Source organism: Paraburkholderia aspalathi, from assembly GCF_905220735.1.
GTDB lineage: Bacteria > Pseudomonadota > Gammaproteobacteria > Burkholderiales > Burkholderiaceae > Paraburkholderia > Paraburkholderia aspalathi.
In genome coordinates, this window is sequence record NZ_CAJNBA010000002.1 from 1,614,281 (window position 1) to 1,671,951 (window position 57,671).

General features: G+C 63.2%; 44 protein-coding genes and 1 pseudogene (1 of these 45 cut by a window edge). 17 read left to right on the forward strand and 28 right to left on the reverse strand.

The window, feature by feature from the left end; genetic code table 11:
• Window positions 1–222 carry the final stretch of a DUF2147 domain-containing protein gene (locus tag KHO30_RS18000; RefSeq protein ID WP_093632472.1) on the forward strand. The gene continues 264 nt to the left of window position 1, outside the view, so 222 of the gene's 486 nt are visible here — the last part of the coding sequence; its start codon lies beyond the left edge, outside the window; it ends in the stop codon at window positions 220–222.
• A gap of 149 nt (window positions 223–371) precedes the next feature.
• Here the strand turns inward: KHO30_RS18000 and KHO30_RS18005 are convergent, their stop codons facing one another.
• From KHO30_RS18005 to typA, 6 genes are all read right to left on the reverse strand, one after another.
• Window positions 372–821, reverse strand: coding sequence for a transposase (locus KHO30_RS18005; RefSeq protein ID WP_167378274.1), 450 nt, complete (start codon window positions 819–821; stop codon window positions 372–374).
• Window positions 822–983: 162 nt separating this feature from the next.
• Entirely contained in the window at window positions 984–2,081 is a 1,098-nt protein-coding gene (zapE, locus tag KHO30_RS18010; protein WP_200618546.1) for a cell division protein ZapE, read from the reverse strand.
• A gap of 90 nt (window positions 2,082–2,171) precedes the next feature.
• Complete coding sequence (gene lpdA / locus KHO30_RS18015; RefSeq protein ID WP_093632469.1) at window positions 2,172–3,602, reverse strand: dihydrolipoyl dehydrogenase; 1,431 nt, start codon at window positions 3,600–3,602, stop codon at window positions 2,172–2,174.
• A 139-nt stretch (window positions 3,603–3,741) separates the two neighbouring features.
• Window positions 3,742–5,016, reverse strand: coding sequence for a 2-oxoglutarate dehydrogenase complex dihydrolipoyllysine-residue succinyltransferase (gene odhB, locus KHO30_RS18020; RefSeq protein WP_211701721.1), 1,275 nt, complete (start codon window positions 5,014–5,016; stop codon window positions 3,742–3,744).
• 152 nt (window positions 5,017–5,168) lie between these two features.
• On the reverse strand, window positions 5,169–8,030 hold the full coding sequence (locus KHO30_RS18025) for a 2-oxoglutarate dehydrogenase E1 component (RefSeq protein ID WP_054034650.1): 2,862 nt from the start codon (window positions 8,028–8,030) through the stop codon (window positions 5,169–5,171).
• A gap of 373 nt (window positions 8,031–8,403) precedes the next feature.
• On the reverse strand, window positions 8,404–10,230 hold the full coding sequence (typA, locus tag KHO30_RS18030; protein WP_093632467.1) for a translational GTPase TypA: 1,827 nt from the start codon (window positions 10,228–10,230) through the stop codon (window positions 8,404–8,406).
• 318 nt (window positions 10,231–10,548) lie between these two features.
• On the opposite strand from typA, the gene KHO30_RS18035 reads away from it, so the two are divergent.
• The 4 genes from KHO30_RS18035 (at window position 10,549) to KHO30_RS18050 (ending at window position 15,570) form a co-directional block, all read left to right on the forward strand.
• The gene (locus KHO30_RS18035) at window positions 10,549–11,064 is read left to right on the forward strand and encodes a MarR family winged helix-turn-helix transcriptional regulator (protein WP_093632466.1); all 516 of its coding nucleotides are present in this window, start codon (window positions 10,549–10,551) and stop codon (window positions 11,062–11,064) included.
• A 49-nt stretch (window positions 11,065–11,113) separates the two neighbouring features.
• On the forward strand, window positions 11,114–12,625 hold the full coding sequence (locus KHO30_RS18040; protein ID WP_211701722.1) for an efflux transporter outer membrane subunit: 1,512 nt from the start codon (window positions 11,114–11,116) through the stop codon (window positions 12,623–12,625).
• A 76-nt stretch (window positions 12,626–12,701) separates the two neighbouring features.
• Window positions 12,702–13,976 (forward strand): EmrA/EmrK family multidrug efflux transporter periplasmic adaptor subunit, encoded by a 1,275-nt coding sequence (locus tag KHO30_RS18045; RefSeq protein WP_211701723.1) that lies wholly within the window; start codon window positions 12,702–12,704, stop codon window positions 13,974–13,976.
• A gap of 31 nt (window positions 13,977–14,007) precedes the next feature.
• A complete protein-coding gene (locus tag KHO30_RS18050) occupies window positions 14,008–15,570 on the forward strand; it encodes a DHA2 family efflux MFS transporter permease subunit (RefSeq protein WP_093632463.1) in 1,563 nt (520 codons plus the stop codon).
• Window positions 15,571–15,687: 117 nt separating this feature from the next.
• Here KHO30_RS18050 and truB read toward each other — a convergent pair whose 3' ends face one another.
• From truB to rimP, 5 genes are all read right to left on the reverse strand, one after another.
• Window positions 15,688–16,623, reverse strand: coding sequence for a tRNA pseudouridine(55) synthase TruB (truB, locus tag KHO30_RS18055; protein ID WP_211701724.1), 936 nt, complete (start codon window positions 16,621–16,623; stop codon window positions 15,688–15,690).
• Between the two features lie 103 nt (window positions 16,624–16,726).
• On the reverse strand, window positions 16,727–17,092 hold the full coding sequence (gene rbfA / locus KHO30_RS18060; RefSeq protein ID WP_054034654.1) for a 30S ribosome-binding factor RbfA: 366 nt from the start codon (window positions 17,090–17,092) through the stop codon (window positions 16,727–16,729).
• A 203-nt stretch (window positions 17,093–17,295) separates the two neighbouring features.
• Entirely contained in the window at window positions 17,296–20,256 is a 2,961-nt protein-coding gene (infB, locus tag KHO30_RS18065; protein ID WP_093632457.1) for a translation initiation factor IF-2, read from the reverse strand.
• Between the two features lie 94 nt (window positions 20,257–20,350).
• Window positions 20,351–21,826 carry a transcription termination factor NusA gene (nusA, locus tag KHO30_RS18070; protein WP_054034655.1) on the reverse strand — a complete coding sequence of 492 codons (1,476 nt, stop codon included), beginning with the start codon at window positions 21,824–21,826 and terminating at the stop codon, window positions 20,351–20,353.
• Window positions 21,823–22,281: a ribosome maturation factor RimP gene (rimP, locus tag KHO30_RS18075; protein ID WP_028199738.1), complete on the reverse strand. Its 459-nt coding sequence runs from the start codon at window positions 22,279–22,281 to the stop codon at window positions 21,823–21,825. The genes nusA and rimP overlap by 4 nt, the downstream gene beginning before the upstream one ends.
• 186 nt (window positions 22,282–22,467) lie before the next feature.
• On the opposite strand from rimP, the gene KHO30_RS18080 reads away from it, so the two are divergent.
• Window positions 22,468–22,818 (forward strand): hypothetical protein, encoded by a 351-nt coding sequence (locus KHO30_RS18080; RefSeq protein ID WP_211701725.1) that lies wholly within the window; start codon window positions 22,468–22,470, stop codon window positions 22,816–22,818.
• On the opposite strand, the gene rluB is transcribed toward KHO30_RS18080, so the two are convergent.
• The 4 genes from rluB to KHO30_RS18100 all read right to left on the reverse strand — a co-directional run bounded on the left by rluB (window position 22,815) and on the right by KHO30_RS18100 (window position 28,568).
• The gene (gene rluB, locus KHO30_RS18085; RefSeq protein WP_211701726.1) at window positions 22,815–24,713 is read right to left on the reverse strand and encodes a 23S rRNA pseudouridine(2605) synthase RluB; all 1,899 of its coding nucleotides are present in this window, start codon (window positions 24,711–24,713) and stop codon (window positions 22,815–22,817) included. The two genes, KHO30_RS18080 and rluB, sit on opposite strands and share 4 nt — an antisense overlap.
• A gap of 64 nt (window positions 24,714–24,777) precedes the next feature.
• Entirely contained in the window at window positions 24,778–25,932 is a 1,155-nt protein-coding gene (scpB, locus tag KHO30_RS18090) for an SMC-Scp complex subunit ScpB (RefSeq protein WP_211701727.1), read from the reverse strand.
• Between the two features lie 372 nt (window positions 25,933–26,304).
• Window positions 26,305–27,528 carry a pyridoxal phosphate-dependent aminotransferase gene (locus tag KHO30_RS18095; RefSeq protein WP_211701728.1) on the reverse strand — a complete coding sequence of 408 codons (1,224 nt, stop codon included), beginning with the start codon at window positions 27,526–27,528 and terminating at the stop codon, window positions 26,305–26,307.
• 137 nt (window positions 27,529–27,665) lie between these two features.
• Window positions 27,666–28,568: a LysR family transcriptional regulator gene (locus tag KHO30_RS18100; protein WP_211701729.1), complete on the reverse strand. Its 903-nt coding sequence runs from the start codon at window positions 28,566–28,568 to the stop codon at window positions 27,666–27,668.
• Window positions 28,569–28,976: 408 nt separating this feature from the next.
• Here KHO30_RS18100 and KHO30_RS18105 point away from each other — a divergent pair.
• Together KHO30_RS18105 and KHO30_RS18110 are read left to right on the forward strand one after the other, a co-directional pair.
• Window positions 28,977–29,372: pseudogene (locus KHO30_RS18105) on the forward strand (transposase); the annotation flags it as partial.
• Between the two features lie 299 nt (window positions 29,373–29,671).
• The gene (locus KHO30_RS18110) at window positions 29,672–29,926 is read left to right on the forward strand and encodes a hypothetical protein (RefSeq protein WP_093632446.1); all 255 of its coding nucleotides are present in this window, start codon (window positions 29,672–29,674) and stop codon (window positions 29,924–29,926) included.
• Between the two features lie 377 nt (window positions 29,927–30,303).
• Here KHO30_RS18110 and KHO30_RS18115 read toward each other — a convergent pair whose 3' ends face one another.
• A complete protein-coding gene (locus KHO30_RS18115) occupies window positions 30,304–30,627 on the reverse strand; it encodes a hypothetical protein (RefSeq protein ID WP_054034659.1) in 324 nt (107 codons plus the stop codon).
• 266 nt (window positions 30,628–30,893) lie between these two features.
• Here KHO30_RS18115 and KHO30_RS18120 point away from each other — a divergent pair, with 266 nt between their 5' ends.
• From KHO30_RS18120 to KHO30_RS18130, 3 genes are all read left to right on the forward strand, one after another.
• Entirely contained in the window at window positions 30,894–31,613 is a 720-nt protein-coding gene (locus KHO30_RS18120) for a YdcF family protein (protein WP_425312909.1), read from the forward strand.
• 245 nt (window positions 31,614–31,858) lie between these two features.
• Complete coding sequence (locus KHO30_RS18125) at window positions 31,859–32,101, forward strand: hypothetical protein (protein ID WP_093632441.1); 243 nt, start codon at window positions 31,859–31,861, stop codon at window positions 32,099–32,101.
• A 199-nt stretch (window positions 32,102–32,300) separates the two neighbouring features.
• Entirely contained in the window at window positions 32,301–32,558 is a 258-nt protein-coding gene (locus tag KHO30_RS18130; RefSeq protein ID WP_007182306.1) for a hypothetical protein, read from the forward strand.
• Between the two features lie 125 nt (window positions 32,559–32,683).
• Here KHO30_RS18130 and KHO30_RS18135 read toward each other — a convergent pair whose 3' ends face one another.
• A complete protein-coding gene (locus KHO30_RS18135; RefSeq protein ID WP_211701731.1) occupies window positions 32,684–32,974 on the reverse strand; it encodes a putative quinol monooxygenase in 291 nt (96 codons plus the stop codon).
• 563 nt (window positions 32,975–33,537) lie between these two features.
• Here KHO30_RS18135 and KHO30_RS18140 point away from each other — a divergent pair.
• Window positions 33,538–34,833 (forward strand): EAL domain-containing protein, encoded by a 1,296-nt coding sequence (locus tag KHO30_RS18140; RefSeq protein ID WP_093632439.1) that lies wholly within the window; start codon window positions 33,538–33,540, stop codon window positions 34,831–34,833.
• Between the two features lie 123 nt (window positions 34,834–34,956).
• Here the strand turns inward: KHO30_RS18140 and arfB are convergent, their stop codons facing one another.
• The gene (gene arfB, locus KHO30_RS18145; protein ID WP_054034662.1) at window positions 34,957–35,361 is read right to left on the reverse strand and encodes an alternative ribosome rescue aminoacyl-tRNA hydrolase ArfB; all 405 of its coding nucleotides are present in this window, start codon (window positions 35,359–35,361) and stop codon (window positions 34,957–34,959) included.
• A 150-nt stretch (window positions 35,362–35,511) separates the two neighbouring features.
• On the opposite strand from arfB, the gene KHO30_RS18150 reads away from it, so the two are divergent.
• The gene (locus KHO30_RS18150; protein ID WP_093632437.1) at window positions 35,512–36,153 is read left to right on the forward strand and encodes a VC0807 family protein; all 642 of its coding nucleotides are present in this window, start codon (window positions 35,512–35,514) and stop codon (window positions 36,151–36,153) included.
• 127 nt (window positions 36,154–36,280) lie between these two features.
• Here KHO30_RS18150 and KHO30_RS18155 read toward each other — a convergent pair whose 3' ends face one another.
• Genes KHO30_RS18155 through recC form a run of 3 tightly spaced genes read right to left on the reverse strand, consistent with a single transcriptional unit; the run spans window position 36,281 to window position 45,389 of the window.
• The gene (locus KHO30_RS18155; RefSeq protein WP_211701732.1) at window positions 36,281–38,314 is read right to left on the reverse strand and encodes an AAA family ATPase; all 2,034 of its coding nucleotides are present in this window, start codon (window positions 38,312–38,314) and stop codon (window positions 36,281–36,283) included.
• Window positions 38,311–42,003: an exodeoxyribonuclease V subunit beta gene (recB, locus tag KHO30_RS18160; RefSeq protein ID WP_211701733.1), complete on the reverse strand. Its 3,693-nt coding sequence runs from the start codon at window positions 42,001–42,003 to the stop codon at window positions 38,311–38,313. Before recB ends, KHO30_RS18155 begins: the two co-directional genes overlap by 4 nt.
• The gene (gene recC, locus KHO30_RS18165) at window positions 42,000–45,389 is read right to left on the reverse strand and encodes an exodeoxyribonuclease V subunit gamma (RefSeq protein ID WP_211701734.1); all 3,390 of its coding nucleotides are present in this window, start codon (window positions 45,387–45,389) and stop codon (window positions 42,000–42,002) included. The genes recB and recC overlap by 4 nt, the downstream gene beginning before the upstream one ends.
• 212 nt (window positions 45,390–45,601) lie before the next feature.
• Between recC and KHO30_RS18170 the strand changes: the two genes are divergently transcribed.
• Window positions 45,602–48,091, forward strand: coding sequence for an FUSC family protein (locus tag KHO30_RS18170; RefSeq protein ID WP_211701858.1), 2,490 nt, complete (start codon window positions 45,602–45,604; stop codon window positions 48,089–48,091).
• A 14-nt stretch (window positions 48,092–48,105) separates the two neighbouring features.
• On the opposite strand, the gene KHO30_RS18175 is transcribed toward KHO30_RS18170, so the two are convergent.
• Together KHO30_RS18175 and KHO30_RS18180 are read right to left on the reverse strand one after the other, a co-directional pair.
• Window positions 48,106–48,324, reverse strand: coding sequence for a hypothetical protein (locus KHO30_RS18175; protein WP_093632432.1), 219 nt, complete (start codon window positions 48,322–48,324; stop codon window positions 48,106–48,108).
• A gap of 86 nt (window positions 48,325–48,410) precedes the next feature.
• The gene (locus KHO30_RS18180; protein ID WP_093632431.1) at window positions 48,411–48,893 is read right to left on the reverse strand and encodes an Lrp/AsnC family transcriptional regulator; all 483 of its coding nucleotides are present in this window, start codon (window positions 48,891–48,893) and stop codon (window positions 48,411–48,413) included.
• 273 nt (window positions 48,894–49,166) lie between these two features.
• Here KHO30_RS18180 and KHO30_RS18185 point away from each other — a divergent pair, with 273 nt between their 5' ends.
• Window positions 49,167–49,676: a cysteine dioxygenase family protein gene (locus KHO30_RS18185; RefSeq protein WP_234487808.1), complete on the forward strand. Its 510-nt coding sequence runs from the start codon at window positions 49,167–49,169 to the stop codon at window positions 49,674–49,676.
• Window positions 49,677–49,773: 97 nt separating this feature from the next.
• On the opposite strand, the gene KHO30_RS18190 is transcribed toward KHO30_RS18185, so the two are convergent.
• The 4 genes from KHO30_RS18190 to KHO30_RS18205 all read right to left on the reverse strand — a co-directional run bounded on the left by KHO30_RS18190 (window position 49,774) and on the right by KHO30_RS18205 (window position 54,438).
• Complete coding sequence (locus tag KHO30_RS18190; RefSeq protein ID WP_211701735.1) at window positions 49,774–52,386, reverse strand: mechanosensitive ion channel family protein; 2,613 nt, start codon at window positions 52,384–52,386, stop codon at window positions 49,774–49,776.
• Between the two features lie 200 nt (window positions 52,387–52,586).
• A complete protein-coding gene (locus tag KHO30_RS18195; RefSeq protein WP_211701736.1) occupies window positions 52,587–53,234 on the reverse strand; it encodes an NAD(P)-dependent oxidoreductase in 648 nt (215 codons plus the stop codon).
• Window positions 53,235–53,403: 169 nt separating this feature from the next.
• Window positions 53,404–53,859: an Rrf2 family transcriptional regulator gene (locus KHO30_RS18200; RefSeq protein WP_175053410.1), complete on the reverse strand. Its 456-nt coding sequence runs from the start codon at window positions 53,857–53,859 to the stop codon at window positions 53,404–53,406.
• Between the two features lie 105 nt (window positions 53,860–53,964).
• Window positions 53,965–54,438 carry a BCAL1086 family glycoprotein gene (locus KHO30_RS18205; RefSeq protein WP_167378273.1) on the reverse strand — a complete coding sequence of 158 codons (474 nt, stop codon included), beginning with the start codon at window positions 54,436–54,438 and terminating at the stop codon, window positions 53,965–53,967.
• 279 nt (window positions 54,439–54,717) lie between these two features.
• On the opposite strand from KHO30_RS18205, the gene KHO30_RS18210 reads away from it, so the two are divergent.
• A complete protein-coding gene (locus KHO30_RS18210) occupies window positions 54,718–55,299 on the forward strand; it encodes a DJ-1/PfpI family protein (RefSeq protein WP_054034667.1) in 582 nt (193 codons plus the stop codon).
• Between the two features lie 129 nt (window positions 55,300–55,428).
• Entirely contained in the window at window positions 55,429–55,755 is a 327-nt protein-coding gene (locus tag KHO30_RS18215) for a hypothetical protein (protein ID WP_054034668.1), read from the forward strand.
• Here the strand turns inward: KHO30_RS18215 and KHO30_RS18220 are convergent.
• A complete protein-coding gene (locus KHO30_RS18220) occupies window positions 55,742–57,496 on the reverse strand; it encodes a sensor histidine kinase (RefSeq protein ID WP_093632752.1) in 1,755 nt (584 codons plus the stop codon). The genes KHO30_RS18215 and KHO30_RS18220 overlap by 14 nt on opposite strands.
• Window positions 57,497–57,671 lie beyond the last annotated feature (175 nt).

A 57,671-nucleotide genomic window follows, 5' to 3' on the forward strand; every position in this document is an offset into this window, starting at 1 on the left:
ACGGACGCGCGCAAGGACCAGTTGATCCTCGGCATGACGATCATCAACGATATGAAAAAGGACGGTGACGGCTGGGATCACGGGCAAATTCTCGACCCGGAAAACGGCAAGGTCTACAAGTGCAAGATGCACCTGGAAGACGGTGGGAACAAGCTGGTGGTGCGTGGCTACATCGGCGTTTCGCTGCTGGGCCGCTCGCAGACCTGGATTCGCCAGCAGTAAGGAGCTTGCCGTTCAGGCGCCGATGCCTGACGCGCGAAGATAGTGTTCCATCAGGGCCGCATCTGCTGCCAGGATGGAACCAGAAGAAATGGCCGACGATCGCCATCGTGCGGCCGTTTTTTTTGTTTGAGTCTGGCTGGTTGAAGTTGTCATGCAGCGTGCTTGAAAGGCGACGTATACGCGAACGGCGAAGACGGTAACGGCTTGACCGCTGCCGGGCTGTACGCCGGAGGCGCTGCTGCGGGCACCTTTTCTGCGTCAACGCTTTTCTGTTCCGCGCTCACATGTGTGCGCATGCGCGCTTCCATCAGCTTGCAGAGTTCCTCGCTCGCTGCGCCGAACAACTGGTCCATGACGCGCTTGAGTACGCCGGACTCATACCATGCCTTGAAGCGGCGATGGCAGGTTTGATACGACGGATATTTGCGCGGCATGGCGGACCAGGTCGCGCCGCTATACATCACCCACAACACGCCGTTGAGCACGGAGCGCGTGTTGGCGAGCGGCCGGCCACGCAGTTCGGAACGCGGACGCAGTTCAGGAAGCAACGGTGCAACACGTTGCCATTCTTCATCATTGATATCACGGTACGGATTCATGGCTTCTCCTTTGTCAGAACCATGACAAAGAAGATATCCAGTCGTCCGCGGGCGGAACATAAGACCAATCCGAATCTTGAAAATACGACTTCGGACTCCGCCACTTCGGCGAGCGGACCGTGATCTATCGCAAAAGCATTCGCGCCCGCATCACGCGGCGGCTTAAGTCAGCGACGTATCGACGATCCGGCGCGGCGCGTCGAGATATTCTTTCGATTGCATTTCGACGATGCGCGAGACCGTGCGCGCGAATTCGTTGGCCATCGGACCGTCGAGATACAGCTGATCGGGCGGCACCGCAGCCGACATCAGCAGTTTGACCTTGTGGTCATAGAACACGTCGATCAGCCAGGTGAAGCGACGCGCCTCCGAAGCCATACGCACCGACATCTGCGGCACGCCGGACAGGATCACAGCATGAAAACGGCTCGCCAGTTCAAGGTAATCGTTCTGCGAGCGTGGACCGCCGCAGAGCGTCGCAAAATCGAACCACACGACGCCGTCAGCGCGCCGAAGCGCCTTCAGCTCGCGCTTTTCAATGCGCAGAATTGGACTCTCATCAGGAACCGCGGCAAGGCGTGAAAACGCGTCACGCAACGCTTTATCCGAGGCTGCGCCGAGCGGCGTGTGATACACCTCGACCTGAGCTAGCGTGCGCTTGCGGTAGTCGATCCCCGCGTCGACATTGATCACGTCGAGCTTCGACTTGATCAGTTCGATTGCCGGCAGCATGCGGTCACGGTGCAGACCGTCCGGATAGAGCGTGTCCGGATCGTAGTTGGACGTCATCACGAATTGCACGCCGTTCTCGAACAGCTTGTCGAGCAGACGGTAAAGGATCATCGCGTCGGCGATATCCGAGACGTGGAATTCGTCGAAACAGATCAACCGGTAGCGCTTGGCGATACGGCGCGCGAGTTCGTCGAGCGGATCGGCTGTGCCTTTCAGTTCTTCCAGTTCGCGATGCACCTCGCGCATGAACTCGTGGAAATGCAGGCGCGTTTTGCGCTGCACCGGCACGATCATGTAGAAGCTGTCCATCAGGAAGCTCTTGCCCCGCCCTACGCCGCCCCACATGTACACGCCACGTGGCAGATCCGGGTGGATGATCAGTTTTTTGAACGCGTTCGAGCGGCGCGATTTGTACTCGACCCACTCGTCATAACACCGCTGCAGACGGTCAACCGCCGCGCGTTGCGCCGGGTCCGATTGATAACCCCGCGTCTGCAGTTCTTTTTCGTAGTATTCGGTGACGTTCATTGTGTTGCTGCAAAAAGAAAGGCGGGAGGGAGTGAACCCGCCCGCCTTCGTGGTGATGCCAGAGTTGCGTTCAGTCAGGCGCGCGCGTGATTACATGTTCAACGCGCGCTTGTCCACGGCCAAGGCCGCTTCGCGCATGACTTCCGACAGCGACGGGTGCGGATGGCAAATGCGGCCGATGTCTTCCGACGCCGCCTTGAATTCCATCGCCACCACGGCTTCCGCGATCAGGTCCGATGCGTTTGCCGAGATGATATGCACGCCCAGCAGTTCGTCGGTCTTCGCGTCCGCGATCATCTTGACGAAACCATCCGCCTTGTTGATGCCCAGCGCGCGGCCGTTCGCCATGAACGGGAACTGGCCCGTCTTGACTTCGCGGCCTTCGGCCTTCAGTTGCTGCTCGGTCTTGCCGACCCACGCGATTTCCGGTTCGGTGTAGATCACCCACGGAATGCAGTTGTAGTCGATATGCGGCTTCTGACCATCGATGATTTCGGCCACCAGCACGCCTTCGTCTTCAGCCTTGTGCGCGAGCATCGGGCCACGCACCACGTCGCCAATCGCGTACACGTTCGGCACAGCCGTTGCGCAGTGGTCGTCGACGTCGATGAAGCCGCGCTCGTTCGCCTTCAAACCAATGGCTTCGAGACCGAGGTTGTCGGTGTTCGGCACGCGGCCGATCGACACGATCAGCCGGTCAGCTTCGAGCGTTTGCGCGTTGCCGTCCTTGTCCGTGTAATTGATCGTGACGCTCTTGTCGGTAGTCTTGATTTCACCGACCTTCACGCCGACGTGAATGTCCAGACCTTGCTTCTTGAACTGCTTGGCGGCTTCCTTGGCGAGCGCCTGGTCAGCCGCGCCGAGGAATTCCGGCAGCGCTTCGAGCACGGTCACGTCCGCGCCCAGACGGCGCCACACCGAACCGAGCTCCAGACCGATCACGCCAGCGCCGATCACGGCGAGCTTCTTCGGCACGGAGTCGAACGTCAGTGCGCCTTCGTTGTCGGCGACGATCTTGTTGTCGACCGGAACGTTCGGCAGGTGACGTGCCTTCGAACCCGTCGCGATGATGACGTTCTTCGCCGTCACGACTTCGGTTTCGCCTTCGCCGCTGACTTCGATCTGCACGCCGGCGTCCGTCTTGCCGGTGAACTTGCCATGACCCTTGAGCCACGTGATCTTGTTCTTGCGGAACAGGAATTCGATGCCCTTGGTCATCTTCTCGACGATGCCTTCCTTGCGGGCCAGCATCTTCGCGATATCCACCTGCACGTTTTCTACGCTAATGCCGTGGTCGGCGAGGTGATGCGATGCGTTTTCAAATTCTTCCGACGACGCGAGCAGCGCCTTCGACGGAATGCAACCCACGTTCAGGCACGTGCCGCCGAGCTTCAGCGCGCCGGCCGGGTTTTTCCATTTTTCGATACATGCGACCGTCTTGCCGAGCTGCGCTGCGCGGATAGCGGCGATATAACCGCCGGGGCCGGCGCCGATCACGACGACGTCAAATTCTTTGGACATGACAATCCTTTTGATGACGGATCGACGCGCGGCCACGCTTCGTGGCGCGCGTCGATCCAGTACTGCGGAATGCTAAAGACGTGCTGCTTATATGGCGTCGACTTGCGCGATGACAAGCCGACGCCCGCCAAACCGGCGATTACAGGTCGAGCAACAGGCGCGCCGGGTCTTCCAGCGCATCCTTCATTGCGACCAGCGACAGCACTGCTTCGCGACCGTCGATGATCCGGTGATCGTACGACAGCGCCAGATAGTTCATCGGACGAATCACGATCTGGCCGTTCTCGACCACAGCGCGTTCCTTCGTGGCGTGCACGCCCAGAATGGCGGATTGCGGCGGGTTGATAATCGGCGTCGACAGCATCGAACCGAACACACCACCGTTCGAGATCGAGAACGTACCGCCCGTCATTTCTTCGATCGACAGCTTGCCGTCCTTGGCCTTCTGGCCGAATTCAGCAATCTTCTTTTCGATTTCAGCGAGGCTCAGCTGATCTGCGTTGCGCAGGATCGGCACCACCAGGCCACGCGGCGAACCGACCGCGATACCGATGTCGAAATAGCCGTGATAGACGATGTCGTTACCGTCGATCGACGCGTTCACCAGCGGGAATTTCTTCAGCGCGTGAACAGCCGCCTTCACGAAGAACGACATGAAGCCCAGCTTCACGCCATGTTCCTTTTCGAACTTGTCTTTGTACTTGTTGCGCAGGTCCATCACCGGCGCCATGTTCACTTCGTTGAACGTGGTGAGGATGGCGTTGGTTTGCTGCGACTCGAGCAGACGCTCGGCGATACGCGCACGCAGACGCGACATCGGCACGCGTTGTTCCGGGCGGTCTTTCAGCCACTGGTCGGCCGATGCCGGCGCCTTGACGTCCGGCAGCGACGGCTTGGCAGCCTTCGGTGCGGCAGCCGGTGCCGGTGCAGCCTTGGCCGCCGGTGCGCCAGCCGTCAGCACGTCACCCTTGGTGATGCGGCCGTCGCGGCCCGTGCCGGCGACGTCGCCCGCGGCCAGACCCTTCTCGGCCATCAGCTTGCCGGCAGCCGGCGAAGCAGCGGTGTTCGCACCCGTTGCGGATGCAGCCTGAGCGACCGGTGCAGCAGCCGGTGCCGGTGCAGCGACCGGAGCCGGCTTCACTTCGGCTTCGACAGCAGCGGCGCCTGCCGTGCCTTCGGTGTCGATCTTGGCGATCACCTGATCCGCAACGACGATGTCGCCGTCGTTCGAGATCACTTGTGCGAGCACGCCGGCGGAGGGCGCCGGCACTTCGAGGACGACCTTGTCGGTCTCGATTTCGATGAGAATTTCGTCTTGAGCAACAGCCTCGCCGGGCTTCTTCTTCCACTGCAGCATCGTGGCTTCCGAGACCGACTCGGAGAGCTGGGGAACCTTGACTTCAACAATAGCCATTATGAATATCCTGAATACGTATCGGGTGACGGCGCGCGATCTATGTACTCGACGACCGCCTGCGAACCATACTTGCCGGGAACGAACCACCATGTGGTGACTGAACGCGGCACGGGAAAGCGCAGCGCGCTTTCCCGGTTCGTCTGTTTTCCTTATTTAGCGATCGACGCGCTCTTGAGGCGGCCGAAAGCGCCTTCGATCAGCGCCTTCTGCTGCTCGTAGTGCTTCGCGTAGTAGCCGACTGCCGGCGAAGCCGAAGCCGGACGTCCGCTGTATGCCAGCTTCTGCCCTTCCTTCATGCCTTCCTTCAGGTGATGCTCGATGTAGAACCACGGGCCTTGATTCTGCGGCTCGTCCTGCACCCAGACCACTTCGGTCGCGTTGTCGTACTTCTTCATTTCCGCTTCGAACTGCTTATGCGCGAACGGATAGAGCTGTTCGATACGGATGATCGCGACGTCGTTCGACTTCGATTCACGGCGATGTGCCAGCAGGTCGTAGTACACGCGGCCCGAGCAGGCCACCACGCGCTTGACCTTCTTCGGCTCGATCGCATCGTCGATTTCACCGAGGATCGGCTGGAACGCGCCCTTCGCCAGTTCGGACAGATCCGACACGGCTTCCTTGTGGCGCAGCAGGGACTTCGGCGTAGCGACGATCAGCGGCTTGCGGAACAGGCGGATCATCTGACGACGCAACAGGTGGAAAATCTGCGCCGGCGTGGTCGGCTGAACGACCTGCATGTTGTGGTCTGCGCACAGTTGCAGGAAACGCTCGATACGTGCCGACGAGTGCTCCGGACCTTGACCTTCGTAGCCGTGCGGCAGCAGCATCGTGAGACCCGACACGCGGCCCCACTTCACTTCGCCCGACGAGATGAACTGGTCGATCACGACTTGCGCGCCGTTCACGAAGTCGCCGAACTGCGCTTCCCACGCGACGAACGTATTCGGTTCAGCGGTCGAGTAACCGTATTCGAAGCCCAGCACCGCTTCTTCCGACAGCACCGAGTCGATCACCGTGAACTTCGCCTGACCTTCAGCGATGTTCTGCAGCGGCACGTAGGTGCCGTCGTTCCAGCGTTCGCGGTTCTGATCGTGCAGCACCGCGTGACGGTGCGTGAACGTGCCACGGCCCGAGTCCTGACCGGTCAGGCGCACTGCGTAGCCCGATGCGACCAGCGACGCGAATGCCAGGTGTTCGCCCATACCCCAGTCAAGCTTCGCTTCACCACGGCCCATCGCGCGACGGTCGTTGATGACGCGCTCGACCAGCGGGTGAACCTTGAAGTTTTCCGGGATCGTGGTGACGCGCTCAGCAAGGCGCTTCAACTCGGCCAGCGGCACTGCCGTGTCGGCTGCGTCGGTCCACTTGCGGTTCAGGAACGGAACCCAATCCACCGCGTACTTGCTCTTATAGTTCGAGAGCACCGGGTCGACCGTATGATGGCCTTCGTCCATCGCCTTGCGGTACGCCTTGACGAATTCGTCGCCTTCTGCCGCCGTAATCACGCCTTGTTGCACCAGCTTTTCAGCGTACAGCGCGCGCGTGCCCGGGTGCTTCGCAATCGTCTTGTACATCAGCGGCTGCGTGACAGCCGGCGTGTCCTGCTCGTTGTGGCCCAGCTTGCGGAAGCAGACGATATCGACAACCACGTCCTTGTGGAACTGCATCCGGAAGTCGATGGCCAGCTGCGTAGCCAGCACAACCGCTTCAGGATCGTCACCGTTCACGTGCAGCACCGGCGCCTCGATCATCTTGACGACGTCCGAGCAGTACAACGTGGAGCGCGAGTCGCGCGGGTCCGACGTCGTGAAACCGATCTGGTTGTTGATGACGATGTGCAGCGTGCCGTGCGTGCCGTAACCGCGCGTTTGCGCGAGGTTCAGCGTTTCCATCACGACGCCCTGACCTGCGAAGGCCGCGTCGCCGTGGATCTGCACCGGCAGCACTTGCAGGCCGCTGTCGTCGCCGCGGCGATCCATACGGGCCTTCGCCGAACCTTCTACCACCGGGTTGACGATTTCGAGGTGCGACGGGTTAAACGCGAGCGACAGGTGAACCGGGCCGCCTTCGGTCGAAACGTCCGACGAGAAACCCTTGTGGTACTTCACGTCGCCGGCCGGCAGGTCGTCGACGTGCTTGCCTTCGAATTCGGCAAACAGGTCAGCCGGCATCTTGCCGAGCGTATTGACCAGCACGTTCAGACGGCCACGGTGGGCCATGCCGATGACGATTTCCTGTACGCCGTTGGCGCCGCCATGACGCACGACTTCGTCCATCGAGGCGATGAAGCTTTCGCCGCCTTCGAGCGAGAAGCGTTTCTGGCCGACGTACTTGGTGTGCAGGAAGCGCTCGAGGCCTTCAGCGGCCGTCAGGCGATTCAGGATGTGCTTCTTCTTTTCATTGGAGAAGTTCGGCGTCGAACGGATCGACTCGAGCTTCTCTTTCCACCAGCGCTTCTGTTCCGGATCGCTGATATACATGTACTCGGCGCCGATCGTGCCGCAGTACGTGTCACGCAGGGCCTTGACGATCTCGCGCAGCGAAGCACGCTCGAATCCGAAATACAGATTCGTGGCGCTGAACTCCTGGTCCATGTCGGCTTCAGTGAAGTCGTAGAACGCGGGCTCAAGTTCGGGGATTGCGGGACGTTCGCGGCGCTTCAGGGGATCGAGATTGGCCCATTGCGAGCCGAGGAAGCGATATGCGCCGATGAGGGACTGCACATAGACTTGCTTGCGGGACGTAGCGAGATCTTCGCCGCCGGCCGCCGTGCGCGGGATGAAGGCATTAGCCTTGGCCCGTTGCGCAAACGATTCGACGATCGGGCCGTGGGCCACGTCGTTGGCATTGCTGCCATCCGATGCAGGGACGTTCTGCAACGCGTCGAAATAGCTGCGCCAGTTCTCGGGCACTGACGCCGGATTATCGAGATACGCTTCGTACATTTCTTCTACGTACGGAGCATTGCCGCCGAACAGATAAGAGTTCGACTGGAATTGCTTCATCATTTTTACGCTCACCTTTCTTCGAGTTTCTCGAGAAATAGCGGGTTACAGAACCTTCCGCGACACGGCCTGACCGTTTAGCGGATTGCGCGAATCAAGTCTTGCTTGGAAGGACCTAAAACTTTGCACCCGGGGAGCATATCACAGAACGGATAGTGCAGATAGCAGACGGACTGGCGCTCAAGCCTTTTACGACGGGCTTTCGGCCGGTTTTACAGGACCCGCAACAGACTTCTGCGAAAAACGGGGACAAACACGACAAACAGGCAGCCAACCGCGAACAATTGCACGCAACGCGAATGGGGCGCCAGAAATGACAAAAGCCACCCGAAGGTGGCTTTTGCCTGACAGCACGCCAGTTAAGGCCGATGCTGACTTAGTCCACTGCGCCCTTACGGCTGGCGCTACGGCGCTCGTGTTCCTTCAGGTAACGCTTGCGCAGGCGGATGGATTTCGGCGTGACTTCGACCAGTTCGTCGTCGTCGATGAATTCAACCGCGTATTCCAGCGACATCTGGATCGGCGGCACAAGGCGCACCGCTTCGTCCGTACCCGACGAACGCACGTTGGTCAGTTGCTTGCCCTTGATCGGGTTCACGACCAGGTCGTTGTCACGGCTGTGAATGCCGATGATCATGCCTTCGTACAGCGGCTCGCCCGGCGACACGAACATACGGCCGCGATCCTGCAACTTCCACAGTGCGTACGCCACTGCTGCACCGTCGTCCTGCGAAATCAGCACGCCGTTACGACGCTCGCCGACACCACCTTCCCGGACCGGCTGATACGAGTCGAACGTGTGGCTCATCAGGCCCGTACCACGCGTCAGCGTCAGGAATTCGCCCTGGAAACCGATCAGCCCACGCGCCGAGATACGATACTCGAGACGCGTACGGCCGCGGCCGTCCGACGCCATGTCGAGCATTTCGCCCTTGCGGCGACCCAGCTCTTCCATCACGCCACCCTGGTGGCCGTCTTCCATGTCGACCGTCAGGTTTTCGTACGGCTCGTGCTTCACGCCGTCGACTTCCGTCATCACCACGCGCGGACGCGACACGGCCAGCTCGTAGCCTTCACGGCGCATGTTTTCGACCAGAATGGTCAGGTGCAGCTCGCCGCGGCCTGCCACTTCGAACGTGGTTTCGTCGCCCGTTTCTTTCACGCGCAGCGCCACGTTGTGGTTCAGTTCCTTCATCAAGCGGTCGCGAATCTGACGGCTCGTGACGAACTTGCCTTCGCGGCCGGCCAGCGGCGACGAATTGACGAGGAAGTTCATCGTCAGGGTCGGTTCGTCGACGGTAATCATCGGCAGCGCTTCCGGTTGTTCCGGTGCGCAGATGGTCACGCCGATACCGATTTCTTCGATACCGTTGATCAGCACGATGTCGCCGGCCTCAGCCGAGTCGACCTGCACGCGCTCGAGACCCTTGAACGACAGGACCTGATTGATCTTGCGGTTCAGGATCGCGCCGTCGGGGCCCGAACGCACGGCGACGGCCATGCCCGGCTTGATCGTGCCGCGCGTGATGCGGCCGACGCCGATACGGCCAACGTACGACGAATAATCCAGCGACGTGATCTGCAGTTGCAGCGGCGCCGACGGATCAGCCGGGCGGACCGGCACGTGTTCCAGCACGGCTTCGAACAGCGGACGCATGTCGCCTTCGCGCACGTCCGGCGTCAGGCCGGCGTAGCCGTTCAGACCCGATGCGTAGACGATCGGGAAATCGAGTTGTTCGTCAGTTGCACCCAGCTTGTCGAACAGGTCGAAGGTCTGGTTGATCACCCAGTCGATCCGCGCGCCCGGGCGGTCGACCTTGTTGATCACGACGATCGGCTTGAGACCGAGCGCCAGCGCCTTCTTGGTCACGAAGCGCGTTTGCGGCATCGGGCCTTCGACCGCGTCGACCAGCAGCAGCACCGAGTCGACCATCGACAGCACGCGCTCCACTTCACCGCCGAAGTCGGCGTGGCCCGGCGTGTCGACGATGTTGATGTGCGTGCCTTCGTACTCGACCGCGCAGTTCTTCGAAAGAATCGTGATGCCACGTTCCTTTTCGATGTCGTTCGAGTCCATCACGCGCTCGACAACCGCCTGGTTGTCGCGGAAGGTAGCGGTTTGGCGGAGGAGCTGGTCGACGAGCGTGGTCTTGCCGTGGTCGACGTGGGCAATGATGGCGATATTGCGTAGGGCGCGAGTCATAGGAACCTGGAGACAGTTGAGTGCGCCAGCAGCAGCATTGTGTACGAAGCCAACAAAGCCCAAAGCGCACTTTTGGGAACCCAACATTATAGCACGCCCAAATGAAGCTTTCTGGTATTCCCTGATAGCTCCATCGCCTTCCACGCAGCGCTGCCCAAGAAACAGTCCCACACGGCTTCGGCGAAATCCTACGCAAATCCACGCGGATTGTGCCTTGAGGCGGAAAAGTTCCTTGCCTAAGCTGTAATAACGCTTGCCGCGTCAATCAACCGCTGTCTATAATCCTGCCTAGTCAACCATTGCATTCGCACGAGAATCATGACGGATCCGTCCTCAACACCCAGCTCAGAGATCAGCGAGTATCAGTTGGGCGAAAGCGTCGGCTATTTGCTCTCGCGAGTGAAATCGACCATGTCGAACCTGGTCACGCAGCGCAGCATGGCCGAGTTGGGCATCACCAGCCAACAAGGCAGCATCCTGTTCATGGTGGCGAGCGGCAAGTGCCTGCTGGCGGCCGAACTGGCGCGCGAATACGGCATCGACGCAAGCGCCGTCACGCGTCTGGTCGACCGGCTGGAAAAACGCGGCCTGCTGACAAGAGTGCGCAGCAACGAGGACCGGCGGGTCGTGCGACTCGCGCTGACCCCGGAAGGCCATGCGATCGCGGCCAAAATGCCGGCCATTTTCAACGGCGTGCTGGACAACCTGCTGGGCGGCTTCACCCCCGAAGAAGTGGGTTTTCTGAAGAGCATGCTGCGCCGCGTACTCATCAATTCCGGCGAACAAACGGGACTAACCCGTGATGCAGCAAGCAATTTTGACAGCAAATCGTAATAAATTGCTTGCAGCGTCCATCATTACATTCCACTCAAAGAGTCGAGCGATGAAATCCCTTTCCCTGTCCGCGCCCGCACTTTCGAGCCGGGCCGCTGTCGCCGCCGCGGTGACGGCGCTCGCCCTCACGGGGTGCGCGAACTACTTCGGCATGAAGAGCGACAAGCAGATCTCGTCGCCGGCTCAGTACGAGTCCACCCAGAGCCTGCCGGGCCAAGGCGGCCAGTGGCCGTCGCTCGATTGGGCCAACCAGTTCGGTGACCCCCAACTGCCGAAGCTGATCGCGGAAGCGCTGGAAGGCAGCCCCTCGATCGCGCAGGCGCAGGCTCGCCTCGCCAAGGCTTCGTCCTACATTGAAAGCTCGCGCTCGGCGCTGTATCCGAAGGTCAACGGCAGCTACTCGTGGACCCGCGAGCTGTTCTCGGCGAATGCGCTCTACCCGCCTCCGTACGGCGGCACCTGGTATAGCGAGAACAACGTGCTGGCGAGCGCGTCGTGGGATCTGGACCTGTGGGGCAAGAACCGCCAGCGTCTGGGCCAGGCCGTGTCACAGGAAAAAGCCGCTGAAGCCGACATGCAGCAGGCGCGCGTCACGCTCGCCTCCTCCGTGGCGAGCACCTATAACCAGCTCGCCCAGTTGTACGCATTCCGCGACATCGCCGCGCGCGAAATCGCCAACCGCCAGGACATCAGCCGCATCACCAATGGCCGCGTATCCGCCGGGCTCGACACCAACGTCGAACGGGAAACCGCGAACGGCAACATCGCGACCAGCCAGGCGAACCTGACCGATCTCGACGGCCAGATCACCGTGGCGCGCTATCAGTTGGGCGCGCTGCTAGGCAAGGGTCCGGATCGTGGCTTGCAGATCGCCAAGCCGCTTCTTACCACCGGTGACACGGTAGCGCTGCCGAACAATCTGCCGGCCGACCTAGTGGCGCGTCGCGCGGATATCGTCGCCGCACGCTGGCAGGTCGAAGCCGCGATGCACGACGTGAAGGAGGCGAAGGCCGAGTTCTTCCCGGACGTCAACCTCGCCGCCGGTTTCGGTTTCGATGCGTTCGGCTGGGGCCGTTTCCTCAAGTCGGGCAGCCGTCAGATGCAATTCGGTCCGGCGATTCACCTGCCGATCTTCGACGCTGGCGCGCTGCGCTCGCAGTTGAAGGGGCGCTACGCGGACTTCGACCTCGATGTGGCGGACTACAACCAGACGCTGATCAATGCGCTCTCGGATGTCGCAACGCAAGTGTCGTCGATCCGTTCGATCGACCAGCAATCGGGCGACGCACAGCGCGCGCTCGACGCGTCGACCAAGGCCTATCAGCTGGCGGTGATCCGCTACAAGGCCGGTTTGTCGCCGCAGTTGCAGGTGCTGACCGCCGACCAGAACCGCCTTGCCGCCGAACAGACGGTAACGGGCCTGAAGATGCGCCGCCGCGATCTGCAGATCGGCCTCATCAAGGCGCTCGGTGGCGGTTTCGACGCCACGCAAACCGGCCTCGTGGTGCCGACCGATGCCCCGGCACCGGCCGCCGCCGCTGCGACCGCCGCTGCAAACTGAAGCCACATCGACGCGACCCACACTCGCATAAACATCCGAATAAACGACGACGCTTGAGAGAACCCGGAGCACATCAATGAGCACCACCCAACAGCCCGCGGCTACTACACAGCCGACTCAGCAGCCGGCCCCGCAGCCGACTCAACCGGCACAACCGCCGGCGAACAACGGCAAACGCAAGCGCATGATGACGCTGCTCGTCATCGTGATCCTGATCGCCGCGGTCGCCTACGGCCTGTACTACTTCCTCGACGCACGCTTCCATGAGGACACCGACGACGCCTACGTGAACGGCAACGTCGTGCAGATCACGCCGCAGGTCACCGGCACAGTTGTCGCCGTGAACGCAGACGACACGCAGACCGTGAAGGCCGGCGACCCGCTCGTCGTGCTCGATCCGGCCGACGCGCGCGTCGCGCTCGAACAAGCCGAAGCGAATCTCGCGCAGACAGTGCGTCAGGTGCGCGGCCTGTTCGCAGACGACAACCAGTACCAGGCGCAAGTTGCCCAGCGTCAGTCCGATCTGTCGCGCGCGCAGGATGACTTGAAGCGCCGCCTGACGGTCGCGCAAACCGGCGCTGTGTCGGCGGAAGAAATCTCGCACGCCCGCGATGCCGTGAAGAGCGCGCAAGCCTCGGTCGACGCCGCTGAGCAACAACTGGCGTCAAACCGCGCGCTGACTGCCAACACCACGATCGCCAATCACCCGAACGTGCAGGCTGCCGCTGCGAAGGTCCGCGACGCGTATCTGGCCAACGCGCGTAACAACCTGCCGGCGCCGGTCACGGGCTACGTTGCAAAGCGCTCGGTGCAGGTCGGCCAGCGCGTCTCGCCGGGTACCCCGCTGATGGCTATCGTGCCGCTGGGCGGTGTGTGGGTCGATGCGAACTTCAAGGAAGTGCAACTGAAGCACATGCGCATCGGCCAGCCGGTCGAGTTGACGGCCGACGTGTACGGTTCGTCAGTGGTGTTCCACGGCAAGGTGGTCGGCTTTTCGGCGGGTACGGGTTCGGCGTTCTCGCTACTGCCCGCGCAGAACGCAACCGGCAACTGGATCAAGGTGGTCCAGCGTCTGCCGGTACGGATCGCGCTCGACCCGCAGGAACTTGAGAAGCATCCGCTGCGTATCGGCCTGTCGATGCAAGCCGACGTGAGCATCAAGGACGACCAGGGTGGCCAGCTCGGCCAGGCGCCGAACACGGTTTATCAGACCAATGTGTTCGACAAGTACGGCGACCAGGCGGATGCGGAAATCGCCCGCATCATTTCGGAGAATGCAGGTCCGAACGGCGGCTCGCAGAAGTCGGCTCAAGCCGGTGGCGCTGGCAAGCCCGCCGCGAAGCTGATGTAAGCGGCGCGACGATTCATAGAAGGCTTTTTTAATGGCTCAGGCTCAGGCGCAAGTCCCTCATCCGCCGCTCGAGGGCGCGCAACTGGTGATCGGCACCATCGCGGTGTCGCTCGCCGTGTTCATGAACGTGCTCGACACGTCGATTGCGAACGTGTCGATCCCGTCCATTTCAGGCGACCTCGGTGTGTCGTCCGACCAGGGCACATGGGTGATTACGTCGTTCGCGGTGGCAAACGCGATCTCCGTGCCGCTGACCGGCTGGCTCACCGATCGTATCGGCCAGGTGCGCCTGTTCATGGCGTCGATCATCCTGTTCGTGATCTCGTCGTGGATGTGCGGTCTCGCCCCCACTCTGCCGTTCCTGCTGGCCTCGCGCGTGCTGCAAGGCGCCGTCGCCGGCCCGATGATTCCGCTGTCGCAAACGCTGCTGCTCGCGAGCTATCCACGCGCCAAGGCGCCGATGGCTTTGTCGATGTGGGCGATGACCACGCTGATCGCACCGGTGGCCGGGCCGATTCTTGGCGGCTGGATCTCGGACAACATCTCGTGGCCGTGGATTTTCTACGTCAACATTCCGGTCGGCGCGATCGCCGCGGTGGCAACGTGGACGATCTTCCGTAATCGCGATTCTGTCGTCAAAAAGGCGCCGATCGACGGCGTCGGTCTGGGCCTGCTGATCCTCTGGGTCGGCTCGTTGCAGGTGATGCTCGACAAGGGCAAGGACCTCGACTGGTTTTCGTCGACCACCATTGTCGTGCTGGCGCTGGTTGCGGTGATTTCGCTGGCGTTTTTCATCGTGTGGGAATTGACGGCCGAACATCCTGTGGTCGATCTGTCGCTCTTCAGCCGGCGCAACTTCACAAGCGGCACGATTGCGTTGTCGATCGGCTATGGCCTCTACTTCGGCAACCTCGTGTTGTTGCCGTTGTGGTTGCAAACCGATATCGGCTACACCGCCACCGAAGCGGGTCTCGTGATGGCGCCGGTCGGCCTGTTCGCCGTGCTGCTGTCGCCGATCACCGGCAAGGTGTTGCCGCGTACCGATCCGCGCTATATCGCGACCTTGTCGTTCCTCGTGTTCGCGCTGTGCTTCTGGATGCGCTCACGTTATACGACCGGCGTCGATACCTATTCGCTGCTCATGCCCACGTTGATTCAGGGGATCGGCATGGCCGGGTTCTTCATCCCGTTGGTGTCGATCACGTTGTCGGGTTTGCCGGGCAACCGGATTCCGGCTGCGTCGGGCTTGTCGAATTTCGTGCGGATCATGTGCGGCGGTATCGGCACGTCGATTTTCCAGACCGCGTGGGATCACCGCACCATCATGCATCACGCGCAACTGGCCGAACAGGCGAGCGCGTACAACCCGGTGTTCGATCAGTCGATCCGGCAGATGGGTGCCGCGGGCTTCAGTCAGCCGCAGGCATATGGTCTGTTCAATACGATGGCGACTCAGCAGGCCGCGCAGTTGGGCGTGAACGATCTGTTCTTTGTATCGGCGGGGATCTTTGTCGCGCTGATCGCGTTGATCTGGATGGCAAAGCCGGAGCGCGCCGGTGGTGACGCGGGTGCGGCAGCTGCGGCGGCGCACTGAGGTTCTGGTTTTAGTCCGCGACGCGGGGGCTGTATGTATGTAAAAAGGCGGGGCCGCTGGTGAGCGGTCCCGCCTTTTTTGTTGCTACTGCTAACGAGGCGGCGCTTAAGTTCCGCGCTAGCTCGCTGCGGTAACCACGAGCCGTTCCGGCGCCAGCACGCCCTCGCCTTGCTTCGCGACGCCAAGCAGACGACCGTCCGCTGCATACACGCGCACGCGCGGCGCATTCACCGCATCGCCGACAATGGCCAACTCGGAGAGCTTCAGCCGCTGCCCATGCAGGAAGCGGCGGGTCGCGTCTTCGTCCAGCGTGACAAGCGGGAACGTGGACAGCAATGCATCGACGGGTTGCAGCCACGTATCGCGCTCACTCTCCGTCGCATCGGACAACGCGTCGAGCGTCACCGAATTTTCCAGCGTCAGCGCACCGACACCGGTACGCCGCAGCGCGACCAGATGCGCACCACAACCAAGCGCTTCACCGATATCCTCAGCAAGCGTGCGCACATAGGTGCCTTTGCTGCAGGTCACGCGAAACGTCACGTCGGGCAACGCGCAGGCAAGCATCTCGAGCGCGTGAATCGTCACCTGACGCCCTTCGCGCTCCACCGTCTGGCCGGCGCGCGCGTATTCGTATAGCGGCTTGCCGTCGCGCTTGAGCGCCGAGTACATCGGTGGGACCTGAACGATGTCGCCGAGAAATTTCTGCATGGCCGCCTCTACCGCGGCCTGATCGCACGTCACGTCGCGCGTGTCGATGGCTTCGCCTTCGGCGTCGCCGGTGGTCGTGCGGATACCGAGGCGCATGGTCGCCTCATAGGTCTTGTCGGCTTCGAGCAGGTCTTGCGAAAACTTGGTCGCTTCGCCGAAACACAGCGGCAAAAGACCGGTGGCAAGTGGATCGAGCGTGCCTGTGTGGCCCGCCTTTTTCGCCAGGTAGAGACGCTTCGCGCGAATCAGCGCGTCGTTGCTCGACAGGCCGAGCGGTTTGTCGAGCAGCAGTACGCCGTCGAGCGCGCGACGCGGCACGCGGGGGCGTTGAGGTGCGGTCATGTCAGAAAGACAGAGTCTTCGAAGTGTACGGAAACAGCGCCAAATGAGCTGCAACTGACGCAGCGCAGCCCGGAACGCGGAGAACAACGTTCAACCCGCGCGCTCAGTCTTCTTTCGCGCGATTGGCATTCGCCTCGTCGATCAGACGGGACATTTCGACGGCCCGTTCGATCGTCTGGTCGTAATGGAAATGCAGCGTCGGCACGGTATGGATGTGCAGGCGCTTGAACAGCTGATTGTGCAGATGGCCGGCCGCGTGGTTGAGCGCTTCGAGCGTCTGCTGCGGGTCGCCGGTTAGCGTCGTGAAGTAGACCTTCGCGTGTGCGTAGTCGGGCGTCAACTCGACACTTTGAATCGTGACGAGGCCGATGCGCGGATCCTTGACCTCGCGCAGCAGCTCGGACAGGTCGCGCTGGATCTGATCGGCGATCTGCACGTTGCGATTGGGAGAAGAACGTTTTTTAGGCATGGTGTTTGTGTGCTCCGTTCTGACGGATGCAATAAAGTTGTTCGCGCGAACCGAGGTGGTGATTGCCCGGACGGCAATGAGCGGCTTGATAACAACTGCAAGCCACCGCGGGGCGCAATACACGACAAAATGTGCGGGCCCAAAGACAACGGGCGAAGCGGGCGCTTAAGCCCGCTCCGCCCGTTGAGCCAATGCCGCGTGAATTACAGCGTGCGCGCGACTTCGGTAACTTCGAAGACTTCGAACTGATCGCCTTCGACGATATCGTTGAAGTTCTTGATCGACATACCGCACTCGAAGCCCTGACGGACTTCCTTGACGTCGTCCTTGAAGCGCTTGAGCGAATCGAGCTCGCCCGTGAAGATGACGACGTTGTTGCGCAGTACGCGCACCGACGACGAGCGCTTGACGAAACCGTCCGTGACCATACAGCCGGCCACCGCGCCGATCTTCGGTACCTTGAAGACCTGACGCACTTCGACCGTACCCGTCACGACTTCGCGCTTCTCCGGTGCCAGCATGCCCGACATCGCAGCCTTCACTTCATCCACTGCGTCATAGATGATGTTGTAGTAGCGAATATCGACGCCGTTGGTTTCCGCCAGCTTGCGCGCCTGTGCGTCCGCACGGGTGTTGAAGCCGATGATGACCGCCTTCGAAGCCGTAGCCAGGTTGACGTCCGACTCGCTGATGCCGCCGACTGCGCCGTGCACGATCTGCACACGGACTTCGTCGGTCGACAGCTTGAGCAGCGACTGCACCAGAGCTTCCTGCGAACCTTGCACGTCGGCCTTGACGATGAGCGGCATGTACGCCACTTCGCCTTCGCCCATCTGCTCCAGCATGTTCTCGAGCTTCGCGGCCTGTTGCTTGGCCAGCTTGACGTCGCGGAACTTGCCTTGACGGAACAACGCGACTTCACGCGCCTTGCGGTCGTCCGGCATGACGATGACTTCTTCGCCCGCTTGCGGCACTTCCGACAGACCTTGAATCTCAACCGGGATCGACGGGCCTGCCGACTTGGTCGGCTTGCCGGTTTCGTCGAGCATGGCTCGCACGCGACCGTAAGCGCTACCTGCCAGCACCACGTCGCCGCGGTTCAGCGTACCCGACTGGACCAGGATCGTTGCGACCGGACCCTTACCCTTATCGAGCTTCGCTTCAATAACGAGACCCTTGGCCGGCGCTTCGACCGGTGCCTTCAGTTCCAGCACTTCGGCTTGCAGCAGCACGTTTTCGAGCAGGTCGTCGATGCCCGCGCCGGTTTTAGCCGACACCGACACAAACGGCGAATCGCCACCATATTCTTCCGGCACGACGCCTTCCGCGACGAGTTCCTGCTTGACGCGCTCCGGATTCGCATCCGGCTTGTCGATCTTGTTGATCGCGACGACGAGCGGCACGCCGCCTGCCTTCGCGTGGGCAATCGCTTCCTTCGTCTGCGGCATCACGCCGTCGTCGGCTGCGACCACCAGAATCACGATGTCGGTTGCCTTCGCACCGCGAGCACGCATGGCCGTAAATGCTTCGTGGCCCGGCGTATCGAGGAACGTAATGACACCGCGCGGCGTTTCGACGTGATACGCGCCGATGTGCTGCGTAATCCCGCCCGCTTCACCCGCTGCAACCTTTGCACGGCGGATGTAGTCGAGCAGCGAGGTCTTGCCGTGGTCGACGTGACCCATGACCGTGACGACCGGCGGACGCGGCAGTGCTTCTGCGTCCGTGATCTCGCCTTCGACCAGCATGGCTTCCGGATCGTCCAGCTTGGCGGCAACCGCGTGGTGGCCCAGTTCCTCGACGATGATCATCGCCGTTTCCTGGTCCAGCATCTGGTTGATCGTGACCATCTGGCCGAGCTTCATCATCGACTTGATGACTTCCGATGCCTTCACCGCCATCTTGTGCGCCAGATCGGCGACCGTGATGGTTTCCGGCACGTGCACTTCACGCACGATCGGTTCGGTCGGCGCCTGGAACGTGGTGTTCTGATCCTGATGCTTGCCGCGGCCCTTCGGGCCGCCGCGCCAGCCGCGATCGACACCGCCGCTCGAATCGCCACGCGTCTTGATACCGCGGCGCTTCGCTGCGTCGTCCTGCCAGCCGCCCTTGCCACCGCCCGGCTTCTTCTTGTCGCCAGCCGACGGCGTGGTCGTTGCAGCCGGAGCCGCAGCAGCCGGCTTCTTGGCGGCCGGACGTGCCGGTGCTTCACCCGCCGGACGCGCCGGCTTGTGCAGCGTGCCCTTGGCTTCCACGGGCTTGGCCGGCTCAGCGGGCTTCGGTGCCGGTTCCGGCGCCTTGACCTGCGCCTTGCGCGGCGTGTTCATCATTTCGCGAATCGCACGTGCTTCGGCTTCTGCCGCCGCACGGCGCTTGCTGACTTCTTCCTGCTCGGCACGCGTTTTCTCGGCGGCCTGACGCGCTGCGTCTTCCGCTTTCTTCGCTGCTTCGCGTTGAGCTGCGCGTTCTGCCGCGGCGCGCTCGTCGTCCTGCTCGCTTTCCTTGGCAGCCGCCGGTTCCGCAGCCTTGGCCGCAACCGGTTCAGCCTTCGCCGCCTTGGCGGCCTGCGCCGGCTGGGCAGCCTGAGCCTGTTCGCGAGCCGCCGCTTCGGCCGCAGCCGCTGCGCGCTTCTTCGCCGCTTCTTCTTCCGCACGACGACGCTCGGCTTCAGCAGCCTGCTCGCGCGCCTGACGTTCGGCTTCTTCGCGCTCGAGCTGTTCCTGACGCGCCTTCAACTCCTGAGCCTGCTTTTCGAGCAGTTCGGCTTCGTGACGAGCTTCCTCTTCACGACGCTGGAGTTCGAGATCGTCTACATCAGCTTCGGCCACATGATTCGATGCATCCCCGCCTTCAGCGGAGGATTCGTCGCGGCGGACGAAAGTGCGCTTCTTACGCACCTCGACCTGAATGGTGCGAGCTTTGCCCGTCGCGTCGGATTGCTTGATCTCCGACGTATGCCGTTTCGTCAGCGTGATCTTGCGCTTGTCCGCATCAGTCGAGCCGTGAGACTTGCGCAAGTGGTCGAGCAGACGCGCCTTGTCCGTTTCGGACAAGCTGTCGTCTTCGCTCGCTTTCGTGACGCCTGCTGCCTGAAGCTGCTCAAGGAGCACGCCTGCAGGCATTTTCAGTTCCGCGGCAAATTGGGCTACGTTGTTACTCGCCATTCATTCCTCTTAATGCAAGGACCGATTCCTTGCGGTTAGCATCTTGTCATGCGGCCTAACGGCCGCGTTCAATTTAGTGCGCCATGGTCATTTCTCACTGGAACCAATGTTCACGTGCTTTCATGATCAACGCCTTAGCGGCATCCTCTTCCATTCCGGTCATCTCGACCAGTTCATCCACAGCCAGCTCGGCGAGTTCGTCACGCGTCTGGATCTGATGTTCGGCAAGCTTGGCGAGCAGGTCGGCATCCATGCCGTCCAGGCTCTTCAGGTCGAGTGCAACATTCTCGACCTTTTCTTCATTCGCGATCGCCAACGTCAACAACGCATCGCGCGAGCGATTACGCAGTTCGTGAACGGTGTCTTCGTCGAATGCTTCGATTTCGAGCATCTCGTTGAGCGGCACATAAGCGATCTCTTCGAGGCTCGTAAAGCCTTCGTCGATCAGGATGTCGGCAACTTCTTCGTCGACATCGAGACGCGCCATGAACAGGTCACGCAGTACACCGCGCTCCTGATTCTGCTTTTGCGCAGATTCGTCCGGCGTCATGATGTTGATCTGCCAGCCGGTGAGTTCGCTGGCAAGACGCACGTTCTGGCCGCTGCGGCCGATCGCGACCGCCAGTTCGTTTTCGTCTACGACGACGTCCATCGAATGTTTTTCTTCATCGACGACGATCGACTGGACGGCTGCCGGCGCGAGCGCGCCGATCACAAACTGAGCGGGATCTTCCGACCATAGCACGATGTCGACGTTTTCGCCACCAAGCTCGTTACGCACGGCCTGGACACGCGAACCGCGGATACCGACGCAGGTGCCGATCGGATCGATGCGCTTGTCATAAGCGATCACGCCGATCTTGGCGCGCACGCCCGGATCACGGGCTGCCGCCTTGATTTCCAGCAGGCCCTGTTCGATTTCCGGCACTTCCATTTCGAACAGCTTCATCAGGAATTCGGGCGCCGTACGCGACAGTTCGATCTGCGGACCGCGAGCGGTGCGATCGACCTTGGCGATATAGGCGCGCACGCGGTCGCCCACGCGCAGATTTTCCTTCGGAATCAGCTGGTCGCGGCGCAGCAGCGCTTCGACACGGCCGGTTTCGACGATGAAGTTGCCCTTGTCCAGGCGCTTCACCGAGCCGGTCATGATGTGCTCGCCGCGCTCGAGGAAGTCGTTCAGGATCTGCTCGCGTTCCGCGTCGCGCACCTTCTGCAGGATCACCTGCTTGGCGGCCTGCGCGCCGATACGGCCGAATTCGATCGACGGCACCGGTTCTTCGATGTATTCGTCGAGCTGGATTTCCGGCTTCTGTTCGCGTGCTTCGAACAGCAGGATTTCCTGATCCGGCTCTTGGAGGCCGGCTTCGTCCGGCACCACTTTCCAGCGGCGAAACGTTTCGTGCTCGCCGCTTTCACGGTCGATCTGGACGCGGATGTCCGCGTCTTCTTCGAAGAGTTTCTTGGAGGCCGAAGCGAGGGCCGCCTCGAGCGCGGCAAATACCACGTCTTTATCGACGTTCTTCTCGCGTGCCAGCGCATCCACCAGCATCAACACTTCGCGACTCATTGTTTGCGGCTCCTAAAGTCAACTTTCGGAACGAGGCGTGCCTTATCGATATCCGCGACGGTGAAATCGAGCATCGCGGCGCCTTCCTTCCCTTCAAATTCCAGACCGATCGTTTCGCCTTGCGGAGCATGCAGGATGCCCCGGTACGATTTCCGTCCGTCCAATGGCTTTTTCAATGTGATTACCACTTCGCTGCCTGCGAAGCGTTCAAAATCCGCCAGTTTTTTCAGCGGGCGGTCGAGACCCGGCGACGACACTTCAAGCCGCTCATAATCGATATTTTCGACCGTCAGAACGTGCTGGAGCTGACGCGTGACTTTCTCGCAGTCTTCGATCGCGATGCCGGCCGGCTGGTCGATATAAATACACAGCATGCCGCGCCCGGTGCGCTCGAGATCGACGAGCTCGTAGCCGAGTCCCACGACCGTGGTTTCAATCAGTTCCGTCAGTTGCACAGTGCCCTCTAAGATGTTCGCGCGGCGAGACCTGCCGGGTTTGTCTGCAAACACCAATGCGGGCCGCGCGCCAAGCCGGCGCACGTTCGTGCTACCCGAGATGCCGAACCACTTAGAACTGCGCGGCAAAAAAAAATGGGCTAAACGCCCATCATCTTATTACCGGTGGTCGCACCTGAGCCGCACATGAAAAGCCGCACGCCCAGCGACTTCGCGATTGTAGCCATTTTTCGGGACAAACGCAAACCGCAGAACGCCGTAGGGAGCGCATTTCCGCTTGATTTCATGGGAATCTTTCAACGATATGGCGGCGCGCCGGGCCTTTTGCAAGGCGGCTTGCGCCGCCTCGAACCTGCGCCGGACAAGCAGGGCGAGAAAACTCTGCCCCTACTTATGCGCACACCGCGGTTTTATGCATCAGATGAAACCTGCGATGAAATCCGCGGAGCTCGTCGATCGATTCTGACGGTGGCGAAGCGTAAATCGTTGATGAACGATCAGCAGCCAACCGTCATGCTCAAGTTACTTGCCGCTTAACGACCACGCGAGCGGCCGCGCGGTGCGCCGCCACCACGATTGGCGCCACCCGCGTTGGGGTTGCCACCGCCGCCGGCGCGGTTGGCGTTACCGCCGCGATTGCCGGCCGGCCCGCGGCTACCGCCGCCCGGATTGCTGCCACCAGGGCCGCCAGCGCGCTTACCGCCGCCGGCCGCACGATTGCCATTGCCCGACGGCGCGCGATTGCCGTCGACGTCACGGCCGCCACGTGGGCCAGGTGCACCGCCGCCACCCATCGGGCCGCTGAAACCACCGGCGCTGCGGCCAGCGCCGCGATTGCCGTAACCGCCGCCGCTGCCGCTACTGCCGCCAAACCCACCACCCGCACCACCGCCGAAGCCGCCACCCGCCGTACCGCGACGGCCTTGACCGCGCGGCTGTTGCTGGTCGAAACGGCCATGCGACATCAGCACCGGTTCGCGGTTAATGAAGCCCATCGACGTTTGCATCGGGTCCGGCTGCTTACGCTCCGGCGCCTCTCTGCGGCTGCCCTTTTCTTCCGACGGCGCCTTCAGGCCGACCGACGCCATCAACGCACGCACCTGATTGTCTTCGAGTTCTTCCCAGCGACCGCGCTTCAAGCCCTTCGGCAGCGAGATCGGGCCATGACGCGTGCGAATCAGGCGGCTGACCATCAGGCCGGCTGCCTCGAACATGCGGCGCACTTCCCGATTACGCCCTTCGGCGAGCGCGACGTGATACCAGTGATTGGTGCCTTCGCCGCCGCCGTCGCGGATGCGCAGGAAATTCGCCGGGCCGTCTTCCAGTTCGACGCCGTGCAACAGCTTCTGACGCATACCTTCCGCCAGCTCGCCGACTACGCGCACCGCATATTCACGCTCGACGCTGTAACGCGGATGCATGAAACGGTTCGCCAGATCGCCCGAGGTGGTCAGCATCAGCAGACCTTCGGTGTTGAAGTCGAGGCGGCCGACCGCGAGCCACTTGGCGGTCTTCATGGGCGGCAGCTTGTCGAATACCGACGGACGGCCTTCAGGATCGGCGTGACTGACGATTTCGCCGGTCGGTTTGTGATACAGCAGCACGCGCGGGGGCTTGTTGGCCAGCTTGCGCTTGACCGGCTTGCCGTTGATGCGGACCTGGTCGGTCGGCATGATGCGCTGGCCGATGTGAGCCGGCTCGCCGTTCACCGACACGCGGCCGGCGACGATCAGTTCTTCCATGTCGCGGCGCGAGCCCATGCCGGCTTCGGCCAGCACCTTGTGCAGCTTCGGCGCGTCGTCGTCCGCAGCCAGAACGCGCTTGGGCGCGGCCGGCTTGCCACGGCGCAGCATCGGGGCGCGTACGCCGCCGGTGGCGCTGTTGTCCGCATCGAATGCGGGCGAGGTGACGTACGAAAACAGATCGTCCGGATTCGCTTCGGCTGCGATTGCCACCGGCGCTTCCGCGCCGCGGCGATTCTGACGCTGACCGCCTTCGCGCGGCTGGCGCTCGCCGCGCCCGCCTTCACGAGGTCCGCCTTCGCGGGGCGCACCGTCACGCTGACCACCCTCGCGCTTCGCGCCGCCCGCATTGCGGCGCGGGCCTTGGCCCTTGGCGCCGCCATCCTTGCGCGGCATGCGCACCTGCGCGACCACCTCGCCGTCCGGCGGCGTTTCAGTGACGACCGGCGCTCCTTGCGCGGGCGCGCCTTCGGCGCCCTTCGTCTTCGCTCCGGCGCGGCGGCGCGCGATCAGGCTGCGCGGTCCGCGACGCAGACCGCGGCGCGGACGGTCTTCACCGTCTGCTTCCGTGGCCTGCGCCGGGCGCTCGCCCTCGCCTGCCGACGCTTGCGTGGTACGCGCTTCGTCGGTGCGTGCCGACGGCACGGCGCGCTCGGATTCGGACGAATCGGTGTCGTGGGTATGTGTCAAAACAACCTCAAAATGTCAGGTCGCGCGCGCCCATTGCGGGCGCGGCAAAAAAAGTTCGGTTACGTCAGGCGCTGCGCGACTCGGGTTCGTCGTCGGTCAGAATGCCTGCGTCCTGTGCAGCATCGCGGCGATCCTCAGGATCGCCGTGCGCCGCCGTGGTCGGGTTCGGCTCGGCGGCGTGCTCCGTATTGCGGAGTACGCCCGAGTCGTGCGCGGGTATTGCCGGATCGGCCTGGGAGACCGGATCGTGATTCAGTGCGGGCTCGGCGGCGCCGGCCTGCGGTGCAACGTTCGCCGCTTCGGCATGTTCCTGCCCATTCGACGCTGCTGCAGCGTCCTCATGGAGCTCAGCCGCCGGTGCGGTATCCGCCGGATCATGCCTTGCCTCGGCAAGTTCAGTTTCGCCTGCTTCGACTGCCCCGCTGGCCTCAGCCGGCTCCGCGTGCTGCGTCTGAGCGGCCGGCGTTTGATGCTCCTCAGCGTGTTCGCCGGCGATTACCGTTCCGGCCGCCTCGCCAACCGCTTCAACATGGCCGTGATCGGCAGTCTCGTCGAGCGATTCGCCTGCTTCAGCGCCGGCCTCGCCGATGACAGATTCCGACGGCCCTTCGAGCGGGCTCTCTTCGTCCGAAGCCAATGCCTGTACGGCCCCGGCCTCGGAAAACTCGATCGCATGCTGACCGAGCAGATCCGCATTCAGTTGCGCCGACGGATCCGCGAGCGGTGGTAATTCGTCGAGCGCCTTCAAACCGAGGTCGTCGAGAAATTGCCGCGTTGTCGCGTACAGCGCCGGACGCCCCGGCACATCACGATGGCCGATCACTTCGATCCAGCCGCGATCCTCGAGTTGCTTGACGACCTGCGTATTTACCGTGACGCCGCGAATCTCTTCGATATCGCCGCGCGTGACCGGTTGCCTGTACGCAATGATCGCGAGCGTCTCGAGCACCGCGCGCGAATACTTCGGCGGTTTCTCGGGATGCAAACGATCCAGGTACGAACGCATCGCGGGCTTGCTTTGAAATCGCCAGCCCGACGCCAGCCCGACCAGCTCCACACCGCGCCCAGACCAATCCTGCTTCAGGTCCTCGAGCAAATTCCGAACAGTGTCTGCCGACACGCCGTCGGCAAAGAGCTTGCGCAAATCGACGAGCTTTAACGGCTCCTGCGCGCAGATCAAGGCAGTCTCGAGGACGATCTTCGCCTCTTGGGTATTCATGCAGCTAGGTCAGACCCTGTGGTCAAAGAACCGGATCAAACAGACGATGTGGAACTGAAGACGCGCTCGCCCGATTCTGATCGGTCATATTGATGGGAGCACGCACCGGGGGGAGGCGAAACAGGCAATCGAGCCAAACCCAGCCGGACGGAGCAGCGATATTCCTGAAAGGAATCGCGTGACTGAGCGCCATATTACGCAAAAACAACCAGTGCGTAAAGACGAAATCCCCGGCGCATTTTTAAGCGGCGCCCCAAGCTGCGTGCTTTCGCGGAAAACCAGGCGGAAATGCACGAGAATCGGACTGAAATGGACCCTTAATTGGAACCTTACGGGCCCTTCAGTCACGCCAAGCGCCCTTTCCGCCGCGCCTCAATGCGAGCCGTGCTGCGCGAGGAAACGCTTCAGACGCTCGACACCCGCGTCCAGCCGCGCCGTGTCGCAGGCATAGCACCAGCGCACGAAACCCTCGCCTTGCGGACCAAACGCGCTGCCGGGCGCCACGCCCAGGCCCACTTCGCGCACCATGGCTTTGCATAGCTCGAGACTGCGCGACGCGCCCGGCATCGAGAAAAACACATACATCGCCCCGGGCGGCGCCTTCACGTCGACACCCGGCACCGCGGACAGCGCCCGCACCAGATGGTCGCGCGATGCCTTCAGGTCGAGCACCAGTTCCTGCGTGAAGCGCTCGCCCTGCTGGACGGCCGCGATGCCCGCCTGCTGGACGAAAGCCGGTGCACACGAGGTGTTGTATTCGACCAGCTTGCCCAGATCGTCCATCAGCGAGGCCGGCGCGACGATCCAGCCGAGCCGCCAACCGGTCATCAGCCACGCCTTGGAAAACGAATTCACGCAGATCACACGTTCGTCGCGCGTGGCGAGATCGAGAAACGACGGCGCCGTGCGTGAATGGGTACTCTCAACGCCAGCTTCAGGGGCCGCGTAATAAAGACGCTCGTAGACTTCGTCGGCGACGATCCAGATACCGTGGCGGCGGCAATGCGCCAGCACGGCGCGCTGCTCGTCGCGGCTCATCACCCAGCCGGTCGGATTGTTCGGCGAGTTGATCAGCAGCATCTTCGTGTCCGGCGTCAGCGCCGCCAGCAACTGTTCGAGATCGAGTTGCCAGCCGCGCTCACCGTAGCCCAGCGCGACGGTTTCTACATGTGCGCCCAGAATCTTGGGAATCTCGACCAGATTCGGCCACAGCGGCGTGACCGCGACAACGCGGTCGCCCGCTCCCACCACCAGCTGCGCTGCCAGCATCAGTGCGTTGACGCCGGCGCTCGTCACCGCAATGTGATCGGACGACGTCGGCCCGTGCAACTTGCTGACGTAGTCCGTGAGCGCCGCCCGCAACGGCGCAATGCCCAGGTTATGCGTATAGAAGGTGGCGCCGGCAGCCAATGCGGCGCTAGCGGCGTCGCGGATGAACGCCGGGGTCACCCGGTCGGACTCGCCGAACCAGAATGGCAACACGTCCGCAACGCCGAAGCCGGCGTTCGCGACTTCCCGGATCTGTGAAGGACGCAGTGCGCGCACGGCGTCGCGCGCGTTGGGGACGGAGGGCACGGGCAGATCCGTTTCGCTCATCGAGACTTCCAGACAGTGATGGACGGGTAATGGGTCGAGGCTGACGCCAAGGGAGGCGACAGTTTAGCGCGGCGCCGGCTTTTGGGACGGCGGAGTCGCCGGCGACGTCACCGAGTCAAGCGGCGCGGCCAAAGTCATCAGCCCAAATCCTCAGCCCGCGCCGGCAATTGACGAATCAGACTCCACACCGCCTCCGCTGCCGGCGACAGCGAACGGTCGCGCCGCCGCACCAGTTCCACAGTGCGCTCCGCGCGCGGCACGAGCGGCCGCGCCACCAGCGAGGCGCCAGCCGGCAACGGCAAGGCCAGCCAGGGCAGCACGCTCACGCCCACGCCCGCCTCGACCAGCCCAAAAACGGTCGCGGAATGCCCCAGCTCCTGCACCACGGTGGCGCTCACGCCGTACTCCTGCATCACGGCATCGATGATCGGCCGGCTGCCTGACGCGTAATCGAGCATGACGAGCTGCTGGCCTTCGAGGTCCGTCCATGCCACCTGCTTATGTGCCGCCAGGGGGTGGTCTTCGCGTGAAACGACGCAAAACGAATCGGTCATCAGCGATTCGCTCAGCAGGTCGTCGGCAGAAAACGGACCAATGATCACGCCGAAATCGACTTCGCCTGACTTCACCTTGCGCACCACGTCGCTTTGCACGTCGTCGCGCAGACCCAAGGTGATGTAGGGAAACTGCCGTCCGCACGACGCCACCACGCTGGGCATCAACCGGCAAGCGATCGTCGGGCTTGCGGCCACCACCACCCGTCCGCGGCGTTGCTCGCCGATTTCGCGGATCTCGCGCAAGGCGTCGTCCAGATCCGTCAGCAGCCGCGACACGCTCGACACCAGGTTGCCGCCGACATCCGTCAACTGCACCTCGCGCGTGGTCCGGTCGATCAGCTTCAGACCGATCTCCCCTTCCAGTTCGCGTACGCAGCGGCTGACCGCCGATTGCGTCAGACCGATTTCATCGCCGGCCCGACTAAAGCTCTGCAAACGGGCGACCTCAATGAAAACCCTTAGCTGACGCAGCGTCACATTCATTTACCAGCCTCATCAATAACCCAGTTTGATGCGCATTGTATGGCGAAATGCCGCACCACATTCGCATTTAGTGCTAACGCTGCAGCGCAGCAATAAGGCGCAAACGCACGCTGGACGGGCTTGATTGCACAAGATTGGTGATTGTCCCGATTTGCGAGATGGGTTTTTTGGATTCTTATACGCCCCTAGCTAGCGCCCGCGCTGGCCCGCTGTCACAGGGCTTTCAGGTAGTTGGATCAAGTTGGCACACTTCCTGCATTTACATGCACACAGGGTCGGCGCCATGACTACTGACTGAATAGCAGATCGTGGCAAGCCCGACCCCCCTTGGCACTCGCCTATCGAGTGCATGGAGAGTGCGCGGCGCGGGGCAGCGCACCGGAGTTAGCTTCGCTGAGGTGAAACATGATGCTGTTCGACGATTTGAGAGACAACGAGTGGGCGCTGGTCGAGGCGTTGTTCTGTGCGGAGCCAGCACGGAGCGAACGTCGTGGTCGACCACGCGTGGAAGCGCGCGCAGTAGTCAATGCCGTGCTTTGGGTGCTGTCGACTGGAGAAGGCTGGTCCAAACTGCCGGGCCGCTATCCGTCGCCGCCGACTTGCCGCCGTCGCTTCGACGAATGGCAAGCCGATGGTACGCTCGCCGAAATAGTTAAGCGACTCGGCACGAGCGGCCGTGAAATTTCGCTGCGCGGCCGCATTGGCGCGACTGCGGCGAAACCGCCGGCACCGCCGAGCCGCGACCGTCTGCGTGGCGCATTCTGGACCAATCCGGAATCGTGGCGCGCGCCGGTCAAGATGGCCTGACGCGAATTGTTTTGCCTCCGGGCGCCTGCGGGCGCCCGGCGTGTATCTGGGCCGCCGTGCGCCGTCTTTCGACGCCCGTCCGACCTGCAATGGGCACCGCTCTTCGGCGCGCCCAGCTGAGTCGTCCCCTCCCGTTTCTTCGCCGTCATTTTCGGCTCGCTTCAGACGCCTGAAGCGAGCCGATGATTGCTGGTGAAACATCCATTTACTATTGCTTACAGCGTGCTTTCGCCACTCGGCATACCTTATACGTATGCAAACAGGCCTTGAGTCGATCGGCTTGACGGGAGCTCAGCATGAAACCAATGTCACTGCTTCTGTGCGGCATTGTCGTTTCATCAATGGCCGCACCGGCGCTCGCACAGCAGCGCCCACAAGGGTGGAACTGGCGGCCGGATCACACGGCCACCATCGAAGCCTGGCAGCAAAGCGGAACACGCAACCGCGACTTCACGCCGCCTGCGCCCCGTGGCGACTTGCGCGGCGATATCGCGAGCAATGTACGAACGCGACCTGAACCGCCGCGCGACGACCCTGCACGCCGCCGCTAGGCATGCGCCGCCGCGCCGGTGACCGGCTCGGCGTGTGCGTGTGTCAAATCACTTGGGATTGCCGCTGTTGTTCGCCGCCATTGTTCGATATAGCCGGCGCCCATCGTCGCTGCAAGACAACGCGCTGCATGGCGAATTGAACGATCAGGGAACCACCGGCCAATGCGCCAGTCTGATTCAACGCCATTAGCACAGCGTGGCAGTAGTAATTCCGGTACGCCCGTATCCTTGCGATACGGGCTTTTTTTTGCGCCAACAGGCGAGCGGCACGCACTGTATCAGGCGCACCAGCCAGCCAATAAAGCGAAGCAATGGAATCACCACCAGCCGCGTGGAGCGGCTGGGAAATACAGCGCCAGCGCCTTTCGCCCGCGCCCTTAAGGCCGGGCTTCGAGAGCGGCTGTGGGCCGCGCTTCGGCTGTCGCGACGACGTAGTCGTTCATTCGCTGTGCGGTCCAGCTCAACAGGCGTTCGTCGTGCGCAAGCCTCGCGAACTCGGCTCTGCCGCGGTCGGTGAGCACGGCAATATCGACCGGTGCATGAAAGCCCGGAGCCGGTGCGACGGTGCGCTGCCGAACAGTGTCCATCAAGCCTAGCGCGCGAAGATATTGGAAGACACCCGGTCGTCTGGCCCATGGGACCTGGCGATATTGCGCCCGCCGCAGCGCTTCAAGTACCGCTTCGTTGGAATACGTGGTCATCTCACTTCTTTCTTAAAGTGCAGCTATGACACATCTATGCCCAACACGTCACCGCGCCACCAGTGACGCGCATAGCACCCGCCCTTGGCTGGAAACTGGCCGCTTTCATGCGGTCGAATTCCGCCAGGTGCTGCCCTGGTCTCGTTTTCGGAACCCCCGTCTGAACACCATGTTAGCGTTCTGTCTACGGGCCGACGATGCAACCGCTGCGGCGCGATGGCAGGCCCATAGATTTGTCCCGAAAGTCATACGTTACCCCATTTAAATTGATTCTATTCACTTTATTAGCGCTTTTTTTTGCAGCAATCGTGCTTTGGAAACGCGCCCGCCGACCTCTCGCCATGGGCGCGATCGCCCTGTTCTGGCTGCTCGCCGCCGGCTGGCTCACGGCGCCATTGCTGGAATTGGCGCAGCCGCATCGGCAGACCGACACGCCCGCCCGCTTCGCGCCGCGCACCGCGATAATCATGCTCGGCGGCGGCACCATTTACGGCGATGACGATGTGCTCGTGCCACCGCGTGACGTGCTCGCGCGCATCGCCGCGAGCGCGGAAAACTACGCAGCCTGCAAGCGTGCGGCCGCCACGTGTCAGGTTATCGTGAGCGGGGGCAATCCGCAGCGGCATAGCGCAACCGAAGCGGATACCTACCTGCCCTACCTGCTGCGCCGCCAGGTGCCGCGTGCGGACATCGTGCTGGAAAACACCAGCCGCACGACCTACGAAAATGCGCGCAACGTCTCTGCCATTCTCGGCCGGTCAGGTTACGATTCCCTGATACTCGTCACCTCCGCCTATCAGATGCCGCGCGCATTGCTCGACTTCCATCGTTTCGGCCTCACGCCACAGCCGCTGATCTCGAGCGCGCTGCACACAGATCCCGGTGTACTGCCGCGCTATGACAATCTGGTGAATGCAGAGATTGCACTGCACGAACTGATTGGAATCGCGCAATTTCACGTCTATCGTGCAATCGGATGGTTCTGAATCTCGCGATTCCTGACAAAGCAATTTATTTAGAGATGCGAATATTCTTTGTGCCGCCAACGCATTGTCGAGTTCGAAATGAGATCGTCGTCGACAGCGACTGTGGACCGAACGTAACAAGGTGTAACCAATTGTCACTGTAGTTACAAAACGTCCGCTGGAGCGGATATTGCTGGCTAGAATGCATTGTCTTTCCGATTGGACAGGCAAATACTCGGGTCCATTACCACTCTGCGGAGGTAACAATGAAGAAAGTGTCCCTGGCGATCCTGGTTTCCCTCAGTGCCGTAACAGGCGCGGCCTATGCGCAGGACAACGGCGTCATGATGAGCACCGATCCGGCCAAGGCCGCCGACGTCGAGCAGCGCGCGCAAGATTTGCAAAACCGCCAGCAAGCAATGGAAAGCGCGCCTATGCCGGAGAAACATCACAAGATGGCCCCGCACCATCACAAGAAGGCCGCCAAGGCCGAAGCCGCCAGTTCGTAAGCGCAGTTTGACAGCATCACCTGCGGCCTCGCCGCGAAGGTGAAAAGCCGAAGCCGGCACCGCCGGTTTCGGCTTTTTTGTTGTCTAATGGACTCGCCGCAGGCCCGCTGCGGCCGGCCGACGTTATGCTAAAGTCGCGCACCGACCGGCGCCTGCCGGACTCCCCCTAACCTGTGCGCACCTTGGTGCGGAGGACAGCATGAGCAACATCCAGCTAGATATCGAATGGACTGAAGCAGCATCTCGCAAAATCGAAAAACTGATGCCGCGCGGCGGTCAGGAAGCGTTCCTCGCGCTACCGCCCGTCGAGTGCCTGCCGATGGAAGGCGACGTGCTGTTTCTTGGCCCGGACGGCAAGCAACAGCCGTTCATTGTCGCGGAACGTCAGTATCACCACGACGGCGATGCCGACTGGACCATCATCCTGATCCTCGACGTCCCGCAAGCCACGCACTAAAGATAAACGGCGAGCGCCGCGCAGGCCGTGTCCGGCCTGGCAGCTCGCTCGCCGTCGTTCGACTTTCGGGGTTCGACCTTCAGAGATCCCCCGCTGTTCGCCCCCCCTGTTCGTCCTTCAAACGCTTACGCGATCTTCGACAAGACGCGAATTTCCGCGTGTTCGACCCAATCCGCCACCGCTTTCTTATAAGCGGCAATGTGCGCGGATTTTGCATGCGCCGCCAGCGCTTCCTGGCTTTCCCAACGCTCGACAAACACGAACCGGCGCGGCTCCTGCACGTCACGGTGCAGATCGTATTGAAGCGCACCTTGCTCTTCGCGCGTAGGCCCAACGATGCCTTCTGCCGCTTCGCGCAATTGCTCTTCATAACCCGGCTTTGCCACCGAGATTGCGACCACCGCTATTTCCGTCATGCCTGTACTCCGTTTGTTCAGGAAAAGCAGCAGCATACCCGCCGCCCGTCAATCCTGCAGGCGCTCACGCGCACTGGGCCGGCTCCTGCGGCCACGCCGTGATTACCCTGCAGCAGAGCCACCCGCGGACGCAAAATGTCTGAGCACCGTCCTTGCCTGGAGTTTGGCGGGCGGCCACTCACCGCCCTGCTACCCTCGGTTTCATACGCATGATTGATTGCATTCGAACGGTCGATCCTGCGCGCGGCAAACGAGTGCGAAACCCACGCCAAACACCCACAGGACCGGGGCCGGCCACCGCGCCACGGCCGGTTTGTTAGCCGCCCAGCCACATTCCGCGTCTGTGATAACCCGCACATTCACGCGAAGTTCGAACTGCTAGACTGGTTTTGACTAATCCCGCCGGAGCCCAGCATGGCTGGCATTGCTCTCCGCGTTCCCGGGCTGTGCCCGCCTTACCCTGCCGGCGCCTGGGCTGTGCATCCGTTGCGCGTTAAATCTGTCCGCGCGCCCCGTCACCCGCTTGCCGCGATGTCACTATGCCCGCACTCATGCCTGCCCTTATGCCGACCGTCAGCGAATTGACCCTTAGCGGCCTGCTCCCGCATCTGGTCCGGGACGAGTCCGGCTGGACCGCGACGTGGCGCGCGCTAACCCTGCACAGCGTGTTCCAGCCGGTGCTGTCCGTCACGCATCAGTGCGTGGTCGGCTACGAGGGTCTGCTGCGCGCGTTCGATCCGGTCGGCTTGCCGGTATCGCCGGAAGTGCTCTTCTCCGGCACGCGCTCGGCCGCCGACGCACGCGAGCTCGATCGCATCGCACGCTGCCTGCACGTGGCGAATTTCATGGAACAGGGCATCAGCACCGGCTGGCTGTTTCTGAATACGCGTCCGCAGGTGTTCGAAACCGGCTGGCCGCAGCGCACCTTTATCGACGAGCTCTCGGCGCACTTCGGCTTGGCGCAGGAGCGCATCGTCATCGAAGTACTTGAACAACCTGCTGACGATGAATCCGCTGTCGCCAGCATGCTCGCGGCGTCGCAGCCGCGCGACTTCCTGATTGCGATCGACGACTTCGGCACCGGCTTTTCAAACTTCGACCGCGTGTGGCGCTTTCGCCCCGACATCGTCAAACTCGACCGCTCGCTGGTCGCGCGCGCGGGCAAGCGTGAAGGCGACGATTCGATGATCAGCCATCTAATCGCGATGCTCCACCAGTCCGGTACGCTGGTGCTGGCCGAAGGTGTCGAAACCGACGAAGAGTTGATGATCCTGATGCAGGCCGACGTCGATTTCGTGCAAGGTTTCTGGCTCGGCCAGCCGAAGGGTTCGGTGCAGGCGGCGTGCGCCAAAGTGCCGGCGCTGATCGAGTCGATGTGGAGCAAGTTCGCCGCCTATGAACAGGCCCATGCCGGCCACCAGCGGCTTGGTTTCGAAGGGTTCGCCGAAGCCGTGCTCGCCGCTTCCGACACCTTCAAAGCCACCGGCGATCTGCGGCAGGCGGCGCAAAAGGTGTGGCATCTGCCCGAAGCACGCCGCGTGTTCGTCACCGACGGCCAAGGCGAACAGACGCAGGCGTCGGTCTCGGCCGTCTCGCTGCCGCCACCTCCGTTGCGGCTCGCGCCGCTCTACACCGATACGCGCAGCAACTGGTCGCGGCGCGCGTACTTCAAGCACGCACTCGCCGCGCCAGGACGCGTCGCCATGATGGGGCCGCACTACTCGCTCGCGGACGGCCAGGATTGCTATACCGCGGCAATCGCATTCGAACGTGACGGCACGCATGTGCTGTGCGTCGATTTTGTGCCAATGACTTCGCCGGCCGATACGCGTTCTGGCCGACGCGGGGGCAAACGCTGAACGCGAGCGACTGTAAGCTGGCGCGCGTTGTCGTGAGATTCTCAGGGTGCCTCACAGGGCACTTTTGTCGCTCTGCCGGGATTTAGCGCCTCGGCCCCGCCGCCTTAAATCCCTTTAATCCCATCAATCCTCAACCCGCCCGCGACCGGATTTGATCTCACTGCGCTTGGCCTTGCTGTCGAGGCGACGCCGATTAGACGCGCGCGTCGGCCGGGTCGCGACACGCGGCTTGCGCGTCACGCTGACGCTTTCGATCAGCTCGTCGAGCCGCGCCAGCGCCGCCGCGCGGTTCATCTCCTGAGTGCGATGCTGCTGCGCCTTGATGATCACCACGCCGTCGCGCGTAAGCCGATGATCGGACAGCGCGAGCAGGCGCATCTTCAGCACCTCCGGTAACGACGAAGCGTGCACGTCGAAGCGCAGATGGATGGCGCTCGAGACCTTGTTGACGTTCTGGCCGCCCGCTCCTTGCGCGCGCACTGCGGTCAATTCGATTTCGTTCGGCGGGATCGGATAACGGGATGTCATGATGGGATTGAGCTAGAGACGCAAGTGTACACAGAGCAAAGTCGAATACCGACTACGGACTATCGGCCGCGGCTGCCGATGCGAAAAACTATTTGCATCGACACGGCCGGTTCATCGATACTGCGGTTTTCGCTTACAGCGTAAATTAATATGAAACTCCGTCCGGGTTTTGTGCTGGAACTGGCCGTCAACTTTCTGCTGCCATGGCTTGCCTACCGGTTCGCGCTGCCGCACCTGGGCGAGACCGGCGCGCTGATCGCGTCCGCCGTGCCGCCGATCGTCTGGAGCCTGATCGAACTGGTGCGCTTTCGACGCGTCGACGCGCTCAGCATCATGGTCGTGGCGGGCATCGTACTGTCGGTCGCGGCGATGGCGCTGGGCGGCAGTCCCCGAATGTTGTTGCTGCGGGAGTCGCTCGTGTCCGGCGCGGTGGGCGTGGTGTTTCTGCTGTCGTTGCCGATGCGCCGTCCGCTGATCTTCTATCTCGCGCGCGCCACCGTCGCCCGTGAAATGGAAGGCGGCGCCGAGCGCTTTGAAGCCTTGTGGCGCGAGCGGCCTGCCCTCGTCAGCGCAATGCGGCTCATGACGCTCGTATGGGGCGTCGGCCTGACCGGTGAAACGGCGCTGCGCGCCTGGATGGCGCTCACCTGGCCCATCGAGCGCTTTCTGGTGGTCTCGCCGTTCATAGGCTATGGCATTTACGGCGCCCTGACGCTGTGGACGCTGTGGTATCGCAAGACCATGCCCAGCCGGGTCGAGGCGCGCGTGCAGCCGGGCGGGATCACGGGCTGAGGGGTTGGCTGCTCGGCCGCTTAGCTGCCCAAGTTGCCTCGGCTGCCTACGCCACACGGACTGCCTGAATCGCGCTGACTCCTTGCTGAGCTCGCGAACGAATACGTGCCTCGCCCACACGATCCCGCTAGGCGACGCGGCACGCCTCCGCAATTCGCGCGGCTAGACCTGAATCACGCTGCGTCGGCGTCGCGATGGCCTGCGCCAGCACGGCGCGCGCGCCAATCACCTCCACACGCTCACGCGCACGGGTAATCGCCGTGTAGACGAGCTCACGCGACAGCACGCGGCTGAACACCGACGGCAACATCAACACCGCATGCTGGAACTCCGAGCCTTGCGACTTATGAACCGTGAGCGCGAATGCCGTATCGTGCGGCGGCAGTGCAGCAGGCGACACGGCCCGCAGACCGCCGTCACCGGTACGGAAATACACGCGCAACGCACCGCCCGCACCCGGCAGCGCAATGCCGATGTCGCCGTTGAACAGTCCGAGCGCATAATCGTTGCGCGTCACCATGACGGGGCGTCCAGCGAACCACTGCGCGCCCACGGCCAGCGTCACGCCCGCTGCGCGCCGCACCTGCGCGGCCATCGCGGCATTCACCTGATCGACGCCGCGCGGCCCCGAACGGGTCGCGCACAGAATTCGAAAACGGTTCAGCGCGTCGAAGAGCGGCAATGGGTCCGGTGTATCGGCGGCCAGTGCTTCGGCGAGCGCATCCGCGTACGGGGCAAAACCTGCGGCGAGTCGCGCGATTGTGCGATCGGTGAGCGTCGCATGCGTATCTTCGTACAGCGCCGCTGCGCAGGGTTCGGCCGGATCGATGCGCAGGACTTCGAGGGCCGCGCCGGCCGCACCGTTGCGAATCGCGAGCGACAAACGGCCGATGGGCGATTCGAGGCCGAATCGATAGTTGCGCTCGAGCCAGACGACGCAGTCGGCGAGCGGGTTTTGGGCGGGCGAAGGCGGTGCTGAGACGAACAAGTCGTCAGGCTGCGTATCGAAATCGTCTGGCGCACCCGTTTGCGTGAAAAAATCGTCAGGCTCTTCGTCGAAGCCGCTCGATGCATCCGGCAGTGCATCCGACAACCGCGCCGATTCGATGCCCAGCGCCTCAGCAATCCTCTGCAGTCCGTTCTGCGTAAAAGCAGGCCGCGCGCTGAGCTCGGCGAACACCGCCCCAGCCTCGACGGCAGCGAGCTGGTCCTTGTCACCCAGCATCACGAGACGTGTCTGCGGCGCAATGGCGTCGAGCAGATGCGCCGCCATCGCCACGTCGATCATCGAAGCCTCGTCGATCACAACGACGTCGTAAGGCAGCGGATTGTCGCGATGATGCCGGAAGCGCCCACTCGGCCCTGAACCAAGCAACCGATGCAAGGTGTACGACGTCTGTGGCAAACGCGCTGCGAGTTCGGGCGGCAAATCGCCGGCACGGGCGAGCAAGGCTTCCTGCATGCGTTGCGCGGCTTTGCCGGTAGGCGCCGCCAACGCAATTCGCAGATCGGCCCGCGCATCCAGCAAACAGGCGAGCACGCCGACCACCGTCGTCGTCTTGCCGGTACCTGGGCCGCCGCTGACGATGGTCAAGTGCCCGGACAGCGCCATGACTGCCGCGACACGTTGCCAGTCGACTTCGTCGTCCTGCGCGAGGCCGAAGTAGCGCAACAGACGTTCGTGCAACATTTGAGCGGTCGCATCCGCGTCTACGCCTGCACTGGCGCCTGCATTTGCACCCGCATGCGCAACCAGCGAGCGGGCGAGACGCCGTTCATAGTCGTAGTAACGCGCAAGATACAGCCGCCCTTGCCCATCGATCACGAGCGGCCGCAACGCCGCCGCACTTTGTGACCCGTCGCTAGCCATGCCGCTTGCGAACAGCGCTGCACGCACTTCCGCGCTCGATGCATCGAAGCGTCGCGCCAGCACCGCCAGCGGCAGGCACACGTGCCCTTCGGCAGTCGCACGGCTCGCGGCAAAGGCGGCCCGCGCGGCCCACTTCACGGCCTCGCCCGAGGCGCCACCACGCCGCGCCAACGTGCCGATGCGGCGCGCGAACCCTTCGGCAAGCGCGGTGCTGAAATCGGCCGGCGCGGGCAGATTCACGCCGATGTCGTCTAGCTCCGGCGCGGAAGAGCTCCGCTCGAACGTGCTCATGCGACACCTCCGATCATTGCCGCGTCGAGCAGCGCCACCAGCTCGAATGCAGGCCGCCGCATGTGCACGCCGGCCGCTCCATCGGCATCGCGCCACTGCGGACGAACCCCGCGCACGAACAGATAGAGATAGCCGCCGATGTGCGTGTCGTACGCATAATCGCGCACCCGCGTTTTCAGATAGCGATGCAGCGCCACCGTATAGAGCAGCGCCTGCAGGTGATACGCATGGCTCGCCATGGCCGCTTCGAGCGGCGCCGCGGCGTAGTCGGCGGCGGTGTCGCCCAGATGGTTCGACTTCCAGTCGACGATCCAGAAGCGTCCGTCGTGCTCGACGATCATGTCGATAAATCCTTTGACGAACCCACGCAACATGCCGGGTTCCAGCGCAACGTCGGGATAGCCGTGTTCGATCAGCAACTCGCGCAACGCCGGAAAATCGAGCGAAGGCGCGGCAAACAGAAATTCGAGTTCGTTCAGACGGTGCCGCGGATTCAACCTGGCGAGCGCCATGCCGGGCACAAGCTCGGTGCTCACCACGTCCGCGATCAGGTTATGCATCATGGCGGGCAAGCGTGCCGCGAGTTCGGGCACTGCCGGCGCCGGACTCTCGCGCAACGCGCCCCGGATGGCGTCCGGCCATGTCTGCGGATCGGTGAAATCCGCGAGCTCGAACATGCGGTGCAGACACTCGCCCGCCGCCGCGCCGCGTGGAAACGCGAGAATGTCGTCCTCAGCATAGAACGGCGCTTGTGGTGCCGCTAACGGCGTTGGCGCGAGCGCGTCGGCGATCTCGTCGTGATCGGGGCGTACCTCTTCCAGCGGCGTATGCCCCTCCTCCGCTTTGCTGCCGGCGGCGATCAAGCCGCTGAAGCTGGCCATGCGCCACTGGTCACGCAACGGCCGCCGATTGGCGCGCGCCTGCATCCGCGCGCCGCTGTCCTGGAGGCTTTCCAAGGGCGCACGGCGCTCCACTTTCGGCAATGCCTGCAACGTGATCGGACCGCCCGCCAGCGCCTGCCACGATGATGACAAAGCGGCTTCGTCGGGTGGATCGGTGAGCCAATCGTCGAAGCTGTGACCGTTGCCACCCACCAGCCAGTTCAGCACGCTGCGCCGCGACTCCTTGGTGGAGCGCGACGAAAGATAAGTCCCTGCGACGAGATAGCAACGGTACACCGCGCGCGTCAACGCAACGTAGACGAGCCGCGCCCGTTCCGCGGCCTGTTCGCGCGCCGCGTAACGTGACGCGCGTTCGGCTTCCTCGTCATCACAACCGTAGTGCAGCACCGCGCCGCCCGTTTCGTCGTGATACTCGCGTGCATCGGGCAAGCCGGAGGATGGCGGCTCGCGCAGCGCACCGTCGTTCAGAAACGGACAGAACACGACCGCATATTCCAGCCCTTTCGATTTGTGCACGGTGACGATCTGCACAAGGTTGCGATCCGACTCGAGCCGCAATTGCGCGTCTTCGCCGCCACCTTGCGTGCGTTGCGCGGCGAGCCAACGCAAGGTCGGCGCGATGCCGGGCTGCGTGGCGGCACGCGCCTGCACGAGTTCGGCCAGATGATTCACGTTCGTCAGACGGCGCTCGCCGTCCGGTCCGGCCACCAGGCGCTGTGCGACGCGCAGCTCGCGCATCAGCGTGCGCCACATCAAGGCGAAGCCGCGCTCGTGCCATAGCGTGCGATAGCGCGAGAAACGTTCGACCCAACCCATTGCGTCCGCGGCATGCGCTGGATCGTCGGCCGGTGCCGGTGCGTCGGCGACCTGCTCGAGGCGCCACAGTGCGGCGGCATCAAGACCAAGCCAATCGGTGGCGAGTGCGGCGCGCAAGCGGCGCAGATCGCCCGGCGTGTCAACCGCGGCCAGCACGCGCTCGATCTGCTCGGCGTCGAGCGTGGCGAACACCGAAGCCTGCGCCAGTTCCACGCTGCCCACGCCCCACGACGCCAGCACACGCTTGATCAGACTGCCTTGCTTATGAGTTTGCACGAGCACCGCGATATTGCCCGGTGCGAGCGGCGCGTCGCCGATCGTCACCGACCCTTCACGCGCACCGCGCAGGAGCCGCACGATCTCGGCGGCGCAGGCTTCGCTCGCCGCGCGCTGCGCTTCGCGTTTGGTCAACGCGGCGTCGCCTTGCGGCAAGGTCCAGATGCGGAAATCTCCCGCGTTTGCATCCGGTTCGGAGAACGGCGGACGACGCCGCTCGCCAGCCCGCACCGGCTGATAGCCGAGACCGTCGAGCACGAACGCCTGCGGATTGGCTTCGAACAGCCGGTTGCAGGCCTCGACGATCGGCGCGGTCGAACGCTGATTGACCGCAAGCGTGTAGCACGCCGAAGCCGCCTCACGCGCCGCCAGATAAGTATGCAGATCGGCCGCGCGAAAACTGTAGATCGCCTGCTTCGGATCGCCGACCAGAAACAGCGGACCAGCCGGCGCGAAGATGCGGCTGAAGATCGCGAACTGCAACGGATCGGTATCCTGAAACTCGTCGATCAGTGCGGCCGGATAACGCGTGCGCAAAGCATCGGCCAGCCACGGGTTGGCCGCGAGCGCGCGATACAGGTTGGACAGCAGATCGTCGAACGACACCACCCGGCGCGTGCGTTTGCGCGCTATCAGTTCGGCGGGCGCGTAGTCGAGCCAGGTTTCGACGAGCGAAAGCCAGCGCGCGCGTTGCGCGGCTTCGGCGGCGATCACGGCGGCAGAGAGCGCCTCGGCGTACTCGAAGAACGGATGCTCGGGCGGTTCGAACTTGACCTTGGTCGCCTTCTTCAACGCCGAAGCCGTCAGTTTCAAGGCAGCCTTGGGCGGCGGCGCATGGCAATCGCCCTGAGCGAAATATTCGGTCCACGCAGCAATCGCGGCGCTCACGAGTTCAGGCTTGTGCGAGGTCTTGCTCAGACGGTCCTGCGCTTGTCCAAGCAGACTGACGATCGCGTCGCGCTCCGCCTGCCACATCGCGCAGGCGGCATCGAAACCCGCCTGCGGATCGGCATTGTTTCCACCTGAATCGACCTTGCCCCAGCGCAACTGCGCCAACGGCTTCTTCAAGCGCCGCGCGAGTTGCTCATCGAGCGATGCGGGACCAGCGCGTTTGGCCACCAGCCATGCGGCAAACGCAGGATGCGCATAAGCCACCGGTTCCACCTGCTCGCGCCAGAAATCGGCCGCCATTTCGAAACGCAAGGCCGCATCGTCGGCTTCCATTTCGAAGGCGAACGGCATGGCCGCGGCGAACGGCGCCTCCTGCAACGCACGCTGACAGAACGCGTGGATGGTGTGAATCGCGGCCTGGTCGAACGTGCGCAGTGCGCGGCGGACGACCTTCAATGCGGTCTCAAGATCGATGCCGCGCTCCGGCGCCAGCGTCGTTTCAAAGAGACGCTGGATGAACGGATCGCCGCCGTCGTCGTCTGTATCGATAGCCCGGTCCAGTTCCGCGAGCCGCCCGCGAATCCGCTCGTGCAACTCCGCGGTCGCCGCCTTCGTAAAGGTCACGACAAGAATCTGATCCGCGTTCAGGTTCTTTTCGAGCAGCAGCCGCACGTACAACGCGCAGATGTTCCAGGTCTTGCCGGTTCCCGCCGACGCCTCGATCTGATTGACGCCGTCGAGCGAACAGGCAAAGACGTCGAGCTCTTCAGCGACCAGTGCGTGATGGTGAACGGCGCCGCTCATGACGCGCTCCGCAGATGCTGCACGAGCGGTTTGAATACGATCGAGGCGAGACTGCCGAACGGTTCTTCGAGCGAAAGCGGCGTGCCGCGCAGCGCGATGCGCAAGGCAGGATCATCGGATTCGCCGCGCACGCGATCATTGATCCACACGCCCTGCGCCGCGGAATCGCTTTCGCTGACCTTCACCCACGCGCTCTTCGGGAAAAAGCGCAGCGGCAGCATGCGCCCTGCTCTGAACAACGCCGCAAGCGGCGCCAGCTCATCGAGTGGCGCGGCGACCGGCGTGAGCTCGAAGCTCTCGCCACTGCCATGCCAAACCGTACGGCGTGGGCCGTTCGGCAGCGCCGCGCAATAGACCAGATGCGCAAGCCACGCCGACAGATAGTCGCGCGCGGTGGGCTTGGCGTAGCGGAAAATCACTTGTCCTGTTTCGGTCAGCAAATTCAAGGTGCCATGCAGTTGCAGCGGTGTTTCGGCCGCTTTGCGGAGCGCCGCGTCATGAGTGCCGAAGAGCGTATCTGCAATGTCGGCGCTGTGAGGCCAACGCGGCACGATATCCAGCACGAACGGCAAGCGTTCGACACCCGACGCGACTTCACGGCGCACGCTGTCCGCGAGTTGTCGCAGCGCGCCGAGTTCACGCGAGCGCCATACCGCGCCGGTCGCGCCACCCGGCAGTTCAGGACTGGCCGCGGCGACGCGGCGCACGCGCTCGAACATGCTGTCGTCGTCTGCGGTATCGCTGTCCAGCAGTACCGGCAGGAGCCGATCCGCCAGCGCGTCCCGTCCCGCCCAATCGAGTTCGAACGGTTCCGTGTCGAGCAACTCACCCTGCGCATCCGACAACACGATCCCCAAACGGTCGCGCAATAACGCACGCGCCGGATGACGCCAGAAGCGCACGAATTCGTCGAATGCGACGGAGGCCGTCTCTTCGGGCGGCAAGGGTTGATCGAAGAACGGCGCGGCGGCCGGATGCTGCGGCGCGGCCAGCAAACTGGCCAGTTCCGCGCGATCCACGTCGTAAGTGAAGAGACCGCGCTGCGACGAGAAATAGTCCGACGCGAAAGCCTGCAGCGGATGATCAATGATGAACGCATGCCGCGCGGCTTCGATTTCCGCAGGACTCGCCCCTTCCCCCGCCGACACTTGCGCGAGGTGATCGAGCAATTCATCGACCAGCGCGGCCGGCGGCAACGGCGCATTGTCGCGAATGCTGCGGCCGGTATAGGCGATGAACAGCCGGTCGCGCGCGGCCAGCAGCAGATCGAGGAACAGGTTGCGTTCATCGTCGCGGCGCTGCCGGTCACCGGCTTTACCGAACGCGGCCATCAGATCGAATTCGTCCGCGCGGGCGAGACTCGGCAGCACGCCGTCATCCATGCCGAGCAGGCAGACGATGCGATACGGCAAACCGCGCAAGCTGGTCAGCGACGAAAACGTCACGCTGCCCCAAGGCACGCCGCCGCGCGCCGGGTCGTCGAGCGCCTCCGTCAGCGCGCCGCGCACCACGGCGGCCGGCAGCACGACGTCGTCCGCGCCCGCTTGCATCGCATCGCCCATCTTGTCGATCGCGTCGCGCACTGCCGCCAGTGAATCGGCAAACGCCACGCCGCCATCGAAACACTGGGCGAGCGTTTCGAGCAGCAGTTGCGTCCATTCGGCGGGCGTCTGCTCGACCGAGCAGCGCTGCGCGAAGGTTTCGATATCGTCGACGAAACGCGACAAGCGGCCGAGAAGCTCCGCGTCCGAACCATCAGCGCCTTCAACGGGCAGCCAGGCATCGACCGGCTCGCCGCCATCCGGCATCGCGTAGCCAAGGTACAAACGGGTCAGCGCATCGGCAAACGTATGACGCGCGACAGGCACGTGCTCGCCCGTCGGCTCGCCAGGCGCCAGCCCGCGACGCGCACCGGCTGCCGCGAGCCATTCCTGCGCAGCTTCAAGCGCGCTGGCATCGATGCCGTAACGCGCGGCGATCGCATCGACCCGCAACCATTCGATCAGATCCGGCGCGCCCACGCTACGCTCAGGCAAGGCCAGCCAATCGAGCAGCAAACGCGCGACCGGATTGGCCTGCGAAGGCGGCAAGCCGGTGATCCGATACGGAATGCGGCGAGTATCGCCAGGCGGCGCGGTGCCGAATACCGCATCGATCAACGGCCCGGCGGCGGCGAGATCGGACACGGCAACGAGCACATCGGACGGCTGCAGATCGTCGAACTCATCGAACCAGCCAAGCAGGCGGTCGTGCAGCACTTCGAGCTGCCGCGACAGGCTGTGACACACGTGGACTTCAATGCCGTTTTCGATCGGCAATTCGTCCGTGTCCGCGTCTGTTCCCGCTTCAGCCCGCAGATCGAGGATGCCGTTCTGCACGGCGGCGAGCCAGCTCGGTTCCGGATTCTCGGTGAAGTCTCCGGTCTCGCCAGATGCAGCGCTCTCAGTCAGCTCGTGCAGCATATGCAGTTGCGCCTGAGTCTGACGGCCCCATTCGGCTAGCAGCGGATGACCCACTTCCTGATAGTCGAGCTGACCAGCAACATCGAGCGCTTCGACGCGGCCCGCACTGACGACGTCGAACCAGAATTCACGGCACGGGTTCATCACATACAGACGCACGTCAACCCAGCGCGACAACGCGCGCAACAAGGCGACGTGCAGCGGCGGCATGGTCGGCAGCGCGAACACGCTGACCGCTTCAGGCCACTGTGCGTTCGAGATGGCTTCGAGATCGAGCGTGCCGATTTCCTCGAGAAAGCGATAAGCGGGCGGTAAGGCGGCTGCGGGCGTTTGCGCGTCGCCCGCTACTTCGGCGAGCACGGCACGCCACAGCGCGGCTTGCCAACGCTCGTCCTCACGGGCCGCTTCACTTGCGCCAACGAGACGCGGCCCCTTGTCATCCGCCGCGCCGCTCGCGAAAATCGAACCGCCCTTCTGCCATTGCAGCAGCCATTCCGGGCGATAAGTCAGATAGTGGTCGAGCACGGTAGCGACGCGCCGCGCCAGTTCATAGCGCATCGATGCATCCGCCGCATCGAGATAAGTACGCAGACGCGGCGACGCATTCCACGGCAATGCTTCATCCGCCTCCCCCAGCAACCGGTAGCAGCGCCAGACGAGCCGGTCCGGCGCGAATGGCGAATGCTTGGGCACTTCGATCACGCCGCCGATTTGCGCCCACAACCACTGCGCGAGGTAACCAAAATTGACATTCGCGCAGATTCCCTGGCGCGCCGCGATGTCGAGCTCGAGCCGCCGCCGCACCGCCGCGCTCGGGACGATCACAGGCTGCGCGGTCCAGGGATCGGACGGCGCCTGCGCCAGGTCGTCGAGCAGCGCGCCGACAAGGGTTTCGTAGCGGTTCGAGTAGAAGAGTTGGAGCATGGATCCTGGGAAAGCAGGCGACGCGAGCGGAACGCCCGGGCCGCGACAGACATTGAAGCGACAGCATAACAAACGCGCTCCCAGGGCAGAACCTGGCCGAATGGACGAGGTCAGATCAGGTTCAAAATCAGTTAGACTCGACGGCAGTTTGGGGTCGGCCCGGGTCGGCCTGTTCAACCGCGTTTTCTCAGTGAATGGAATCCAGGCAGTCGATGCGCTATTCGGTTGAAATAAAAAAATTCCTCTACAGCCAGTACTTCTATGGCGGCCTGCGCATCGCAGTCGGCGTGTCATTACCGGCCATATTGTGTTTGATCGTATTTCACGACCGCGAACTCGGCTTCACGATCGCGACCGGCGCACTCGGCGCCTGTGTGGTCGATATGCCGGGCCCGCTCAAGTACAAGCACAACGAGATGCTGGCGTGCACGGTGATCGGCTTCCTGTCCGCGCTCGCCACCGGCATCGCCACGGTCAACCCCGTGGCCCTGTGGTGCACAGTCGTGCCGCTCACGTTCGTGCTCTCCTTGATCGTCGTGTATGGCAACCGCTGGCCGCAGATCAGCTTCGCCACGCTGTTCATGATGATCATGACGCTGGAAGAGCATTTCACGCCCATGCAGGCGCTCGTCAATGCGTCGTGGATTCTGGTGGGCGGTCTCTGGTACACGTACTGGTCGACCTTCGTGAGCCGCTGGATGATGCACCGCATCGAACAGCAGGCGCTTGCCGAAAGCGTGTTCGCGTGCGCGGACTATCTGCTCGCGCGCGCCGCCTTCTACGATCTCAATAACGATCTCGACGAGTGCTATCGCAATCTGGTCGACAAGCAGATTACCGCCGTCGAACGTCAGGACGCCGCACGCGATATCGTGCTGCGCAATCTGCCCAAGCTGAAAGCCGGCCGGCTCGAACCGCGCCGGGCCATGCTGTTCAATCTGTTCATCAATACCGTCGATCTGCACGAGCTGTTTGTCGGCACGCACGTGGACTACTCGCTGGTGCGAACCACGTTTGGCGGCTCTGACCTGCTGGTGTTCTACCGCGATCTGATTCGCAAATCCGCGGCCGATCTCGAAGAAATCGGACTTGCGGTGCTGCAAAACCAGCCGGCGCGTACGCGCATCAATGTAAAGGCCGAATTGCGCGCCATCGAGTTCGAGATCGAACTCATGCGCAAGCAGGACCTGGCTGCCAAAAACCCTGAGGCTTATTCAGCGGTCTCGTCCACCTTCCGGCGCATCTGGAGCGCCACGCGCCTGATCGACAGGATGCACCAAAGCCTGTCGAGCGATCCAAGCGCGACCGAGACCGAACTGCGGCTCGACAAGGCGCTCTCCCGCTTCGTCTCGAGCCGCCGAGTGCCATTCGGGCAGATCTTCTCGAATCTGACGATGGCCTCGCCGAGCTTCCGCCATGCGCTGCGCGTGACGATCGCGGTGGCCGTGGGTTTCTGGCTCGGCCGCCTGCTGCCGCTCACCAACGCATACTGGATCGTGATGACCACCGTCATCATCCTGAAGCCAGGCTATTCGCTGACCAAGCAGCGTAACGGGCAGCGGATAGTCGGTACGCTAATCGGCTGCGCGGCGAGTATCGCGTTGATGATCTTCGTCAAGGAGCCGCACATCCTGCTGGTGGTGATGTTCGCCTCGATGGTGATGAGCTACAGCCTGCTACTGTTCAATTACACGGCGAGCGTGGTGTTCACGTCCTCGTATGTGCTGCTCATGTTCCATCTGCTCGCGCCGGGCAGCATGCGCATCATCGGCGAGCGCGCAATCGATACGGTGGTGGGCTGCGCGATCGCCATTGCGGCGAGCCATCTGTTCCCCTACTGGGAATACCGGTTGATGGGCAAGCTCGTCAACAACATGATCAATGCGACGCGGCAATACCTGGAAGCGAGCTGGTGGTGGAGCGGCAAGCCGGCCGCAGCGGTGGTCGCTACGGTGACAGAGGCCGGTGCGTTCGCGCCCGCCGCGGCGATGGCGGATCCGGCGATCGAACTCGGCGCACCGGCGCTCGCGGTGGCCAACGCAGGAGCGAACGCGGGCGGCAACGCGGCTCTCAAAGCCGGCGCAACTGCTGGTGCAGCAAGCACGGGGGCGACCACCAGTGCAAGCGGCGCCGGCACCACCACGATCAGCAACCCGACCGCCAAGCCGGTCGGCGGCGCATCCCCTGCCGCCGCAGCCGCTGCAACAGCGCTCGATCGCGATTACCGCTACCGGCTCGCGCGCAAGAACGTCCACGTGGCGTTTGCCAATCTGGGTCAGGCATTCCAGCGCATGATGCTCGAACCGAAGTCCGCGCAGAAGTTCGTGCCGGAATTGAATGATCTGCTGGTGCGCAGCCACGTGCTCGCCTCGCAGATCACGGTGGCGGCGCCGTTGCTGCGCACCTCCGCGCAGCGGGCTGACAACGTCTCACTGCAGCCCTTGCAACGCGCCCTGAGCGCGGTCCGCGACAATCTGACCGAAGCCGAAGCCGGCAGCGCCCCGCCCGCCGATCAGGCCGAGCAGATCAAACAATTGTCGCGTGAGTTGGATGCGATGGTGGTCGAGACGGAGAAATCGCCGGACCACCCGGCGGACGCCGTGCATGACATGAAATTGCTCGCCCATCAATGCAAGCAGATGCTGACGGCCTCGGCGCAGATTCGCAAGGACGCGAGCGTCATTCGCCTGCCGGACGAGTGAACGCTCGGGTCGTCTTATTGTGCGGCGCCGCTTGCGGGCTTCGCTGCGGTAGCCGCAGCCGCTGCAGCCGCCGCATCCGATGAAATCGTCGGCGCCGGCTCGTTCTGGCGATCGAAATCGCGCTTTTCCGTGATGGCGTTATAGAAGAGCGTGGCGATCACCAGCAGTACCGCGACCACGATGAAAACAGCAATGCCAAAGGTCGGGTTCTTCTTGCGTGGCGGTTTGTTCATGAGGCGGGCTCGGTTCGCGAGGCAGTCGCGGATAGTGTCTGGGAAGGCGGCATTCTACGCCCACTGAGCTTGCACACGGCTTGCAGTCAGCGCCCCTCCACCACCGCCGCCGGCCGCACCGGCAGCGCCGTCGAATACTTGATCTGTTCCATCGCGAAACTCGAACTCACGTCGTATAGCGGCACGGCGGCGATCAACTGCTTGTAGACGCGATCGTAGTCGTCGATATCGGACACCACCACGCGCAGCAGGTAGTCGGTTTCGCCGCTCATCCGGTACACCTCCACCACCTCCGGGATCTCCCGCACCGCGCGCGTAAAGGTCTGCGCCCAGGCCTCGGTGTGCTCGTTGGTGCGCACCGCGACGAATACGGTGGTGCCCACGCCTAACTTGCGCGCATCGCACAGCGCCACCTGGGCGCGAATCACGCCCGTCTCTTTCAGGCGCTGCAGCCGCTTCCAGCACGGTGTTTGCGACAGATTCACGCGCTGCGCCAGTTCGGCGATCGGCATGGTTGCGTCTTCCTGCAACAGCTCGAGCAGCTTGCGATCGATGATATCCATTCCCATCTTCAAACCCCCATAGGAAATTATTCTACTTTTAAGACTGCAAGGGGAATTATATGGAAACTCTTTCTCCGGGCAAACCGGTATAAATATGTCTATCCAAAAGTAGCCGATAAGCAGCCATGCCGCTGCGCCGCGATCATGAGCCAAGACCTCCGTTCAACACCCGTCGCCCGTTCCTCTACCCATGCCGCACAGTTTGCCGGAGCGCATGAAACGCCCTCGCGCGCGCACCACACCGCGCCGCTCGCGAACCTGTGCGACGCACTCGACGCCATGTTCGAAGCCTGCGTGAAATTTCCCGAACCGTCGGATTCGACCTTCTTCGCGCGCAGCATGCGCATCGCGCTGGCCGAAGCCGCGGCGAATCCCGATTTGCTCACGTCGGCGCAACGTGAAGGCTCTGCTGAAAATTACCGGCGCCATCTGCTGGCCGCCGATCCGCACGGCCGCTATGCGATTGCCGCGCTGGTGTGGCAGCCGCACCAGGCAAGCCCCGTGCATGCGCACCACACGTGGTGCGGCTACGCCGTGATCGACGGCAGGCTGAGCGAAACGGTCTTCGAATGGAATGGCGCGCAGCACTGTGCAAGCGCCACCCGCACCCAGGCGCGCAATACCGGAGCCGTGTCGTTTGTACGCGGCGGCAGGGGCGGCATTCATCGCCTCGGCAATTGCAGCGACGCACCTGCCGTCTCGCTGCATATCTATGGTGTGGCGGGCGCGCAGATCGCCACGCACGTCAACGACATCGTGCGCGCAGCCGACACACCGGCGCTCGTCTGAAACCGGTAGGTCCTGCCTAAAGACGCGAACCGCGGGCGCGAAAAGCGGACGCGGACCGCGCCAAGGTCCGCTAGCCTCGCCTCGCATCCAGCACAAATCAGCTTTTACCGCCCGCTTCTCCGGCCGTCGGAATCTGCGGCGGAATCGGCGCGGTCTGCCCGGTCGGCGGCGGCGCCGGACGCGGCTCGTGCGACACGTCGCGCGCCACCGCCATCGCAGCGTGCGCGGTCCGCGTGGCAGCCGCCGCCTCGGTATGCGCCGGCCCATGGCCATGCGGGCCAAGCTCGGGCAGTTCATCGTCCGGCAAAGGCTGTCCCTCGCTATCCTTCGATGACGTGTACACCCGCATCTGCGGCACCGGAATCTCGATGCCGGCTTCGTCCATCTTGCGTTTGAGCCGCAGATTGAAGGCGCGCGCCACGCTCCATTGCTGCAACGGCCGCGTCTTGATCTGCCCTTTCACGACCATCCAGTTCGGATCGAAGCGGTCGAGCCCCCACACCTCGATCGGGCCGAGCATTTCGCGCCGGTAGCGGAAGTCGGCCATCAGATCGGCGCCGACTTCGCGAATCAGCTGCGTGATCTCATCGACATCGGTCGAGAACGACATGCGCACTTCGAACACCGCATAGGCGAAATCGCGCGACAGGTTCTTGACAATCTTGATCTGCGAGAACGGAATGGCGTGAATCGCCCCTTGCCCGTCGCGCAGGCGGACGGTGCGGATCGACAGATGTTCGACGGTGCCCGCGTGGCCGCCGTCCACGTCGATCCAGTCACCGACCGAAATCGTATCTTCGATGATGATGAACAGGCCCGTGATCAGGTCGGTCACGAGCGACTGCGCGCCGAAGCCGATCGCGAGGCCGATCACTCCGGCGCCGGCCAGCAGCGGCGTCACATTGATGCCCAGGTTCGCCGCAGTCACGATGCCGGCAATCGTCATGATCGTCACCAGCAGCACGTTGCGCAGCAGCGGCAGCATCGTGCGCGCCCGCATGCTCGGATTGCGCGACTTGTTGCGCGGACCACCCGGATTGAGGGCCTCGGTAATCGCCGTGTCGACCAGAATCCAGAGCAGCCATGAAATGAACACCGTCGCGATGATCGCGGTCACCGCGTGCGCAATCCCACGCGCCGCGACGTTTTTCTCCACGACTTCCGCGAGCGACACCCCCCATAAACGTGCCGCCAGTTCGAAGAAGAACAGCCAGATGAACAGCGTCAGCAGCGTGCCGCAAAAGCGCAGCAAACGCGACAGATAAGGCGAGCGGCGCCGCGCACGGTGGCTTCGCGGGCGCGTCACACGCAGCACGATGGCTGACAGGAAAAATGCGAACACCAGCAACAGCGCGGTGACCACCGAAATCTGCAACACGTTTTCGCTGGAGCCCGAGCCGCCGAGCGTGGCCACTACGGACGCGGCGGCGAGCACCAGCACCGGTACGTGCCAGAGCGACGCGAGCACGTCGAACGCGTCGGTCGCGGCCCGGTGATCGTGGCGCTGCTCGTAAGGCCGGTTGCGAATCAGATGCGCGACCGGCCGGCGGAATGCCAGCGCGAAATAGCCGGTAAGCACAGCGGCCGTCATGTTGGCGGCCGTCGAAATCAGTGCGGCGAGATTCGGTCCGAGCTGATGCTCGACGTCGTAATTGACCGCCGCATCGCCGAGCGCAGCGCATATGCCCACCACGAACAGCACGCGCCGCGCGTGTTCGATCAGCAGGTGCACCGCAACCCGCCGATGCCCTGAGCCGAACAGCGAAAACATGATCAGACAGATCGCCGAGAACACCGCACCCGCAACGATCGCATAGGCGACCACCAGGCCGAGCGTGCGGCCGAGCGCATCGGGCATCGCGCGCACAAACAGCAACGCGGCGAGAAAGGCGATGATCCACGGGCCGACGCGGCGCAGCGCGAAGATCAGCAGTTCGCGCGTGGTGGGATTCGGTTTGAGCCCCATGACGATACCGAAGCGCCGGTACAGCCGGTGCTGCACGTAGATTATCGCGCCGGCGCATGCGCCCCAGCCGGCCAGCATGGCAATCATCGAGAAGATGATGCGCCCGAAGCTCTCCTGCCCCTGGCCCGAAATGATCGTGTAGAGCTCGTTGCCGGCCGCGTTGAAGCGCCCGCCCCAATAGCGCACCGGCGTGCGGCCCTGATGCACATTGGATTCGAACGACGCGATGCCCGACGCGATCGCGCCGAGCAAGCCAGCACTCGTTTGGGCCGACGCAGACGCGGGCGCGGCTGGCGCAACGTTTTGCGACACGTCACGAAGCTTTTTGAGCTGGGCGACGAGCGCGGTGCGCTGCTTGTCGTTGTCGAGCGTGGCGATCACGCTATCGAGCGAGCGCGCCAGTTCCGCCTGGCTGGCGGGCGACGGCGCCGAAGCCGCTTCCGCAGCCGAGGCGCCCGAGGCGGCAGACGCCGGCGTTGCCGTCGCGCTATTGATCAGGCTTTGCAAGGCCGGAATGACCGGCGTGGCAGCGCCGGCGGCCTGGGCCGTCGCGGGCATCCATCCGATGCCGAGGGTCAGTACGAGGCAGACCGCGGCCGTCCACGCGCCGAACCACGCCGCGACATGAGCGCGAATGCCGCGCCCGATATGATTGGAAGGTAAATGAAAGACGGCGCGAGTCGCCGGTTGCCCGCCGTTAGACGGCGCGGCCCCGGACTCACGCCGCAATGGGCATGACTGCATGGCGTTCCGTAAGAAAACGGGAGACGCCAGTGTAGCCGCAGTTGCGCTACCAGCGCCTGAACATGCGTAACCGATTGTTAGGACGCTTGCGCAAGTTCGAGGAACGGCGGGCTGCCTTCATCCCCTCGAACCGCCGCCAGGGCGCACGCAACGGGCGACGCGCGACACGAGCCGCGCGTGGTCCCGCCCTCCGTCAAGGCTCAATAAGCCACCGTCGCGATTTGACGGACGAAACGGCCCTGCTCCAATTCGTCGACAAAGGCGATCGCATAGTCTTCCGCGGAAATGCGGCTATTGCCTTCGGCGTCGGCCAGAAGCGTGTTCGCGCCCGTGCGGAACGTGCCGGTGCGCTCGCCCGGTGCAATCAGCGCGGCCGGCGCGAAAAACGTCCAGTCGAGGTCGGTGATGCCGCGGTAGTAATTGAGTGCATCGCGGTGGGCCAGTGCGACGGCTTTGTAGGCGTCCGGAAAACCGTCCGCGTCGACCAGTTGCTTGCCCGGCGCCACTTCGAGCGAACCCGCGCCGCCCACCACCACGAGGCGCTTCAAGCCCGCTGCGCGCACGCCTTCGACGAGCGCATGGGTCGCCTTGGACACCGCCGCAGGATCGTCATGCGGCGGCGCATACGCGCTCGCCACCACGTCGTGGCCACGCACCGCGGCGCCGACGCTCGCGGCGTCGAGCAGATCGGCCTGCGCGGCTTTGAGATTCGCCACACCCGCCGGCACACGTGCCGGATTGCGCGCCAGCGCCGTCACCTGATGCCCGCGACGAGCAGCTTCCGCGGCGATCCGCGAACCAATCGTGCCGGTGGCGCCGAACAACGCGATCTTCAACTGTTTGCTCATTTCAATGCTCCTGTGATTAGCTTATCTGTAACTATGTTGATTACATATCAAGTGGAAAAAAGAGGGGCGTAAGCCCCCGTCCGTTCTCAGGTGCGCAGGTTCAAGCTACACCGCGCGCGCCCTTCGATACCGCCTCATTGCTACCTTCTTAACCACACTCGTCGCCGCATCACCCATGCGAACGCCGTTTGCGTTCAAGCGCCCGTTCAGCGCGCATCAGATCGGCAGTCGCATCGGCCAGCGTGCGTGCGCCGAGCGACGCTTCCATGGCCTGCTGCGCTTCGTCGATAATACCGCGCAGCACAACCTGGATATGCCGCCCCACCATGCACGCCGGGTTCGGCTCCTCGCGATGCATGGCGAACAATTGCGCGTCGTCTACCGCGCGATACACCTGCAGCAAGGTGATCTCGTCAGGCGCCCTGGCGAGCAGCGCGCCGCCGCCCGCGCCGAGTTGCGAGGTCGTGAGACCCGCATCGGCCAGCATGCTCAACAAACGCCGGATCAACGCAGGATTCGTATTCACGCTTCCCGCGATCATCTCCGACGAGAGCGGCACGCCCTCCTGCAACGACAGCAGCGCGAGCACGTGCACTGCAAATGCAAACCGGCTACTCGTATTCACAGCAAACCTGCCCGGCGACGACAATGTGTAACCATAGTAATTACATTTAATCCGGCTGTCAAACGGATGACCGAGCACGAGCGGCCGGATGCGCCGGCCGCGATCTCACTTGTCCATCTGCTTTTGCGCATCGCTGGAATCGCTCGATGTCGACGCAGAAGCCGAAACGCCCGCCGCCGACGCCGAACTTTGCGCCGACCATTCCTGCAGCTTGCGCCCCGCCGTCTCGAGGCTCTGCCCGGTTAGCGCCGCCGCCTTGCCGAGTTGCGCATTGGTCGCGCTGGCCGCGCCTTGCAGGTTGGCTTGCGCGCTCGACGCCAGCGAGGCCGGATCGATCGTGATCGACGGCGCGGACGCCGATGAGAGGTTCTGCTGCGCGGCGGCCTTGGTCGCGTCGACCTGCTGGCCAACGTAGCTGGCCGCCTGATCGAGCTTCTGACCGGCGGCTTGCGCCGCATCGTTGAGCTTGCCGGCAACCTGTGCCGACGCGTCGTTCTTCTGACAAGCCGTGAGGCCGCCGAACACGAGGGCGACAACCGCGACGCGGCGCAACAACGGCGAACGAATGGATAAAGTCATATTTAAGTGTGAGCCGCGTCGAGCGGCTTCCGCATGCGAAAACGGGCTCATGATACGCCGTTGCGCGGCACGCTCTCCTCGGCGAGCACCTGGAAGCCCGCGGACCCGAAGCTGCCCGGCTGCGGCTCGAAACAATTGCACCAGCGCCGCCGTATCGCCAGCGTATAGTGCACGCCCTTCGAAATACTTCATTGCACACCTCGTCGCGGTTCTGTCAAACGTGTTGGAGTAGACTGCCTGAGCGTTCGATGTGTTCCGTTGATCAATAGGAGGCATGCGATGGCAGCAAAGAAGATTCTGTTCCTGACCGGCGACTTCGCCGAGGATTACGAAACGATGGTGCCGTTCCAGGCACTGCAGGCGGTCGGCCACGTCGTCGACGCGGTCTGCCCGAACAAGAAAGCGGGCGACAAGATCAAGACCGCGATTCATGATTTCGAAGGCGACCAGACCTACACCGAAAAACCCGGCCACCAATTCACGCTCAACGCAACGTTCGAGGACGCCGATCCGCGTCAATACGATGCGCTGGCAATTGCAGGCGGCCGCGCGCCGGAATACCTGCGGCTCAACCACAAGGTGATCGAACTCGTGCGGCAGTTCGCCGAAGCAGGCAAGCCGATCGCCGCGATCTGCCACGCCGCGCAACTGCTGGCTGCCGCCGACGTGATTCGCGGCAAGCGCATTTCCGCCTACCCGGCCTGCGCACCCGAAGTGAAACTGGCCGGCGGCGAGTACGCCGACATTCCGGTCGACGCGGCGATCACCGACGCCAATTTCGTCACCGCACCCGCATGGCCCGCTCACCCTGAGTGGCTGCGTCAGTTCCTCGTGCTGCTCGGCACGCGGATCGAACTCTGATCCTCAGGCGAGCGCCTTGCCCTCGCGGCACTGCGCGCTCGCCAGAACACACCCACATTTGAGACTCGTCCGATAGTTCGCAACGCAAGGGTTTCCTATAGTCGCCGGTTGACTTTGGAGCCCCTTTCGATGGAACTGACTGACTGGATCGTCATGCTCGCCGTGACGTTGATGGCGATTGCTTTTTTCTGCGCGCGTACACCGGCCAACTGGTCGCGAGAAAACCGTGCGCGGCGTCTGACTGGCACACGCATGCTGGTGCAAGCGGCGTGTTCGCTCTGGGCGGCGCTGTTGATCGTCGCGCACGGCCTGTTCGCCCTGGACGGCCTGCCCGGCCTGCACCCTGCGCCGCGCGAGGCGCTGACCGGCGTGGCGATCCTGCTCGTTTGCGGCTGCTACTGGTCGATTCGCGGCAGCAAACTCCTCAAGCCGCGCCGGCTCTTTACCGCGTACTGATACCCGATGCCGCATTGGCGGCATGTGCCGGCGCACCGCCGCGCGGGCCCTGGCCATCACGATCGCCGAGGCCCGCGCGTGCTTCGCGCACACCACGAATCGCCTGAACACCGTCTGCCTGCGTGGCCTGCGTTTCGACCGCCGGTTGCGCCGTCCGCACCTCGGCTTCGGGCAGCGACAGATAAAACGTCGTGCCAATGCCCTCTTTCGACTCCGCCCACACGCGCCCGCCGTGCCGTTCCACCACGCGCCGCACGAGCGCGAGGCCGATGCCCTCACCCGCCGCCACATTGCCGTGCAGCCGCTGAAACGCGTTGAAAAGCCGCGGCAGCGCGACCGCCGGAATACCCAGACCGTTATCCCGCACGTAGAAAATCCGTAGCGAATGCACGCCCGGCGGCGCCGGCGTCGTGCCGATTTCAACCCGGCCTTCGCGCGTGGGGTCCAGATAATTGACCGCATTGCCGATCAGGTTCGCGAACACCTGTTCGAGCGCGGTCGGGTCGCCCCAGACAGCCGGCAAATCCTCGACGATAACGTTCGCCCGGCGCGCCCGGATCGACCCCTGCATCGCATCGACCACGCGCGGCACGATGTCGCGCACTTCGACCTTTTGCTGCCGGTATTCCACACGGCCGACCCGCGACAGCCGCAATAGCGCGTCGATGATATGAGATGCCCGCAGCACGGCCGTCTGCAGGAAATGCAGCGCCTCGCCGATATCCTCGTCCACCACCCGTTCGATGCGCTGCCGCGACTCTGTCGCGAGCGACGACTGGCGCAGCACCACGCGCAGTTCGTCACACGCGCGAATCAGTTCTTTCGAGAAGCCTTGCAGATTCACCAGCGGCGCACGCAGGTCGTGCGACACGCTGTAGATGAACATTTCGTTTTCCTGAGTCTGTTGCCGCAAGGTCTCGTTGATGCGCGCCAGTTCGCTCGTGCGCCGCGCCAGATCGGACTGGAAACGCGCTTGGATGCGCTCGGCTTCGAGCAGGCGCCTGCTGGTTTCATGCAAGGTCAGATCGAGCCGTGCGATTTCATCGCGCCCCGGGCTGATCGGCGCCAGCGGCTCGTTGCCCGCGAGGCGCCCGGCGTTATCGGACAGCACCGCAAGCCGGCCGCGCACGCCGCGCGTGAACAGCCACACGGCCAGCGCGACGAATAGCAAGGAGCCGAACACGGCCGCGACGACCAGCGTCTGTTGCCGTTCACGCGCGGCAGCGGCGGCATTCGAGCGCAAGGTGTCGAGGCGCCGCTCTTCGGCCTGGAAAGCCACCACCTGTTGACGGAAACGATCGAGCACGTCGGCCGAGGCCAGGTCGCGGAAGCGATCGAGCAGGTCACGCCGCCGCCCCGAATGCAGCATGTCCTGAACGCGGTCGGACCATTGTCGATACCCCTGCACGGCCTGGCGCACCTGCACCACGCGCTCGACTTGCGCCGGGTTGTCGGCAACCAGCTCGGCCAGTTGATCGATACGACGGTCGACGTCCACCCACAAGGCGACCGGCGTCGTAAAGTGCGTGTCGTTGGCGAGCACCGCGCCGCGCAGCGCCACGGACTCACCCAGCACCGGATCGAGAATCGCGGTGGTCTGGCGCAGCACGTCTTCGCTATGGATGGCCCACCGTTCGGCTTGCGTCGCGTCGGCCTGCGCCATAACCAGGCCGGACAGCAACGCCAATTCGAAGACGGCCGGAATTGCGATCAGCAACAGGCCTTTAGTGGTCAGTCTCATGCGTGCGCATTGGAAGTCGATGGCCGGCAGATCGTGCGCGGGACGGCACATTATGTCGGCGTTTACGCAGGAAGACAAAGAGGATGCGCCACTAACCAGGCTTCTGCCGCCAAATACAAACCCGGGTGCAATGAATCCGCATAAAACGTCAGACTTTTGAATTAAACGTAAATCA

Coding starts and splice junctions, on each gene's coding strand:
- KHO30_RS18080 (WP_211701725.1), top strand. CDS start 22,468: ATGAAAAGCCGCACGCCCAGCGACTTCGCGATTGTAGCCATTTTTCGG.
- recC (WP_211701734.1), bottom strand. CDS start 45,389: ATGCTCCAACTCTTCTACTCGAACCGCTACGAAACCCTTGTCGGCGCG.
- KHO30_RS18095 (WP_211701728.1), bottom strand. CDS start 27,528: ATGAGCGAAACGGATCTGCCCGTGCCCTCCGTCCCCAACGCGCGCGAC.
- KHO30_RS18210 (WP_054034667.1), top strand. CDS start 54,718: ATGGCAGCAAAGAAGATTCTGTTCCTGACCGGCGACTTCGCCGAGGAT.
- KHO30_RS18125 (WP_093632441.1), top strand. CDS start 31,859: ATGAAGAAAGTGTCCCTGGCGATCCTGGTTTCCCTCAGTGCCGTAACA.
- KHO30_RS18180 (WP_093632431.1), bottom strand. CDS start 48,893: ATGGGAATGGATATCATCGATCGCAAGCTGCTCGAGCTGTTGCAGGAA.
- truB (WP_211701724.1), bottom strand. CDS start 16,623: ATGACCGCACCTCAACGCCCCCGCGTGCCGCGTCGCGCGCTCGACGGC.
- KHO30_RS18195 (WP_211701736.1), bottom strand. CDS start 53,234: ATGAGCAAACAGTTGAAGATCGCGTTGTTCGGCGCCACCGGCACGATT.
- recB (WP_211701733.1), bottom strand. CDS start 42,003: ATGAGCGGCGCCGTTCACCATCACGCACTGGTCGCTGAAGAGCTCGAC.
- KHO30_RS18215 (WP_054034668.1), top strand. CDS start 55,429: ATGGAACTGACTGACTGGATCGTCATGCTCGCCGTGACGTTGATGGCG.
- KHO30_RS18005 (WP_167378274.1), bottom strand. CDS start 821: ATGAATCCGTACCGTGATATCAATGATGAAGAATGGCAACGTGTTGCA.
- typA (WP_093632467.1), bottom strand. CDS start 10,230: ATGACTCGCGCCCTACGCAATATCGCCATCATTGCCCACGTCGACCAC.
- KHO30_RS18110 (WP_093632446.1), top strand. CDS start 29,672: ATGAAACCAATGTCACTGCTTCTGTGCGGCATTGTCGTTTCATCAATG.
- KHO30_RS18035 (WP_093632466.1), top strand. CDS start 10,549: ATGACGGATCCGTCCTCAACACCCAGCTCAGAGATCAGCGAGTATCAG.
- odhB (WP_211701721.1), bottom strand. CDS start 5,016: ATGGCTATTGTTGAAGTCAAGGTTCCCCAGCTCTCCGAGTCGGTCTCG.
- KHO30_RS18155 (WP_211701732.1), bottom strand. CDS start 38,314: ATGAGCACGTTCGAGCGGAGCTCTTCCGCGCCGGAGCTAGACGACATC.
- KHO30_RS18115 (WP_054034659.1), bottom strand. CDS start 30,627: ATGACCACGTATTCCAACGAAGCGGTACTTGAAGCGCTGCGGCGGGCG.
- KHO30_RS18190 (WP_211701735.1), bottom strand. CDS start 52,386: ATGCAGTCATGCCCATTGCGGCGTGAGTCCGGGGCCGCGCCGTCTAAC.
- infB (WP_093632457.1), bottom strand. CDS start 20,256: ATGGCGAGTAACAACGTAGCCCAATTTGCCGCGGAACTGAAAATGCCT.
- KHO30_RS18175 (WP_093632432.1), bottom strand. CDS start 48,324: ATGAACAAACCGCCACGCAAGAAGAACCCGACCTTTGGCATTGCTGTT.
- KHO30_RS18040 (WP_211701722.1), top strand. CDS start 11,114: ATGAAATCCCTTTCCCTGTCCGCGCCCGCACTTTCGAGCCGGGCCGCT.
- arfB (WP_054034662.1), bottom strand. CDS start 35,361: ATGACATCCCGTTATCCGATCCCGCCGAACGAAATCGAATTGACCGCA.
- KHO30_RS18135 (WP_211701731.1), bottom strand. CDS start 32,974: ATGACGGAAATAGCGGTGGTCGCAATCTCGGTGGCAAAGCCGGGTTAT.
- KHO30_RS18045 (WP_211701723.1), top strand. CDS start 12,702: ATGAGCACCACCCAACAGCCCGCGGCTACTACACAGCCGACTCAGCAG.
- KHO30_RS18220 (WP_093632752.1), bottom strand. CDS start 57,496: ATGAGACTGACCACTAAAGGCCTGTTGCTGATCGCAATTCCGGCCGTC.
- KHO30_RS18170 (WP_211701858.1), top strand. CDS start 45,602: ATGCGCTATTCGGTTGAAATAAAAAAATTCCTCTACAGCCAGTACTTC.
- rbfA (WP_054034654.1), bottom strand. CDS start 17,092: ATGCCTAAAAAACGTTCTTCTCCCAATCGCAACGTGCAGATCGCCGAT.
- KHO30_RS18140 (WP_093632439.1), top strand. CDS start 33,538: ATGCCGACCGTCAGCGAATTGACCCTTAGCGGCCTGCTCCCGCATCTG.
- KHO30_RS18050 (WP_093632463.1), top strand. CDS start 14,008: ATGGCTCAGGCTCAGGCGCAAGTCCCTCATCCGCCGCTCGAGGGCGCG.
- KHO30_RS18025 (WP_054034650.1), bottom strand. CDS start 8,030: ATGATGAAGCAATTCCAGTCGAACTCTTATCTGTTCGGCGGCAATGCT.
- KHO30_RS18150 (WP_093632437.1), top strand. CDS start 35,512: ATGAAACTCCGTCCGGGTTTTGTGCTGGAACTGGCCGTCAACTTTCTG.
- KHO30_RS18100 (WP_211701729.1), bottom strand. CDS start 28,568: ATGAATGTGACGCTGCGTCAGCTAAGGGTTTTCATTGAGGTCGCCCGT.
- KHO30_RS18205 (WP_167378273.1), bottom strand. CDS start 54,438: ATGACTTTATCCATTCGTTCGCCGTTGTTGCGCCGCGTCGCGGTTGTC.
- KHO30_RS18185 (WP_234487808.1), top strand. CDS start 49,167: ATGTTCGAAGCCTGCGTGAAATTTCCCGAACCGTCGGATTCGACCTTC.
- nusA (WP_054034655.1), bottom strand. CDS start 21,826: ATGAGTCGCGAAGTGTTGATGCTGGTGGATGCGCTGGCACGCGAGAAG.
- scpB (WP_211701727.1), bottom strand. CDS start 25,932: ATGAATACCCAAGAGGCGAAGATCGTCCTCGAGACTGCCTTGATCTGC.
- zapE (WP_200618546.1), bottom strand. CDS start 2,081: ATGAACGTCACCGAATACTACGAAAAAGAACTGCAGACGCGGGGTTAT.
- KHO30_RS18130 (WP_007182306.1), top strand. CDS start 32,301: ATGAGCAACATCCAGCTAGATATCGAATGGACTGAAGCAGCATCTCGC.
- lpdA (WP_093632469.1), bottom strand. CDS start 3,602: ATGTCCAAAGAATTTGACGTCGTCGTGATCGGCGCCGGCCCCGGCGGT.